71 protein-coding genes, 1 tRNA gene and 1 pseudogene (1 of these 73 cut by a window edge) are annotated in these 53245 nt (G+C 48.7%); 48 read left to right on the top strand and 25 right to left on the bottom strand.

All coding sequences use genetic code 11. From position 1 onward, the window contains the following. A protein-coding gene (locus ACI0FR_RS00365) for a YaiI/YqxD family protein (RefSeq protein ID WP_374828747.1) crosses the window boundary here: on the bottom strand, positions 1-27 show its start. The gene continues 456 nt to the left of window position 1, outside the view; the window shows 27 of its 483 coding nt (coding positions 1-27); the start codon lies at positions 25-27; the stop codon falls past the left edge of the window. Positions 28-169: 142 nt separating this feature from the next. On the opposite strand from ACI0FR_RS00365, the gene ACI0FR_RS00360 reads away from it, so the two are divergent. Further along, positions 170-1036: a DMT family transporter gene (locus ACI0FR_RS00360; RefSeq protein WP_404906841.1), complete on the top strand. Its 867-nt coding sequence runs from the start codon at positions 170-172 to the stop codon at positions 1034-1036. Between the two features lie 21 nt (positions 1037-1057). Here the strand turns inward: ACI0FR_RS00360 and ACI0FR_RS00355 are convergent, their stop codons facing one another. Then, the gene (locus tag ACI0FR_RS00355; protein WP_374828745.1) at positions 1058-1921 is read right to left on the bottom strand and encodes a YihY/virulence factor BrkB family protein; all 864 of its coding nucleotides are present in this window, start codon (positions 1919-1921) and stop codon (positions 1058-1060) included. A gap of 166 nt (positions 1922-2087) precedes the next feature. On the opposite strand from ACI0FR_RS00355, the gene ACI0FR_RS00350 reads away from it, so the two are divergent. From ACI0FR_RS00350 to ACI0FR_RS00320, 7 genes are all read left to right on the top strand, one after another. Beyond that, the gene (locus tag ACI0FR_RS00350) at positions 2088-2930 is read left to right on the top strand and encodes an SDR family oxidoreductase (protein WP_404906842.1); all 843 of its coding nucleotides are present in this window, start codon (positions 2088-2090) and stop codon (positions 2928-2930) included. Between the two features lie 33 nt (positions 2931-2963). Beyond that, the gene (locus tag ACI0FR_RS00345) at positions 2964-3161 is read left to right on the top strand and encodes a twin transmembrane helix small protein (RefSeq protein ID WP_374828743.1); all 198 of its coding nucleotides are present in this window, start codon (positions 2964-2966) and stop codon (positions 3159-3161) included. A 3-nt stretch (positions 3162-3164) separates the two neighbouring features. Next, positions 3165-3743, top strand: coding sequence for a cob(I)yrinic acid a,c-diamide adenosyltransferase (locus ACI0FR_RS00340; protein WP_374828742.1), 579 nt, complete (start codon positions 3165-3167; stop codon positions 3741-3743). Positions 3744-3991: 248 nt separating this feature from the next. Then, positions 3992-4741 carry an electron transfer flavoprotein subunit beta/FixA family protein gene (locus ACI0FR_RS00335; protein ID WP_404906843.1) on the top strand — a complete coding sequence of 250 codons (750 nt, stop codon included), beginning with the start codon at positions 3992-3994 and terminating at the stop codon, positions 4739-4741. A gap of 24 nt (positions 4742-4765) precedes the next feature. Beyond that, on the top strand, positions 4766-5695 hold the full coding sequence (locus ACI0FR_RS00330; RefSeq protein WP_404906844.1) for an electron transfer flavoprotein subunit alpha/FixB family protein: 930 nt from the start codon (positions 4766-4768) through the stop codon (positions 5693-5695). Positions 5696-5790: 95 nt separating this feature from the next. Further along, complete coding sequence (locus tag ACI0FR_RS00325; RefSeq protein ID WP_374828739.1) at positions 5791-6666, top strand: 3-hydroxybutyryl-CoA dehydrogenase; 876 nt, start codon at positions 5791-5793, stop codon at positions 6664-6666. A 333-nt stretch (positions 6667-6999) separates the two neighbouring features. Next, positions 7000-7128 carry a hypothetical protein gene (locus tag ACI0FR_RS00320; RefSeq protein WP_374828738.1) on the top strand — a complete coding sequence of 43 codons (129 nt, stop codon included), beginning with the start codon at positions 7000-7002 and terminating at the stop codon, positions 7126-7128. 81 nt (positions 7129-7209) lie between these two features. Here the strand turns inward: ACI0FR_RS00320 and cysK are convergent, their stop codons facing one another. The 5 genes from cysK to ACI0FR_RS00295 form a co-directional block, all read right to left on the bottom strand. After that, positions 7210-8196, bottom strand: a complete 987-nt coding sequence (gene cysK / locus ACI0FR_RS00315) for a cysteine synthase A (protein WP_404906845.1) — start codon at positions 8194-8196, stop codon at positions 7210-7212. 239 nt (positions 8197-8435) lie between these two features. Beyond that, positions 8436-8861 carry a DUF1178 family protein gene (locus ACI0FR_RS00310; RefSeq protein WP_404906846.1) on the bottom strand — a complete coding sequence of 142 codons (426 nt, stop codon included), beginning with the start codon at positions 8859-8861 and terminating at the stop codon, positions 8436-8438. A gap of 17 nt (positions 8862-8878) precedes the next feature. After that, a complete protein-coding gene (locus tag ACI0FR_RS00305) occupies positions 8879-9715 on the bottom strand; it encodes a carbon-nitrogen hydrolase family protein (protein WP_404906847.1) in 837 nt (278 codons plus the stop codon). An 11-nt stretch (positions 9716-9726) separates the two neighbouring features. Further along, entirely contained in the window at positions 9727-9990 is a 264-nt protein-coding gene (gene grxC / locus ACI0FR_RS00300; protein WP_404906848.1) for a glutaredoxin 3, read from the bottom strand. Between the two features lie 70 nt (positions 9991-10060). Further along, positions 10061-10870, bottom strand: a complete 810-nt coding sequence (locus ACI0FR_RS00295) for a ComF family protein (protein WP_404906849.1) — start codon at positions 10868-10870, stop codon at positions 10061-10063. Positions 10871-10950: 80 nt separating this feature from the next. On the opposite strand from ACI0FR_RS00295, the gene ACI0FR_RS00290 reads away from it, so the two are divergent. Further along, on the top strand, positions 10951-11856 hold the full coding sequence (locus ACI0FR_RS00290) for a methyltransferase domain-containing protein (RefSeq protein WP_404906850.1): 906 nt from the start codon (positions 10951-10953) through the stop codon (positions 11854-11856). 1 nt (position 11857) lies between these two features. Here ACI0FR_RS00290 and ACI0FR_RS00285 read toward each other — a convergent pair whose 3' ends face one another. The 5 genes from ACI0FR_RS00285 to ACI0FR_RS00265 all read right to left on the bottom strand — a co-directional run bounded on the left by ACI0FR_RS00285 (position 11858) and on the right by ACI0FR_RS00265 (position 15908). Further along, positions 11858-12088: a hypothetical protein gene (locus ACI0FR_RS00285; RefSeq protein WP_374828731.1), complete on the bottom strand. Its 231-nt coding sequence runs from the start codon at positions 12086-12088 to the stop codon at positions 11858-11860. Positions 12089-12196: 108 nt separating this feature from the next. Next, positions 12197-12625: an 8-oxo-dGTP diphosphatase MutT gene (mutT, locus tag ACI0FR_RS00280; protein WP_404906851.1), complete on the bottom strand. Its 429-nt coding sequence runs from the start codon at positions 12623-12625 to the stop codon at positions 12197-12199. 42 nt (positions 12626-12667) lie between these two features. Continuing rightward, complete coding sequence (locus tag ACI0FR_RS00275; protein ID WP_404906852.1) at positions 12668-13462, bottom strand: GNAT family N-acetyltransferase; 795 nt, start codon at positions 13460-13462, stop codon at positions 12668-12670. 65 nt (positions 13463-13527) lie between these two features. After that, a complete protein-coding gene (gene argJ, locus ACI0FR_RS00270) occupies positions 13528-14769 on the bottom strand; it encodes a bifunctional glutamate N-acetyltransferase/amino-acid acetyltransferase ArgJ (protein ID WP_404906853.1) in 1242 nt (413 codons plus the stop codon). 215 nt (positions 14770-14984) lie between these two features. Next, positions 14985-15908: a peptidylprolyl isomerase gene (locus ACI0FR_RS00265; protein WP_404906854.1), complete on the bottom strand. Its 924-nt coding sequence runs from the start codon at positions 15906-15908 to the stop codon at positions 14985-14987. A 300-nt stretch (positions 15909-16208) separates the two neighbouring features. On the opposite strand from ACI0FR_RS00265, the gene secA reads away from it, so the two are divergent. From secA to ACI0FR_RS00240, 5 genes are all read left to right on the top strand, one after another. Next, positions 16209-18935 carry a preprotein translocase subunit SecA gene (gene secA, locus ACI0FR_RS00260; protein ID WP_404906855.1) on the top strand — a complete coding sequence of 909 codons (2727 nt, stop codon included), beginning with the start codon at positions 16209-16211 and terminating at the stop codon, positions 18933-18935. Between the two features lie 207 nt (positions 18936-19142). Next, positions 19143-20408, top strand: coding sequence for a GNAT family N-acetyltransferase (locus ACI0FR_RS00255; protein ID WP_404906856.1), 1266 nt, complete (start codon positions 19143-19145; stop codon positions 20406-20408). 94 nt (positions 20409-20502) lie between these two features. After that, on the top strand, positions 20503-22128 hold the full coding sequence (locus tag ACI0FR_RS00250; protein WP_404906857.1) for a phosphoethanolamine transferase: 1626 nt from the start codon (positions 20503-20505) through the stop codon (positions 22126-22128). A gap of 233 nt (positions 22129-22361) precedes the next feature. Continuing rightward, a tRNA-Leu gene (locus ACI0FR_RS00245) sits at positions 22362-22446 on the top strand. 128 nt (positions 22447-22574) lie between these two features. Next, positions 22575-23933, top strand: a complete 1359-nt coding sequence (locus tag ACI0FR_RS00240; RefSeq protein WP_404906858.1) for a DUF6538 domain-containing protein — start codon at positions 22575-22577, stop codon at positions 23931-23933. On the opposite strand, the gene ACI0FR_RS00235 is transcribed toward ACI0FR_RS00240, so the two are convergent. The 6 genes from ACI0FR_RS00235 to ACI0FR_RS00210 form a co-directional block, all read right to left on the bottom strand. Beyond that, entirely contained in the window at positions 23896-24120 is a 225-nt protein-coding gene (locus ACI0FR_RS00235; RefSeq protein ID WP_404906859.1) for a hypothetical protein, read from the bottom strand. The genes ACI0FR_RS00240 and ACI0FR_RS00235 overlap by 38 nt on opposite strands. Continuing rightward, complete coding sequence (locus ACI0FR_RS00230) at positions 24117-24395, bottom strand: hypothetical protein (RefSeq protein ID WP_374828719.1); 279 nt, start codon at positions 24393-24395, stop codon at positions 24117-24119. The genes ACI0FR_RS00235 and ACI0FR_RS00230 overlap by 4 nt, the downstream gene beginning before the upstream one ends. Continuing rightward, positions 24392-24613: a hypothetical protein gene (locus tag ACI0FR_RS00225; protein WP_404906860.1), complete on the bottom strand. Its 222-nt coding sequence runs from the start codon at positions 24611-24613 to the stop codon at positions 24392-24394. The genes ACI0FR_RS00230 and ACI0FR_RS00225 overlap by 4 nt, the downstream gene beginning before the upstream one ends. Next, complete coding sequence (locus ACI0FR_RS00220; RefSeq protein ID WP_404906861.1) at positions 24610-25299, bottom strand: hypothetical protein; 690 nt, start codon at positions 25297-25299, stop codon at positions 24610-24612. Before ACI0FR_RS00220 ends, ACI0FR_RS00225 begins: the two co-directional genes overlap by 4 nt. After that, positions 25296-25532 carry a hypothetical protein gene (locus ACI0FR_RS00215; protein ID WP_404906862.1) on the bottom strand — a complete coding sequence of 79 codons (237 nt, stop codon included), beginning with the start codon at positions 25530-25532 and terminating at the stop codon, positions 25296-25298. The genes ACI0FR_RS00220 and ACI0FR_RS00215 overlap by 4 nt, the downstream gene beginning before the upstream one ends. Positions 25533-25709: 177 nt before the next feature. Then, complete coding sequence (locus ACI0FR_RS00210; protein ID WP_404906863.1) at positions 25710-26363, bottom strand: XRE family transcriptional regulator; 654 nt, start codon at positions 26361-26363, stop codon at positions 25710-25712. On the opposite strand from ACI0FR_RS00210, the gene ACI0FR_RS00205 reads away from it, so the two are divergent. From ACI0FR_RS00205 to ACI0FR_RS00195, 3 genes are all read left to right on the top strand, one after another. Next, positions 26364-26786, top strand: a complete 423-nt coding sequence (locus ACI0FR_RS00205; protein ID WP_404906864.1) for a helix-turn-helix transcriptional regulator — start codon at positions 26364-26366, stop codon at positions 26784-26786. 278 nt (positions 26787-27064) lie between these two features. Then, positions 27065-27550, top strand: a complete 486-nt coding sequence (locus tag ACI0FR_RS00200; RefSeq protein WP_374828712.1) for a phage regulatory CII family protein — start codon at positions 27065-27067, stop codon at positions 27548-27550. A gap of 178 nt (positions 27551-27728) precedes the next feature. Continuing rightward, positions 27729-27935: a hypothetical protein gene (locus ACI0FR_RS00195; RefSeq protein ID WP_404906865.1), complete on the top strand. Its 207-nt coding sequence runs from the start codon at positions 27729-27731 to the stop codon at positions 27933-27935. On the opposite strand, the gene ACI0FR_RS00190 is transcribed toward ACI0FR_RS00195, so the two are convergent. Continuing rightward, positions 27925-28203 (bottom strand): hypothetical protein, encoded by a 279-nt coding sequence (locus ACI0FR_RS00190; RefSeq protein ID WP_404906866.1) that lies wholly within the window; start codon positions 28201-28203, stop codon positions 27925-27927. The two genes, ACI0FR_RS00195 and ACI0FR_RS00190, sit on opposite strands and share 11 nt — an antisense overlap. A gap of 272 nt (positions 28204-28475) precedes the next feature. Here ACI0FR_RS00190 and ACI0FR_RS00185 point away from each other — a divergent pair, with 272 nt between their 5' ends. The 8 genes and pseudogenes from ACI0FR_RS00185 (at position 28476) to nusG (ending at position 33470) form a co-directional block, all read left to right on the top strand. Beyond that, positions 28476-28718, top strand: coding sequence for a DUF2312 domain-containing protein (locus ACI0FR_RS00185; protein WP_404906930.1), 243 nt, complete (start codon positions 28476-28478; stop codon positions 28716-28718). 10 nt (positions 28719-28728) lie between these two features. Next, entirely contained in the window at positions 28729-28995 is a 267-nt protein-coding gene (locus tag ACI0FR_RS00180; RefSeq protein WP_404906867.1) for a hypothetical protein, read from the top strand. A 105-nt stretch (positions 28996-29100) separates the two neighbouring features. Further along, positions 29101-29424: a hypothetical protein gene (locus ACI0FR_RS00175; protein ID WP_404906868.1), complete on the top strand. Its 324-nt coding sequence runs from the start codon at positions 29101-29103 to the stop codon at positions 29422-29424. Further along, a pseudogene (locus ACI0FR_RS00170) lies at positions 29421-30584 on the top strand (MT-A70 family methyltransferase); the annotation flags it as partial. The gene ACI0FR_RS00175 and the pseudogene ACI0FR_RS00170, both read left to right, overlap by 4 nt. Before the next feature lie 226 nt (positions 30585-30810). Continuing rightward, the gene (locus tag ACI0FR_RS00165) at positions 30811-31335 is read left to right on the top strand and encodes a hypothetical protein (RefSeq protein ID WP_404906869.1); all 525 of its coding nucleotides are present in this window, start codon (positions 30811-30813) and stop codon (positions 31333-31335) included. Beyond that, positions 31332-31583: a DUF3310 domain-containing protein gene (locus tag ACI0FR_RS00160; protein ID WP_404906870.1), complete on the top strand. Its 252-nt coding sequence runs from the start codon at positions 31332-31334 to the stop codon at positions 31581-31583. Before ACI0FR_RS00165 ends, ACI0FR_RS00160 begins: the two co-directional genes overlap by 4 nt. Continuing rightward, complete coding sequence (locus ACI0FR_RS00155) at positions 31580-32842, top strand: hypothetical protein (RefSeq protein WP_404906871.1); 1263 nt, start codon at positions 31580-31582, stop codon at positions 32840-32842. The genes ACI0FR_RS00160 and ACI0FR_RS00155 overlap by 4 nt, the downstream gene beginning before the upstream one ends. After that, positions 32829-33470 carry a transcription termination/antitermination protein NusG gene (nusG, locus tag ACI0FR_RS00150; RefSeq protein WP_404906872.1) on the top strand — a complete coding sequence of 214 codons (642 nt, stop codon included), beginning with the start codon at positions 32829-32831 and terminating at the stop codon, positions 33468-33470. Before ACI0FR_RS00155 ends, nusG begins: the two co-directional genes overlap by 14 nt. 172 nt (positions 33471-33642) lie before the next feature. On the opposite strand, the gene ACI0FR_RS00145 is transcribed toward nusG, so the two are convergent. From ACI0FR_RS00145 to ACI0FR_RS00135, 3 genes are all read right to left on the bottom strand, one after another. Then, complete coding sequence (locus ACI0FR_RS00145) at positions 33643-34002, bottom strand: VOC family protein (RefSeq protein WP_374828705.1); 360 nt, start codon at positions 34000-34002, stop codon at positions 33643-33645. 34 nt (positions 34003-34036) lie between these two features. Further along, the gene (locus ACI0FR_RS00140; protein ID WP_374828704.1) at positions 34037-34513 is read right to left on the bottom strand and encodes an MgtC/SapB family protein; all 477 of its coding nucleotides are present in this window, start codon (positions 34511-34513) and stop codon (positions 34037-34039) included. Positions 34514-34600: 87 nt separating this feature from the next. Further along, a complete protein-coding gene (locus ACI0FR_RS00135) occupies positions 34601-34843 on the bottom strand; it encodes a hypothetical protein (protein ID WP_374828703.1) in 243 nt (80 codons plus the stop codon). A gap of 110 nt (positions 34844-34953) precedes the next feature. Between ACI0FR_RS00135 and ACI0FR_RS00130 the strand changes: the two genes are divergently transcribed. From ACI0FR_RS00130 to ACI0FR_RS00040, 19 genes are all read left to right on the top strand, one after another. Beyond that, a complete protein-coding gene (locus ACI0FR_RS00130; protein WP_404906873.1) occupies positions 34954-35748 on the top strand; it encodes a hypothetical protein in 795 nt (264 codons plus the stop codon). Between the two features lie 260 nt (positions 35749-36008). Further along, positions 36009-36410, top strand: a complete 402-nt coding sequence (locus tag ACI0FR_RS00125; protein WP_404906874.1) for a DUF2513 domain-containing protein — start codon at positions 36009-36011, stop codon at positions 36408-36410. Positions 36411-36448: 38 nt separating this feature from the next. After that, the gene (locus ACI0FR_RS00120; protein WP_404906875.1) at positions 36449-37105 is read left to right on the top strand and encodes a hypothetical protein; all 657 of its coding nucleotides are present in this window, start codon (positions 36449-36451) and stop codon (positions 37103-37105) included. Beyond that, positions 37102-39129 (top strand): phage terminase large subunit family protein, encoded by a 2028-nt coding sequence (locus ACI0FR_RS00115; protein ID WP_404906876.1) that lies wholly within the window; start codon positions 37102-37104, stop codon positions 39127-39129. Before ACI0FR_RS00120 ends, ACI0FR_RS00115 begins: the two co-directional genes overlap by 4 nt. 104 nt (positions 39130-39233) lie before the next feature. Beyond that, a complete protein-coding gene (locus ACI0FR_RS00110; RefSeq protein ID WP_404906877.1) occupies positions 39234-39785 on the top strand; it encodes a hypothetical protein in 552 nt (183 codons plus the stop codon). A gap of 198 nt (positions 39786-39983) precedes the next feature. Next, on the top strand, positions 39984-40205 hold the full coding sequence (locus tag ACI0FR_RS00105; protein ID WP_404906878.1) for a phage head-tail joining protein: 222 nt from the start codon (positions 39984-39986) through the stop codon (positions 40203-40205). After that, positions 40202-41833, top strand: a complete 1632-nt coding sequence (locus ACI0FR_RS00100; protein WP_404906879.1) for a phage portal protein — start codon at positions 40202-40204, stop codon at positions 41831-41833. Before ACI0FR_RS00105 ends, ACI0FR_RS00100 begins: the two co-directional genes overlap by 4 nt. Next, the gene (locus ACI0FR_RS00095; protein WP_404906880.1) at positions 41830-42723 is read left to right on the top strand and encodes a S49 family peptidase; all 894 of its coding nucleotides are present in this window, start codon (positions 41830-41832) and stop codon (positions 42721-42723) included. The genes ACI0FR_RS00100 and ACI0FR_RS00095 overlap by 4 nt, the downstream gene beginning before the upstream one ends. Positions 42724-42772: 49 nt before the next feature. Next, the gene (locus ACI0FR_RS00090; protein ID WP_374828695.1) at positions 42773-43282 is read left to right on the top strand and encodes a hypothetical protein; all 510 of its coding nucleotides are present in this window, start codon (positions 42773-42775) and stop codon (positions 43280-43282) included. A gap of 30 nt (positions 43283-43312) precedes the next feature. Then, the gene (locus ACI0FR_RS00085; RefSeq protein ID WP_404906881.1) at positions 43313-43663 is read left to right on the top strand and encodes a head decoration protein; all 351 of its coding nucleotides are present in this window, start codon (positions 43313-43315) and stop codon (positions 43661-43663) included. Between the two features lie 57 nt (positions 43664-43720). Beyond that, entirely contained in the window at positions 43721-44755 is a 1035-nt protein-coding gene (locus tag ACI0FR_RS00080) for a major capsid protein (protein WP_374828693.1), read from the top strand. Between the two features lie 24 nt (positions 44756-44779). After that, the gene (locus ACI0FR_RS00075; protein ID WP_404906882.1) at positions 44780-45163 is read left to right on the top strand and encodes a hypothetical protein; all 384 of its coding nucleotides are present in this window, start codon (positions 44780-44782) and stop codon (positions 45161-45163) included. Continuing rightward, positions 45160-45513, top strand: a complete 354-nt coding sequence (locus ACI0FR_RS00070) for a hypothetical protein (RefSeq protein ID WP_404906883.1) — start codon at positions 45160-45162, stop codon at positions 45511-45513. Before ACI0FR_RS00075 ends, ACI0FR_RS00070 begins: the two co-directional genes overlap by 4 nt. A gap of 10 nt (positions 45514-45523) precedes the next feature. Further along, complete coding sequence (locus ACI0FR_RS00065) at positions 45524-45985, top strand: hypothetical protein (protein WP_404906884.1); 462 nt, start codon at positions 45524-45526, stop codon at positions 45983-45985. 30 nt (positions 45986-46015) lie between these two features. Next, a complete protein-coding gene (locus ACI0FR_RS00060; protein WP_374828689.1) occupies positions 46016-46435 on the top strand; it encodes a phage tail tube protein in 420 nt (139 codons plus the stop codon). Further along, positions 46436-46855, top strand: a complete 420-nt coding sequence (locus ACI0FR_RS00055; RefSeq protein WP_374828688.1) for a hypothetical protein — start codon at positions 46436-46438, stop codon at positions 46853-46855. Between the two features lie 17 nt (positions 46856-46872). Further along, positions 46873-47064 (top strand): phage tail assembly chaperone, encoded by a 192-nt coding sequence (locus ACI0FR_RS00050; RefSeq protein WP_404906885.1) that lies wholly within the window; start codon positions 46873-46875, stop codon positions 47062-47064. Continuing rightward, complete coding sequence (locus ACI0FR_RS00045; protein WP_404906886.1) at positions 47061-48923, top strand: hypothetical protein; 1863 nt, start codon at positions 47061-47063, stop codon at positions 48921-48923. Before ACI0FR_RS00050 ends, ACI0FR_RS00045 begins: the two co-directional genes overlap by 4 nt. A gap of 3 nt (positions 48924-48926) precedes the next feature. Continuing rightward, on the top strand, positions 48927-49535 hold the full coding sequence (locus tag ACI0FR_RS00040; protein ID WP_404906887.1) for a hypothetical protein: 609 nt from the start codon (positions 48927-48929) through the stop codon (positions 49533-49535). Between the two features lie 105 nt (positions 49536-49640). Here ACI0FR_RS00040 and ACI0FR_RS00035 read toward each other — a convergent pair whose 3' ends face one another. Further along, entirely contained in the window at positions 49641-50369 is a 729-nt protein-coding gene (locus ACI0FR_RS00035; protein ID WP_404906888.1) for a potassium channel family protein, read from the bottom strand. Positions 50370-50562: 193 nt separating this feature from the next. On the opposite strand from ACI0FR_RS00035, the gene ACI0FR_RS00030 reads away from it, so the two are divergent. The 4 genes from ACI0FR_RS00030 (at position 50563) to ACI0FR_RS00015 (ending at position 52415) form a co-directional block, all read left to right on the top strand. Beyond that, positions 50563-50718, top strand: coding sequence for a hypothetical protein (locus ACI0FR_RS00030; RefSeq protein ID WP_374828683.1), 156 nt, complete (start codon positions 50563-50565; stop codon positions 50716-50718). A 19-nt stretch (positions 50719-50737) separates the two neighbouring features. After that, complete coding sequence (locus ACI0FR_RS00025; protein WP_404906889.1) at positions 50738-51031, top strand: hypothetical protein; 294 nt, start codon at positions 50738-50740, stop codon at positions 51029-51031. Between the two features lie 287 nt (positions 51032-51318). Continuing rightward, positions 51319-51984, top strand: a complete 666-nt coding sequence (locus ACI0FR_RS00020) for a hypothetical protein (RefSeq protein WP_404906890.1) — start codon at positions 51319-51321, stop codon at positions 51982-51984. Continuing rightward, the gene (locus ACI0FR_RS00015; RefSeq protein WP_404906891.1) at positions 51984-52415 is read left to right on the top strand and encodes a GNAT family N-acetyltransferase; all 432 of its coding nucleotides are present in this window, start codon (positions 51984-51986) and stop codon (positions 52413-52415) included. The genes ACI0FR_RS00020 and ACI0FR_RS00015 overlap by 1 nt, the downstream gene beginning before the upstream one ends. Positions 52416-52418: 3 nt before the next feature. On the opposite strand, the gene ACI0FR_RS00010 is transcribed toward ACI0FR_RS00015, so the two are convergent. Together ACI0FR_RS00010 and ACI0FR_RS00005 are read right to left on the bottom strand one after the other, a co-directional pair. Then, positions 52419-52715 (bottom strand): addiction module antidote protein, encoded by a 297-nt coding sequence (locus ACI0FR_RS00010; RefSeq protein ID WP_374834808.1) that lies wholly within the window; start codon positions 52713-52715, stop codon positions 52419-52421. Beyond that, the gene (locus ACI0FR_RS00005) at positions 52715-52891 is read right to left on the bottom strand and encodes a type II toxin-antitoxin system RelE/ParE family toxin (protein ID WP_404906892.1); all 177 of its coding nucleotides are present in this window, start codon (positions 52889-52891) and stop codon (positions 52715-52717) included. Before ACI0FR_RS00005 ends, ACI0FR_RS00010 begins: the two co-directional genes overlap by 1 nt. Between the last annotated feature and the right edge of the window lie 354 nt (positions 52892-53245).

The raw sequence follows: 53245 nt of genomic DNA, 5'->3' as shown, positions 1-53245 counted from the left end.
GATGATTTGATTATTATCTTCACTCATGCAGCAGCAATGCCAGTTAATGACTATGGCTGCAAGGTCACACTGCTGTGCCGGATGCAATCAATGACCAGAAATAACTTGGATCAGTCTTTGACGCATGATTAATGACGAGGTTTGTTATTGTAGCGTGCAAGGTAAAATCATGTTGGTCCGCTTGTTTCCGGTTTTATTTGTTTTTCTGTGGGCGACTGGTTTTATCGGAGCAGGGCTTTCGATGCCTTATGCCGAGCCGTTCAGCTTCATGACCATGCGTTTTCTTTTTGCCGGATTGATTTTTACGGTCTGGGCTTTGGCCACTGGCGTTGTCTGGCCAAGGCGAAAAGCTTTTATGCAGGCGGGTGTGACAGGCTTGCTGATCCATGCCATTTATTTGTCGGCCATTTTTTGGGCGGTGCGTCATGGTCTGCCTGCCGGTATCGTAGGGCTGGTTTCTGGTTTGCAACCGATGGTGACGCTGTTGATTGCCGCAATGTTTTTGGGTGAGCGCATCAAACAGCAGCAAATTTTAGGGCTGCTGGCGGGCTTTATCGGTGTTGCCATGGTGATCTCGCCGAAGCTTGCAGCCGGTTCTGATGCGATTGACCCTGTGACATTGATTGCAGCTTTTATCGGGGTTGTATCGATCAGCTCTGGCACCGTCTGGCAAAAGCGCTATGGCAGCGCGATGGATTTGAAGGCGGGGACAGCCATTCAATATTTGGCGGCGGGATTGTTCACGTTGGTCTGTGCCATTCTATTTGAAACGGGAACGATTGTGTGGGCACGGGAACTGATTTTCGCCCTGATATGGCTGACAGTGGCAATTTCGGTGGGTGCCGTACTTGCTTTGATGGTGATGATCCGTGAGGGCGCTTTATCGAAAGTCTCGTCGCTATTTTATCTGGTACCGGCAGCGGCCGCTATTATGGCCTATATCCTGTTTGGCGAAACGCTTAACATGCTGCAAATTGCAGGCATGCTGGTCACCACCATTGGGGTGGCGCTGACCAGCATGAAGCGTAAAGCCTGACGGGGTTTGCGGATAGAGCGGTTAGTTGACTGATAGTTCCGGTTGCTGGTCGCGTTTGCGGTAATTCATGATTGCCGTGTTGATTTCCGCGCCCAAAATGAAGATCGCGGAAATCATATACAGAAACACAATTGCCACCATGATCGAAGCAAGACCGGCATAGGTGGTGACGTAATTGGCAAATGTTTCAAGATATTTTGCAAAGGCCATCGCACCGGCGAGCCAAGCAATCAGGGTCAGCACAATGCCGGGAAGAATGTCACCGAAAGTACGTTTGCCGGCCGGCAGCCAGATATGGACGATAAAGAGCGCCAAGATCAGTACGGTAACAGCAATGAAATAACGCCAGAAGCTGATGGTACCGGCAAAGAGTTCAATATCGGGAAACCATTGCACCGCAATGCGGAAGGCAAGAGGCGCCAAAATCAACAGGAAACTGATGACCAGTAATGCCATCGTGCCGATAATTACAAAGCCCAAGCTTTGCAGGCGGCAGAAGATGATGGAGCGGGTGTCGGTCACACGATAGGCGCGGTTAAGTGCAATGCGCAAAGCTTCAACACCATTGGATGCAAAGTAAGCGGCAGCAATAACACTCAATGTCAAAAGACCACTGCGTTGCACGGTTAGGACGTTTTGCACTTCGTTGGCAATCGGCCCCGCAATTGCGGACGGCCAGATATCAAAAACGATATGCACGGCCGTATCAGCAAAAGCTTTTGCACCTAAAAAGGAAGCAAGGCTTGTGGCAAAGATCAAAAACGGAAATAATGCCATCAGGCCGGAAAGCGTAATATGACTGGCAAAAGCCCAGCCGTCATCGGAGTTAAAATGACCAACGGCATCAAAAATAACTTTGGTCAGAAACGTTTTTACTCTTCGCATATCTCTGAGCTTACCCTTAATATCCGGCACTCGTATTGCTTAAATCTTCACTTCAGGTCTGGCATGACTGTTGTAAGAAAGAAAGTCTTAATCGAATCGTTTAATGGCTTTGCCGAAAGATTTGATAAGTTTTAGCCAAGTTTTGGCGCATGAAGGATCAGAAGTTTTGACGGCGACCGCGCGACAAAAGACCATTATCATCACTGGCTGCTCGTCAGGCATTGGCGCTTATGCAGCGCGCGAATTGAAAACCCGTGGGTGGCGGGTTTTTGCAACCGCCCGTAAGCCGAAAGATATTGAGGTGCTGGAGCGCGACGGGTTGGAGGCTTTTTATTTTGATTACAGAGATGAAGCCTCCATTGAAGCGCTGGTGAACACTGTACTGGAGAAAACCGGCGGCACTCTCGATGCGCTTTATAATAATGGTGCTTATGCTCTGCCTGCTGCGGTGGAAGATTTGCCGGTTGATGCGCTTCGTGAGTTGTTTGAAGCCAACTTCTTCGGTTGGCATAGCCTGACGCGTAAAATCGTGCCGGTGATGCGCCATCAAGGTTATGGTCGTATTGTGCATTGCTCTTCTATTTTGGGGCGTGTGCCGATGAAATGGCGCGGTGCTTATGTGGCATCCAAATATGCGCTGGAAGGTTTGATGCTGGTGCAAAGAATGGAATTGCAAGGCACCGGCATTGAGGTATCATTGATTGAGCCGGGGCCGATTGCCACGCAATTTACCTATAATGCGGCAAAACAGGCTGAAAAACATATTGATATGGCGGCATCGGTTCATCATGATCTGTATTTGCGCCAGATGCAGAAATTGAAATCGGGTGGCAAACAGTCAAAAGACAAGCTTGGTCCGGAAGCGGTTTTTGATGTATTGCTGCATGCATTGGATGCAGCTAAACCACGGCCACATTATTTGGTGACACGTCCGGCGAAGCTTGGCGTCATTGCGCAGCGTTTTATGCCGATGCGCTGGTTCTATAGAATGCTGTCAGGCCAGTCATAAACGTCTTACAGTGATAAACATAATGGGTGGATGATGGATTCTCTATTAAAATATGGCGCGATGCTTGCGATGGCCGCTGTTGCCTTCGTGCTGTTTTTAGGTTTGCGCAATATGATGCGTGGCGGCGACGGGCACTATTCCAACAAGATGATGCAATTGCGCATTTTTTTGCAGTTCATCGCATTGGTGCTGATCTTTGCAACCATTTATTTCAGTCGTCATGCAGGTTAATCCATGGTCAAGCTCAACAAGATTTATACCCGCACCGGCGATGATGGCACCACAGGGCTGACCATTGGCGCGCGCCGCAAGAAAAGTGATCTGCGCGTTGAAGCCTATGGCACGGTGGATGAAACCAATGCTTGTGTCGGCATGGCGCGCTTGCATCTGGAAGCCTATCCGGAAGTGGATGCAATGCTGTCGCGTATTCAAAATGATCTGTTTGATTTGGGCGCTGATCTTTCCGCACCTGATGATGGTACAGTGTTACCATATGAGCCTTTGCGCATTGTGGCCTCCCAAGTGGAACGCGTGGAAGCCGATATTGATGCGTTGAATGCTCATCTGGCACCACTGCGTTCTTTCATTTTGCCGGGTGGGTCAGCGGCTTCCGCGATGCTGCATTTAGCACGCACTGTTTCAAGACGTGCCGAACGTCTGATGGTGGCATTGAGCGATATTGAAGGCGAGGTCGTCTCCCGCGAGGCCTTGCAATATATCAATCGTCTGTCGGATTTTTTCTTTGTCGCATCGCGTGCGGTGAACGATAATGGCGCGCTTGATGTTTTGTGGGTGCCGGGCCAAAACCGTTAAGAGAAGCTAAAAATGCTGATAAAAATCAGCGTCAGCAAAGAACCGTTATCTTTAATGCGGCTTTCAGCGTTATCTGATTGACGGATAGATGAAGCGTCATTACGTTTCAGTAAAATTTATCGCCAAACTCATCAATTGTGTGAACAGGCTTCTGATGGTGGTGAAATCGGATGAAGATGCCAGCAGGATGTTTAAGCAAAGTGACAATTATCATTTTTGCTGCATGGATGAAATGAAAGGTTATGTGGATGAAAGTCCTCGTCGCAGTCAAGCGTGTCGTCGATTACAACGTCAATATCCGTGTCAAACCTGACGGAACCGGCGTTGAACTGAACAATGTAAAAATGTCGATGAATCCGTTTGATGAGATTGCGGTTGAAGAAGCAATCCGTTTGAAAGAAGCTGGTCACGTTTCTGAAATCGTCGTTGTTTCAATTGGTCCGGCTCAGGCACAGGAAACATTGCGCACCGCTCTGGCGATGGGCGCAGACCGTGCCATTCTGGTTAAAACCGATGATCAGGTTGAGCCTTTAGGCGTTGCCAAGGTGTTAAAGGGCGTTGTTGAAGCCGAACAGCCGAATATGGTGTTTTTGGGCAAGCAAGCCATTGATGACGACAGCAATCAGACTGGCCAGATGCTGGCAGCGCTTCTCAACTGGGCGCAGGCAACATTTGCTTCCAAGCTCGAGCTTGGCGATGGTAAAGCAACAGTAACGCGTGAAGTTGATGGCGGCTTGCAGACAATCAATGTCAATCTACCGGCAATTGTAACCGTTGATCTGCGCTTGAATGAACCGCGTTATGCGTCCTTGCCGAATATTATGAAGGCGAAGAAGAAGCCGCTGGATGAGAAATCACCGGCTGATTTTGGTGTCGATATTGCACCGCGCTTGAAGGTTTTGAAAACAGAAGAACCGGGCGGCCGCAAGGCTGGCGTCAAAGTGGCTTCCGTTGCCGAGCTGGTTGAAAAACTCAAAAACGAAGCTGGCGTTCTGTAAGTTAAGGATCAAGGATTTATACTGATGGCTATTCTTCTGTTTGCTGAACATGATAATGCGACCTTGTCCGACCAGACCGCAAAAGCACTGAGCGCTGCACAGGCGATTGGTGGGGATGTCGATATTCTGATTGCCGGTCAAAATGCGCAAAGCGTTGCCGATCAGGCAGTAAAACTTCAAGGTGTGCGTAAAGTTCTGCTGGCTCAATCCGATGCGTTGGAACATCGCCTGGCAGAGCCGGTGGCGGCGCTGATCGTAAAGCTTTCCGATGGTTATGACACGGTGATTGCTGCAGCTACCACAAGCGCTAAAAACATTTTGCCACGCGTGGCAGCTTTGCTTGATGTGGCGCAGATTTCCGAAATCATGGAAGTGGTTTCGGCGGATACTTTCAAGCGTCCGATCTATGCTGGCAATGCCATTCAAACCGTACAGTCGACTGACGCCAAAAAAGTTATCACTGTGCGTAGTGCTTCTTTCTCTGCCGCTGGAACTGGTGGTTCTGCGGCGATTGAAACTGTTGAAGCTGTGGCTGATCCGGCTCTGTCTTCTTTTGTTGGTGCAGATTTATCAGGCGGTGAACGTCCTGAGCTGACATCTGCGAAGATCATTGTTTCGGGCGGTCGTGCGCTTGGTTCTGAAGACAAGTTCAACGAAGTGATCCTGCCTTTGGCGGACAAGCTTGGTGCAGCTGTTGGTGCATCGCGCGCGGCAGTGGATGCAGGCTATGCGCCTAATGATTGGCAGGTGGGGCAGACCGGTAAAGTGGTTGCACCTGAACTTTATATCGCGGCTGGTATTTCCGGTGCCATTCAGCATCTGGCTGGTATGAAGGATGCAAAAGTTATTGTTGCGATCAACAAAGACGAAGAAGCACCGATTTTTCAGGTGGCTGATTATGGTTTGGTGGGCGATCTCTTTACGATCTTGCCGGAACTGGAAAAAGCGCTTTAATTTTTTGTCAGAACCAGCTTGGTTCTGACAAATTTTATCAACGGTTTTAGCCCTGACTGAATGACAGCGGGGCGTTTAAACGGAGGAGTGTTACGGTGGCGATTAAGTCAGTTGGAATTATCGGTGCCGGACAAATGGGCAGCGGAATTGCACATGTATGTGCGCTCGCCGGATATACAGTGCTGTTGCATGATGCAGATGCCGACCGTTTGGAAAAAGGTATTGCCACTATCAATGGCAATATGGCGCGTCAGGTTGCTTCCGGTAAGCTGGAAGATGCGCAGCGCAGTGAAGCGATGAAAAAAATCGTGCCCGCCAAATCCATGGAGGAACTGGCTGGCGTTGATCTGGCGATTGAAGCCGCAACCGAAGATGAAGATGTCAAACGAAAAATCTTTGCTTCCCTTTGTCCAATCCTTAATCCGGAAGCGATTCTAGCGACCAATACCTCATCCATCTCCATCACCCGACTGGCGGCAACCACTGACCGTCCGGAGCGTTTCATGGGCATTCATTTTATGAATCCTGTGCCAGTGATGAAACTGGTTGAGCTGGTGCGCGGCATTGCGACCGAAGAAGTCACCTTCAAGGAAGCACAAGCTTTCGTAAAGTCGCTGGATAAAACCATCACTGTAGCGGAAGATTTTCCGGCCTTTATCGTCAACCGAATTTTGCTGCCGATGATTAATGAGGCGATTTATACGCTTTATGAAGGTGTCGGTTCGGTGGATTCAATCGACACTGCGATGCGCCTTGGTGCCAATCATCCGATGGGGCCATTGCAGCTCGCTGATTTTATTGGTCTCGACACATGCTTGTCGATCATGCAGGTTCTTTATGACGGATTGTCGGATAGCAAATATCGCCCGTGCCCACTGTTGGTCAAATATGTAGAGGCTGGATGGCTGGGGCGTAAAGCAGGCCGTGGTTTCTATGATTACCGTGGTGATGAGCCAGTGCCGACACGTTAAGTTCGGATCGTATGTTACGAATTCTAATGGCGCTGGTGCTTATGCATTTAAAGCATGTCTCCCAAAAGTGGGCACCGGTTTTGGGATAAAGACATGCATAAAAACAAAACGCTAGAGCGAGCACAGTGGATACGATTAAGTGCGACACGCTTTAGCGCCATTTTTTATTTTCTGATTGTGGATAACAATCAATGAAACCTGATTTAAGATTTCATTAACCAGAGCTGTTCAGTGTGTATTCATCTTTAAATGTTAAATATTTGATTAATGAGAGCGTAAAAAAATTAACGCATCATTGGTTGTATATGGATGAAGATATCAAGGGTGAAAGTGATGGGCATTTTGGTTCAAATTTTTGCAAGCATGAACGTTATTCGTGAATTCGTGGTGCCAAGCTATCGTCCGGAACGTCATTATATGCGTGGTCCGGGACCTGCTTGTGCAGCGCGTGGTGCACGATGAGTAGCATGTCAGACTATCTTAAATAAAAGCCCGGTTCGTAATCGAAACCGGGCTTTTTCTTTATGCTAATGATTGAAAAGATTAGTCGTCGAGACCTTCAAACAAAGCGGTCGACAGATAACGTTCGGCAAATGAAGGAATGATGATAACGATATTCTTGCCCTTGTTTTCGGGACGTTTACCAACTTCGATAGCAGCGGTTAGTGCCGCGCCCGATGAAATACCAACCGGAATACCTTCAACGCGTGCCAGTTCACGTGATTTGGCAAATGAGTCTTCATTGGAAACCTGAATGATTTCGTCGTAAACTTCAGTGTCCAATGTCTTTGGTGCAAAGCCTGCACCAATGCCTTGAATTTTATGCGGGCCCGGAGCGCCGCCGGAAAGAACGGGCGAATCTTTTGGTTCAACCGCAACCACTTTAAATTCAGGCTTACGCGCTTTCAAAACCTGCCCCACGCCGGTGATGGTGCCGCCGGTACCAATACCGGAAATCAGGATGTCGGCTTCACCATTGGTGTCGTTCCAGATTTCTTCTGCTGTGGTTTTGCGGTGAATTTCAGGGTTGGCCTGATTTTCAAACTGCTGCGGAATAATGGCATGCGGTGTGCTTTCAGCCAGTTCTTCGGCTTTTGCAATCGCACCTTTCATGCCTTTCGCGCCTTCCGTCAGCACCAATTCCGCACCGAGGAATTTCAGCAATTTGCGTCGTTCAACCGACATGGTTTCCGGCATGGTCAAAATCAGGCGGTAGCCTTTGGCAGCAGCTGCAAAAGCCAAAGCAATGCCGGTATTGCCGGAAGTAGGCTCAATCAATGTTGTTTGGCCTGCCACGGCTTTGCCCTGCGCTTCCAGTGCTTCGATCAAAGCCAGACCGATACGGTCTTTGACGCTGGCTAATGGGTTGAAGAATTCAAGCTTGACGAGAAGGTTGGCGACAACACCATTTTCTTTGGCGAATTTGTCAATCCGCACCAAAGGTGTGTTGCCGATCGTATCAAGGATCGAGTCGTAAACATGACCGCGGCCGATTTGCTTGTCTGAAGTTTGGCTATCTGATTTCGACATGGTTAGATCCTTATACCTTAGAACCCTTGAGTAAAATCTCTTGTGACATTGGCAATGATCTTAGTCCTGCTTTGGATAAACTCAAGTTTTCACCTTGCGTAGAACTCTATATATTGGGTATAAAATTCCAATATTAAAGTTTATTAGAAAAATATTTCCCTGAATAGGGGTGCTGCTTCTATATCGCGAAAATATCTTGTTCATGAAGCGCGCTGCTTTTAAAAAGTGAAATAGAGTGATCAGTTCTTGTCTTCAGGCAAAGCCGGAAGTGGCATGATTTCAATGCCTTCATCAACGAGGGATGTCACGTCTTCGGTAGTTGCTTCGCCGTAAATGCCGCGTTTTTCTGTTTCGCCATAATGGATTTTACGTGCTTCTTCGGCAAATTTATCACCGACATAATCCGCATTTTCCCGCACCTTACGTGCCAGATCCTGAATGTCGTTCAGAATTTTTTTCTGTGCTTCATCCAGAGTGACTGCGATCTGGTCTTTTTTACGTCCGGTTGAAACAGATGGTGCCATCAGCGCTTTTTGCACGTTTTGTGAGCCGCATTGCGGGCAGCTGACAAAACCGCTTTTCAGCTGCTGGTCAAAATCATCATTGTTTCGAAACCATGCTTCGAAATGATGGTTGCTGGCACAATTAAGCGAAAAGCGGATCATTTTCTTTGTTTTAGTCCTTAAAATTTGACAATTTGCGTGCTGAATTTGCGCGCATTGGCAAGATTAGGAATTTTTTTGCGCGCAAAAGTGGATTCATTGACATCAATTTCTGCAACAATCACACATGGCTCATCATGGTTGGCTTCCGCCAGAATCGTGCCCCATGGCGAGATAATGATTGAGTGGCCATATGTGCCGCGTCCGTCTTCATGAAAGCCACCTTGGGCGGCGGAAATCAGAAAGGCACCATTTTCAATGGCGCGGGCGCGCTGCAAAATATGCCAATGCGCTTCACCGGTCTGGCGGGTGAAGGCTGCAGGTGCTGTCAGCAGATTGGCACCAAGCAAAGCCTGTGCCCGAAAAAGCTGCGGAAAGCGGATATCGTAGCAAATACCCATGCCGATATTGACAAGGGGCGTTTCAACGACAATCGCTTTGTCACCCGGTTCGTAAGTGGCAGATTCACGCCAGCTTTCGCCATTGTCCAAATCCACATCAAACATATGGATTTTGTCATAGGTGGTAATTTTTTCGCCCGTTGGCGCAAAAATCACACCACGATTGGCGGCTTTATTATCAGCTGAACGAATGGCGGTAGAACCAATATGCAGATAAATGCCGTGTGCTTTGGCAAGCTTTGCGGCAGCTAGAAATACCGGATCATCGGCCTCGTCGCGGATAGTGGCGAGCAGCACGTTTTTATCGCGTTGAAAGCCGCCGGTTGCTTCAGGGGTTTGAACATAGTGAGCACCTTGGCGCGCAGCCTCTGCAACAAGTTGTTCCAGAGATTCAACATTGGCATTGATATCACTGCCGACACGCATTTGGACGGCGGCTGCGCGAAAAGTGCTCATGGTTTTTTCCCTTATAGTGTTCCGGTCTCTAGAAGTGTGCCCAGCTTGCCAGTTGCGTCCAGAGCATGCAAATCATCACAGCCGCCGACATGATAATCACCGACAAAAATTTGCGGAAATGTGTTGCGGCCTGATTTTTGTTGCATTTCTGCACGAAGTTCGGGGGTGGCACCTGCATTAATTTCGTTAAATGCAACATTTTTCTGGGACAGCAAAGCTTTTGCTTTGGTGCAATAAGGGCAGCCCGGACGGGTATAAATTGTAACATCAACCATGATTAACTCCATTGTTGATGCTCATATATGCTTTTATTGCGTGTGCTGAAAGCCCCTGTTGTTTAAAGCTTCATTGTATATGTTCGGGCAAAACACGGCTGAAAGTTAAAACGTCTACGGATTGCGCGCCGTGACGCAATAATGTGCGGGTGGCAGAGCGCACGGTTGCACCTGTCGTATAAACATCATCAATCAGCAAAATCCGTCGCCCGCGAATATGGATATCGCCTTTATCGGGCACTTTGAAAGCACCATCGACATTGCGTTGGCGTTCTTTGCTGCCAAGGCCGGTTTGTTGTACCGTGTTGCGGGTGCGGATCAAAGCATCAACGCAAAAGGGTTTGTTGGCGGACTTAGCCAGGCTGCGTGCAAGCTCTGCCGATTGGTTATAACGGCGCTGCCAGAAGCGCCAGCGATAGAGAGGCACAGGGATGATCACATCGCAATCATCGAGCAATTCACGTCCTGCACGTGCCAGCCATTGTGCCATCCATGGTGCCAGGTCGGTACGGTCATAAAATTTCAATGATACCGCCATGCGTTGCGCCGCACCCTTGTGTAAGACGGCCGAGCGCAGGCGCTTGAAAGGCGGTGGATTGGCAATGGCCTCGGCACATAAAAAATGCGAGCCGAAATCATGGGCAAAGGGTGTGCCGAGCACAGGACAAAAGGGGTGTTCGATAAAGCGGATTTCACACCAGCAGGCCGGGCACAAGGAACCAGGATGCGAAACATGGCGTTTGCAGCCGATGCAGGTAGGTGGAAATAAAATATCGGCAGCGGTTTTGAACGCCTTTTTACTGAACGCAGAAAAGCTGAAATTGAGCCCTTTCGGCTCTTCATCATCGTCATTATTTTTCAAACTGACATGGTTTGTCATTGCATTCGCTCCCAATCGAACGCATGTAACACTGGTTCACCATGCCAGAAGAAATGCGGATTGTAAAAGGCGGATTATAAATGTCGGGTAGCGGAATTTTTGACCGCCAATTGATGTTGCAGTTTCAAAAGCGTGCTTTGGCAAAGCCCGTCGCAGACGCTGACTTTTTACTATCGCGCGCAGTTGAAGATGTGCTGGATCGCTTAAGTGCGGTCGAAAAGCATTTCGGCACCGGTGTGGCGCTGATGGGCTATACGGATGCCTTGGCGCAAGGTTTAGCGCATTCGGAAAAAGTCGATAAAGTCATCCGCATTGAGCAGGGCGATTTCTATTTTCAAGACAGCGGTGCTGCTTTTGAAAAAGGCGTGGTTGAGCCAAACGAAATCCTGCCGCTGGAGCCACAAAGCGCTGATCTGATTATATCCTTGATGTCTCTGCATCTGGTCAATGATTTGCCTGGTATGCTGATCCAGATTTCCCGTGCATTGCGCCCTGATGGTTTGTTTCTGGCAGCTTTTCCCGGCACCGGCACTTTGGGTGAATTGCGTGAAAGCCTGATGCAAGCCGAGATCGAATTGACCGGCGGTGCGGCTGCCCGTATTGCGCCTTTTGCAGATATTCGCGATGCGGGCGCTTTGTTGCAGCGAGCCGGATTTGCATTGCCTGTTACTGATGTTGATACAGTGACGGTTCGTTATAATTCTATGTTCGATTTGCTTAAAGATATTCGCGCCATGGGTATGCAGAATATTCTGCTTGATCGATCGAGAAAGCCACTGACGCGCAGTGTTTTCATGCGTGCGGCGCAGATTTATACTGATCGTTTTTCTGATCTGGACGGGCGCATCAGAGCAAGTTTTTCAACACTGTGGATGTCGGGCTGGAAGCCGCATGAATCACAGCAAAAGCCGTTAAAGCCCGGTTCTGCCAAAGCCTCGCTGGCAGATGCATTACAGCAATTTCAAACCAAACCGGATGAAGAATAGATTAGTTACGGATTGAGCCTGTCTTGGTCATGTCGACACTATACGGGAACAATGCTTGCATGTCTTGACGGTTGGCACGTTCATTCATCAATGGAATGATGATCATACCAAGGGCAAGAGCCGCCGAGCCGAATAATAGTGCAATACGCAATGCGCTGCTTTTGGCATTGGAAAGCGGACGATAGGATGGATCGCGGTCGATCTCTTTGATGTCTTTTTGTTGATTACCCATTACTCAAAACTCCGGGTGGTATGAGCCGCAGTGTGGCGTAATGAAGTGAAAGATAAATTAACAAAACTGCACAGATTGGTTATTGTCACAGTTAATCACAGATAGATATTACAATAAATCGCATAAAATAGGGATGAGTGGTTCGTCAGCCGGTGGCATCGGATAATCACGCATGTCACGCGGCCGTACCCATTTTATCGCTTGGCCTTCCATGCCGCGCGCAATGCCTTCATAACGGCGGCAAATATAAAGCGGCATAAGTAAATGAAAATCATCATAAGTGTGGCTGGCAAAGGTAAGCGGTGCCAGACAAGCTGTTTGGGTGATAATGCCAAGTTCTTCCTGCAATTCGCGGATGAGGGTTTCTTCCGGTGTTTCACCGGCCTCCACCTTGCCGCCCGGAAACTCCCATAAGCCTGCCAATTGTTTGCCTTCAGGGCGCTGCGCCAGCAAAACGCGGCCGTCATTATCCACCAAGGCGCAGGCGGCAACTAACAGAATACGGCGTTGTGGGGTGCCTGATGGAGTGCTGGTCATGATAATCCCGTTGATTGAATTGGCATTATAACTGAAGAAATATCAGCCTTGCGGCATTTCTCGGTAACAGTAGCGATAGCTCTCGCTAAAGCCCAGTTTACGGTAAAGCGCTAATCCCGCAAGATTGCCTTCTTCGATTTGCAGCCATGCGCGTTTGGCGCCCCGTTGCTGTGCCCATTGCAGGCTAGTGGCAATGAGTGCTGCCGCCAACCCTTGGCGTTGATGCGAGGGAGCAGTTGCCAGATCAAAAAGCCCTGCCCATGCATAATCTTTAACGCAAAGACCCGCTGCAACTGTCTGATCGCTTTCTTTGGCAATCATCATCGTTTTTGCGGGGCGGATCTGGCTTAAAATAGCGGTGAGGGCTGGTGAGAGTGCATTTTGTTCAGCAAGGCTTTTACCATGCGCCGCAAGTGATGCTTTGGCATAAGCCTCAATATCGTCGCTCAGCATAATATCAGTCGGTTTACTGGCAAAATCCGGTTCAATGGATCGCACCATAGTAATGGTGCGTCCTTTTTCCACCCAGCCAAGATCATCAAGATATTGGATAAGCTGCGGTGCAGCAAGCGGAGACAGGCGGAAAACAGGGCGTTTTCCGGCTTGCTCAAACATTGTTTTGATCGCTGTAACGCGTTCATCAAGATTATGAAAATCGCCCGGATCAAGCGGATTGACCGAATTCAAGCGCTTCGACTGATGATCCGGTGTCAGACGGATGGCCCAGCTCCCGCTATATTGCACCTGACTTGCAGGCCATGCGCGAAAGCCCAAAGCTTCGAGCTGGCGCACAATAGTGAGATCAGGTGTTGTGATGGACGGGGAGCTGGTCATCATCTGTGTCTTTTTTTGCGCGCACCTCATCCGAAAACCGCTTAACACTTTTCGGGATGCGCTGTTATTTAACTGCGGTAATCGCCGTTGATGGCGACATATTCTTTGGTCAGATCACATGTCCAAACCGTTGCTTTGCCGCGGCCAAGACCAATATCCACACGGATATAAATATCTTCGCCTTTCATATAGGCAGAAGCAGCATCCTCCGAATAATCCGGATCACGTTCGCCCTGATGCGCCACGCGGATGTCACCAAACCAGATGGCTAGCAGATCGCGCTCGGCTGGTTCACCGGCTTTACCAACGGCCATAACCACACGACCCCAATTGGCATCTTCACCGGCAGCTGCGGTTTTAACCAGTGGTGAGTTGGCAATGGAAAGTGCAATTTTCTTGGCAGAAACAGCAGATTTGGCACCGGTTACTTCAATTTCCAGCATTTTTCGGGCGCCTTCGCCGTCACGCGCAACCTGCATGGCGAGTGATTTTAATAAGCGGTTCAGCGCTTTTTTGAACTGGTTGAGACGGGTGTCTTTCACATCGGTGATTGCCGGTGCGCCGCGCTCAATAGCTGTGCCGGTCGAAAACAGCATTAAAGTGTCGGAGGTGGATGTGTCGCTATCAACTGTCATCGAGTTGAATGTCGGATCAACACCCTTCGACAACAGGCTCTGCAATACTGCGGAAGAGATCGGCGCATCGGTGACGATGAAAGACAACATAGTGGCCATGTCGGGCGCAATCATGCCTGCACCTTTGGCAATACCATTGATGGTAACAGGCACTTCACCGATCAGCACGGTTTCGGTTGCAACCTTCGGATAAGTATCCGTGGTCATGATCGCTTTGGCAGCTTCCGTCCAATAATTATCGACGGCATTTTGTGCCATATCACCCAGCAGATGCGAGAATTTGCTTGCATCCAATGGTTCACCGATTACGCCGGTGGAAGCGAGAAAAATTTCTGTAGTCGAGCAGCCGATAGCCTGAGCTGCGGCTTCTGCGGTGGCTTGCGTACTGGCGCGGCCTTTGGAGCCGGTGAAAGCATTTGCATTGCCGGAATTGACCACAACTGCGCGAGCCTTACCATGAACAAGGTTCTGCCGGCAGAAATCAACTGGAGCTGACGGGCATTTCGAGCGGGTGAAAACACCTGCTGCTTCTGCCGGCTGATCAAAGATCAGCATCATAACGTCTGTTCGGCCTTTATATTTGATACCCGCTTCTGCGGTGGCAATACGCGCTCCTTGGATCGCGGGCATTGCCGGATAATGTTTAGGAGCAAGCGGAGAAATAGGTGCCGACATGATAGCCTCAAATACTGGTCATGTAATGTAATTGTGAATTTTTCTGCTTTTAAAGCAATCAACTTCTGCATCTCTTATGCTGCTTTTCCAAGCCTTTGCATAGAGATACCTTATGCGGGGCGTAAAAAAACGGGCACTTTCAAAATTAATTAAAAGCACCCGTTGTATTTTTGCCTGATCAGGCGATGATTTTATGCCTGAAACCAAGGCCAGACTTACGGCTTGGCAGCTTCTTTTGCATCCTGTTCAGCTGCAGCTTCCTTCATGGCCTTTTCAACAGCCGGATCATTATAGGTGATTTTCATGCCATCGCGCAGATCTTTGATCATGGTGACATAGCGCTCACGCATAATCATTGAACGGATTTCATCTTTTACCTGATCAAATGCCGGTGGCTGTTTGGCGCGTTTGTCTTCCAGCTTGATAATGTGGAAGCCAAACTGTGATTCGACCGGCTCTTTGGTGTAGCTGCCCGGTTCCAGTGCGAAGGCGGCTTTTTCAAATTCCGGCACCATCATACCCTCGCCGAAATAACCCAGATCGCCACCCTGAGCGGCAGAGCCGTCAGTGGAGTTTTCTTTGGCCAGATCTTCAAATTTTGCGCCGCCATCCAGTTTTTTGATGATTTCTTCAGCGTCTTTTTTCTCTTTGACGAGAATGTGACGGGCGCGCACTTCGTTTTGAGCAGGCAAAGCTGCAATTTCTTTGTCATAACGAGCGCGTGCATCTTCATCGGAGATTTTGTCGACGATTTCAGCTTTGAAAACTTCGTTATGCAGCGCGCGGTCCTTCAAGAAGCCCATACGGTTTTTAAATTCTTCTGTCTGGTCGAGCTTGTTTTTCTCGCCTTCAGCGGCCAGTGCTTTAATGTCGATGAGTGCAGCCAATGCAGCCAAACGGCGCTGTTCAACCGGCAGGCGGCCAAATTGCGGATCCAGATCGGTTGCAGCCTGATCGACTTCGCCTTGCGTGATGGCAACACCATTAACAGTGGCCAGAACTTTGCCCGGTTCATCTTTTTCGGTTGTCGCTGCAGCAGGGGCCGGAGCGGCTGCTTCCTGTGCGATAGCTGTGCCCATTACGCCACCCAAAAATGCTGTTGCGGCGAGCATGGCAAGGCTTTTACGGTATAGTGTCATCAAAAATTCTCCATTGGAACCGTCTACCGACCTGATAAATACGGCATAATTTGGCCTTAAAAAGCATCTGTTATCATAGATGATAACGCGCTACTACGTTGACATCACGCAATCCCACTCTTATCTCTCCAACGGCTTTGCGTCCAGTAAGCTTGCGTTGTTTGCACGATGGTTCGAAAATTGCGCCTTCAAGGTTGCATGCGAATATTGTGCTTTTTATGCTAATGCTTAGATTGATGTAGATAAAAGCATTTTAATGCCGGTAGTTTAGCTGGCTGAACGGACAGGAAAGGACCAGGAATGGTCAGCTTTGGCGGTCTCGCCCGTAAGATTTTCGGCTCATCTAATGACCGCCGTGTCAAAAGCATGCGTCAGCGCGTTCAAGAAATTACAGCGCTTGAGAAAAATTACGAGGCACTTACAAACGAACAGTTGCAGGCAAAAACCGCGGAATTTCGTGCGGCGTTAGCCAATGGCAAAACTGTGGATGATTTGCTTCCCGATGCGTTTGCCACGGCCAGAGAAGCCGCAAAACGTGTGTTGGACATGCGTCCCTTCGATGTGCAGCTGATTGGCGGTATTGTGCTGCATGAGCGTGGTATTGCCGAAATGCGTACCGGTGAAGGTAAAACCTTGATGGCAACCTTGCCGGTTTACCTCAACGCCCTTGAAGGCAAAGGCGTGCATGTGGTGACGGTCAATGACTATCTCGCCGGTCGTGATGCCCAGACAATGGCGAAGCTTTACAACTTCCTTGGCCTCACGGTTGGTGTGATCGGTCATGGTATGGATGATGATCAGCGCCGCGCTTCATATAATTGCGACATTACGTACGCGACCAATAACGAACTTGGTTTCGATTATTTGCGCGACAATATGAAATATGAGCGCGCCCAGATGGTGCAGCGCCCGCATCATTACGCGATTGTCGATGAAGTTGATTCGATTCTCATCGATGAGGCTCGCACGCCACTGATTATTTCCGGTCCGCTGGAAGATCGTACCGAATCTTATAACCTCATCAATAATTTTATTCCGAAATTGACTGCGGAAGATTTTGAAGTTGATGAGAAAGCAAAAACGGCGATTTTCACAGAAGCCGGTACCGAACGCATGGAACAGCTTTTGGCAGAAGCCGGACACCTGAAAGGTGAAGGACTTTATGACATCGAGAATGTCGCCATTGTTCACCATCTCAATAATGCGCTACGTGCCCATACATTGTTCCAGCGTGATAAAGATTACATCGTCAATAATGACGAGATTGTTATCATCGACGAATTCACCGGCCGTATGATGCCGGGGCGCCGTTACTCCGAAGGTTTGCATCAGGCATTGGAAGCCAAAGAAGAGGTGACGATCCAGCCTGAAAACCAGACACTGGCTTCGATTACGTTCCAGAATTATTTCCGCATGTATACCAAGCTTTCCGGTATGACTGGCACAGCGGCAACGGAAGCTGAAGAATTCGGCAATATTTACGGTTTGGAAGTTGTAGAAATTCCAACCAATCTGCCGGTTGCCCGTATTGATGATCATGATGAAGTTTATCGTACGGTTGAAGAGAAATTCAAAGCGATTGTGCGTGATATTCGTGAAGCGCATGCCAAGTCGCAACCAGTGCTGGTCGGCACCACTTCGATTGAAAAATCTGAAATGCTGGCGGATCGTCTGCGTAAAGAAGGTATCAAAGGTTTTCAGGTTCTGAACGCCCGTTATCACGAACAGGAAGCGTTCATTATTGCACAGGCCGGTGTACCGGGGGCAGTGACTATTGCAACGAATATGGCTGGCCGTGGTACAGATATTCAGCTCGGCGGCAATTTGGAAATGCGGGTGCAGCAGGAACTGGCCGATGTGCCGGAAGGTGAAGAACGCGAACAGAAAATTGCGGCCATTAAAGCTGATATTGCCCGATTGAAAGAAAAAGCACTTGCTGCCGGTGGGCTTTATGTTCTGGCAACCGAGCGTCATGAAAGCCGCCGCATTGATAATCAGTTGCGTGGTCGTTCCGGTCGTCAGGGTGATCCGGGACGCTCGAAATTCTTCCTTTCCTTGCAGGATGACTTGATGCGCATTTTCGGCTCCGATCGTATGGATGGGATGCTCCAGAAACTGGGTCTGAAGGAAGACGAAGCCATCGTCCATCCATGGATTAACAAGGCTTTGGAAAAGGCGCAGAAGAAGGTGGAAGCGCGTAACTTTGAAATGCGCAAAAATCTGCTCAAATATGACGATGTGATGAATGATCAGCGTAAGGTGATCTTCGAGCAGCGCCTTGAAATGATGGACAGTGAAAACCTGACCGATGCCGTTACTGAAATGCGCCATGAAGTGATTGAAGACATGGTCGCAGCCCGTATCCCTGAAAATGCCTATGCGGAAAAATGGGATATTGCCGGCTTGAAGGAAGATGTGGCAAAGAGCTTGAACCTTGATCTGCCTGTTGAAGAATGGGCCAAGGAAGAAGGTATTGCTGAGGAAGAATTTCTCAATCGCATCATGGAAGCCGCAGATAAAGCAGCGGCTGATCGTGCCGAGCGCTTTGGCGAACAGATTATGACATATGTGGAAAAATCTGTGATCCTGCAATCGTTGGATAATCTGTGGCGCGAGCATTTGGTCAATCTCGATCATTTACGCTCAGTCGTTGGTTTCCGTGGTTATGCGCAGCGCGATCCACTGAGCGAATATAAGACCGAAGGTTTTGAACTGTTTCAGGCCATGCTCGGCAATTTGCGCGAAGTTGTGACATCGCAGTTGATGCGGGTGGAGCTGGTGCGTGAGGCAGCGAGTGAGCCTGCACCAGAATTGCCGGTCATGAGTGGCAGCCATATTGATAGCTCTACCGGGATGAATGATTTCGATCCGGATGCATGGGCAGAACATCAAGAAGATGACCGGATTATTGAGCCGTCTAGCCGTGATGCCAGTGATCCACGCACATGGGGGCGTGTCAGCCGTAATGAAAATTGCCCTTGTGGCTCCGGCAAGAAATACAAGCATTGCCACGGTGCGTTCGATTAAGAGTGCGTTCGATTAAGAGCGTCAATACTGCATAAACCAGTTAAGCCGTTGTTTTGTTTTCATTGACAAAACAACGGCTTTTTTATTTGTGTTTTATTAAGCTTCTGGTTTTCTTTATATTAAAGGATTTGCCCTATAGAAATTGCACAATATGCTATTCAGGCAGTAATGAATGATGCCTGAGGAAAATTGGTCGAGGGGATTTCGATGGTTGTGCATCCATTGCTTGAGGAGAAGGCGCAAGAAGCAGAAAGGGCAGCAAAATCTGTTTTTGCATGCGCGCTCATGCCGGAAAATGGCACGCCATACGCCTTGCAACCGGAAATTCCGCGTAAACTGGATATTTATGCCGCTTCCGCAGGTTATGAATTACGCGATGAACTGGATTTTTTAAGCAAGCGCACCATTGAACCCAATATTTTTTTCAATGCGCGGTTTTTAGCACCGGCTATGCCGCGGCTGGAAGATCGTATTGTCCGTTTTATGGTAATGCGTGACGAGAATGAAGAACGCAGCCGTTTGCGTTTTGTGATGCCCTATACGATGGAGCGTCTGGGCTGGAAAACAGGACAGGCGATGATGCGGGCATGGACAACCGGCTTTTCTCCGCAAGGCACGCCTTTGATTGATCAGGATGACCCTTCAGGTGTCGTGAATGATCTTTTTGATATTTTGAACCGCAAGCATTTGCAATTGCCACAGGTGCTGGTTTTTCCACATATGCGCTCGCATGGTGCAACAACGCAGGTGATCCGCGATGTTGCAGATAAGCGAAAACTGCCCATGCATGTGCTTGAGAATGAGCCACGCCCGTTTCTAATCAGTGATCTGGCGGGGGACGCGTATTGCCGAGAATACATAGATGCCGGTCACAATATGCAGTTGCAATATTTGTTTGAAAGTCTTTCAGAGCTTGGAGCCGTGCGATATGTGGTCAGCACTAGTATTGATGATATCCGGCTGAAGTTTGAGCGTTTCATTCTGTTGGAAAACCGTACGGAAAGAGCCCGGCATAAAACAAAGATCGTCGGGGATCGTTATCGTGAAGCGTTTGCACGTGAAGCCGTTAATAATCTGGCAGAACGTGGTGCCGTGCAGCTTCATTCATTGGAACTCAATGATAAGACAATTGCGGCAGTCATCATTTTTATTGAAAATAGCGATGCATGGATTTGGAAAAGTGCTTATGCGGAAGGGTTACATGCATTTTCACCCGATGTTTTATTGTTGCGCGATGTGATTAAAAATACGATCGACGATCCGAATATCAAACGCATGGATGCTTGTGTACTGGCTGAACATCCGTTGATTGAAAGTATGTTCAATACGTGCGAGCCGCAAGAGACACTGATTGTCGGCTTGAATAGAGATGCGCATCGTTTGGTTGAAAAGGCGGCGGTTAAAGTCAGGCTACGAAACCAAAGCAGTGCTTTGAAGCAAGCATACCGTAAATTAATCCGCCATTTTAAATAGGGATAAGCTTGTTATAATCGTCAATTTAACCGGACATAAAAAGCGCAAATTCAGAACATAAAGAGCTGGATTATAAATTCAGAAAGTATAATTTATGCATTTTACTCGTCCTTCAATTTCCAGTGGTCTGCTTTGTGTTTTGACCGCGATCTATTTTTTATTATTTACCAACAAGACATTTTGGCCCCTGATTTTTGACTATTTTAATGGCCAGCCGCTGAAAGTGGCTGTCATGGCAGTGGCTTTGTTGTTGCTGCATATTGCCATTTTGGTTTTGTTTTCAGCACATTATGTCATTAAACCCTTTTTGATCTTTATGATTATGGTGGCCGCGGCCGGCTCATATTTTGCCGAGACATTCGGCACGATCATCACCCGAAATGTGGTTGAGGCAACCTTGACGACAACCGCCGGGGAATCTCGCAATCTGCTGACAGCAGGTTTTATTACGCACATGTTGCTATATGGCCTGCTTCCATCGGCTTTGATCGCATGGGTAAGGGTCATTCACCGGCCTATTTTAAACAAGATCATGATCAATACCCCAATCATCTTGGGCAGTGTGGCTGGTTTTGTTATTTTGATCGGCGCTGATTTTGGCGCTTATTCTTCGATGTATCGTATGCACCGCCATGATATTATGGGCTATCTGGTGCCCTATAAGCCCGTCGCAAGCACGATCGATTACTTTATTCGTGATTTAACCGAGCGCCAGATTGTCATGCAACCGCTAGGTCAGGATGCCAAACAGGTACAAATGACATTACCGGCGGGTAAAAAAATGCTGACTGTTGTAGTGGTGGGCGAAACCGCAAGAGCACAAAATTTCAGTCTCAATGGTTATGAACGAGAAACTAATCCGGAATTGAAGAAACGTGATGTGCTCGCATTTACCAATACGACCAGCTGCGGTACGGAGACCTCTGTTTCGGTGCCTTGTATGTTCTCGCCATTTCCACGCACCGATTATTCCAGCGCTAAATTCAAGGCTTCAGAAAACCTGCTTGATGTGTTGCAGCATGCCGGTGTGAACGTTGAGTGGTGGGAAAACAATACCGGTGACAAAGGGGTTGCCGACCGGTCAAAGATGATTGATCTGCAAACTTCCAATGATCCGAAATATTGTGCAGGCGGTGAGTGTATTGATCAGATTCTATCGGATTATTTGCGTGACCATTTGGCAGAGTTCAAGGAAAATACGACGCTTGTTTTGCATATGACGGGTAGCCATGGCCCTGCCTATTATATGCGCTATCCGCCGGAAATCGCACAGTTCAAACCAGAGTGCCGCACGGCCGAGTTCTCGAAATGTGAGGATAGTCAGATCGTCAATTCTTATGACAATTCCATTCTTTATACGGATAAGGTTTTGTCGCAGATCATCGATATTCTTAAAGACAATGAAGACAAGTTTGTTTCGTCGATGATTTATATGTCCGATCACGGCGAATCACTGGGCGAGAATGGCCTTTATCTGCATGCAGCGCCTTATTTTATTGCACCCGATACGCAGACGCATATTCCGTTCATTGCATGGTTTTCACCAGATTATCAGGCCGTGACGGGTATGGATTTGTCGTGTTTGCGGGCAAGTTCCGGCGAGGAGGCATCACATGACAATCTTTTTCATACGGTTTTGGGCATGATGAATGTGAAAACATCGGTTTATGATCAGTCACTTGATCGATTTGCAGCCTGCCGGAAACAGGCTGAACCTTAAACTTATTCAAGCCGTTTGATGATCCACTTTGTCATCAAACGGCTGTTTTGCTCATAATGGCTGTGCGGTCTCTTGCTCCAGGGATAAATATTCTTAAAAAAGTCATTTTAGTGCATGAAGTTTTGTCAGTGGTGATTGACCTGAGAGAGGGAAGCCGTTATATCCCTGACCGCTACCGAATAATAGTTCCCCGTTCTGGTTTACAGGACGTACCCTCGGTAGTTTAGAAATGTGCGGGTGTGGTGGAACTGGTAGACGCGCTGGATTCAAAATCCAGTTCCGAAAGGAGTGTCGGTTCGATTCCGACCACCCGCACCACTTTTCCCACTTAAAAATCCCCGTAACCTATTGATTTAACTCGATAATTTAAATCAGTCAAAATACCCCTCTTGCAGGGCATATAATTTCTGTTACATTCTTTGTTACACAAAGGGCGGCAGAACATCATGGCAGCTAAAAAATCAAACTATAATGCTGATCGATATCTCCTCATAAGAGCAGGTAATTTTCATTACAAACGCCGCATACCAACAAGCGTCATCGCAATGGATGATCGAGGAGAGTTCGCTCAACAATCACTCAAAACAAGTGATCTGGCCGAAGCACGCGCAAAGCGCGATATTCTGGAACGGGCAGATGACGAATACTGGGCCGCCCTGATCCTTGGCGGCGATTGCGAAAGAGCGATAGATAAATATAATCAAGCCAGAAAAAGAGTGGAAGCTCTTGGCTTTACATATCGCCATCCAGCCGAAATCTCGACAGAGCAAGTCGATACTATCCTGCGGCGCATAGAAACAGTCCTTAATGACCAAATGCCAAAGCCCGTCGTGCAAGCCGTGCTCGGCGGCGTGAAAAAACCCGCAATGTCAGTTCAAAAAGCGTTCGAACTATATCGGGATGAAATTGCAGCCCATGAGATTGCCGGCAAAAGTCCCGCTCAGCGCAAAAAATGGGAAAAGGTCAAACAACTCGCCGTTGATTATTTCACACAAGTTGTTGGTCAAAGAGCTATCGATGAGATCTCACGCGAAGATGCTCAGAAATTTTATCGTTATTGGATCGATCGTGTCGCGCCGGCTAAAGGTGTGGCAACGCATTCAGCCTCTATGGGCAACCGTGTCATCGGCAATATGCGGGTGCTTTATGATGCTTATTTTAAATATCTGGGCGATGACGGACGCGTAAATCCGTTTGCCAATTTAAGCTTTAACGAGCGCCAGAAAAACACGCGGCCGCCATTTGAAACTGAATGGATCCGCGACGTAATCATGAAGCCCGGTGCGCTTGCGAATATGAATGATCAAGGGCGCGGCGTTATTCTGGCTATGATCGAGACAGGGGCGCGTCCCAGCGAGCTTTGCAACCTGACCGCTGCCGAGATCGTGCTTGATCATGAAGTGCCGCATCTCAAGATTGCGCCGCGTTTTGATCCGGATGACAAGCGCGAAATCAAAACACAATCTTCAATCCGCGATGTGCCTTTGGTTGGTGTGGCTCTGGAAGTTTTTAAAAAGCATCCGGACGGTTTTCCACGCTATAAAGACCGTGAGTCCAGCATGTCGGCAGCACTCAACAAATATCTGCGTGAGCATGGTCTTCTGCCGTCTGAAAAGCACAAGGTTTATTCATTCCGGCACTCGTTTGAGGATCGTATGAAAGAGGCGGGCATTGATTCAGAGCTTCGTCGTATTTTGATGGGGCATACAGTTGACCGGCCAACTTATGGATCGGGCGGGGCGCTCAAATGGCGCCAGCAGGAACTGCTTAAAATTCAGCTGCCATTCGAGCCTTCGATTGTTTGAGGCGCTCACGTAGCTTGTTGAGCTGCCCTTCTTGTTCAAGAACTATTTCCCGCTCCTGCTCCAGTCGCTCATAAATAACCAAATATTGTAAGCCTTCTTGCCCATGGTCCAATATGATCTGGGCAAGTCTGTCCATTGCACGATCTATGCGCTCAAGGGTGACAGGGCGTGGTTTGATTTTTCTCATTCTCCACTTCCCGGTGCCAAGGCCGCGCGGCCAAAACCATATTTATCGGCCATATCAAACACCCATTCCGGTAATTCTGGTTGCCTTTTGTATTTTGACCGACGTTCACCAAACCAAAGACCAATAGCTGATAGATACATTTGTGCAGCTTCTGCCTTCGTCGGATTTTGCATTAAGTTTAATCGTGCGCTATCCAGTTCGACATGATCGTGAAGCTCAATAACACTCTCAAGCTTTTCAAAGTCGGCTCTTACTTCTGCGTATGCTAACTTCATCGCTTGCCCCCTTGCGCCAAGGCGCCGCGGCCTGCGGTGTCTTCTAGGTGCATCAGGGCATCGCTCAACGCTGTCTCGTAATCGCATTTTCCAATAAGCAAGCCCTCTCCGGCAGTGCTAAATATGGTTACGTTGGTAGGTGGGAAAAGAACCCAGTCCCCGTCCTGATCCTGCTCAAGGGTAAATCCATCAGGCAATTTGTTTGCTGTCAGCTTCATCGTCCTGCCACCGTGGTCGGGGCGGCGGGTAAAGATGCAATCGCTTCTTTACGTTCTGTTGCCGCCGCAATTGCTTCCTCTTCGGTTTCGAAGTTCAATACCTCGTCGTCGTCATCGCTTGGATCAAGTGTAGGGGCGCGAAACACATATCTGCTATCGCCCCTGTAACTTGAGTGAACTAGGTGTATCGAATATTCAGGATGGTTTACGATTGCTTCGTAAGCTGTATCGCCATTATCATCCGGATCATTATCTCGGTAAAACCAGTCGGCGTTAGCGAAGCCTGCCTGTGCTGGGTCGGCAGATGGGGCGCGGATGGCATCACGGGCATATGATTTTACAAGCTTCTCGTGAGTTTGCGCACTCATAGCGGGGTAGTATTCATAAAGCTCGTCTGGCAGCTCAGGTAGCCGCCCTTTAGATCCACGCACCGCCGCCGCATCAGTTTTCGACAAGTTTGCAGGTGCTGATAGCTTTTCACTCGCAGAATCTCTGTTCACGTCAAGGTAGTGATGGAGTGTATGCAAAAGCCATTTCGCTTCTTTCTTCTGCATCTGTATTCGAAGAATTTCGCCGCCCTGTGCGTTGAAGGAGAGTGAGATTAATTCTCTTTCTTTTGGCCATGTGGAGCCGCGTCCTGTCACTGGCTGTCCAAAGCGTCTGATATTTTCTTCTTGGCTGATCATGCCCGCACCGCCTTAACTGCGTTTTTGCGGGCAAGGCTGGCGGCTTCGGCTGCGAAGCGCATAATTGCGCTGTCGCTAAAGCCGTGCAGCTTCAAGTTTTCAGGTGTCACTGCTTCTCCGGCTGCTGCCATGTCTTGCATGGTTGCGGCCATTTCTTTGACCGTTAGCGCTTCGCTAGCCTGTAGTGTGATGGCTGCTTGTTGGGCGGGTTTGATGCTTTGATAGATGATCATGATGCTCTCCATTGTGGGGAGCCGGTCACTTGGATTGCATAATCATGCCGCTGTGACTGGCGTTTGATAATGCAATATTTGCCATATAGGCAAATTTACGTCAAGCAATATTTGCCAAATAGGCAACAGTAGAGATGAGTAATAAAAAACCCACCGGATGGTGGGTTCAAAAACCGGTCATTTCATTTTGTAGAGCTGATGCTGCCGATAGCTTGCAGGAAGGCGCGTCCATTGCCCCATTCTTATCACGGACTGCACAGCCGCAGCCCATACAATACCGACATTTCTGATCGGGGGCGCATTATGGCTCTCAAGATCATAATGGTTGCTGGTGCCACCCTTTAGAATTCGTTTTAAGTATCGTTTTTCATCACTTGTTTTGACTGCGGCTTCCCATCCAATCACTTCAGCAGGGGAAACTCCTTGTTTATAGCAGATGATAATGTCGCCCGGATCATAGCGTGGCCACATAGAATCTCCGACAACTTCAAATGCTATTGCATCGTCAGGCAGGGGAAACGGGGTTTCGATCTCATATAAACCTTCAGGAGGAATTTGTTCTTCCTCAGGCGATATCTCGGCTCCAGCACCAATTTTACCCATTACGCGTACTACATTATTTCTATTTTCTGTTTCCAAGAGTAGATCTTGAGCGCTTACTCCAAGAGCATGAGCAATCACATTCATATTTTTCAGTGATAGATTGCGCTGCCCATTTTCAAGGCGTGACATATAAGAAACTGAAATATCGGCGCGCTCGGCTAACTCTTCGATCGTTAAGCCTTGCTGGTCGCGGATTTCGCGTATGCGGTTTGAAGGTGATTTGTCCATATGGCAAATTTCCAACAACATCATTTAATCCACCATAGCCAAATAGGCAAAAAGATAATTGACAATCATTTGCCTATTTGGCAAATATTGAGCATGTTGGCTTTACAAGACTATTTGGAACAGACGAACAGTTCGATTGCTGCCCTTGCGCGAAGCATTGGCTGTGCGCCCAGTACAATAACCCGCGCATTGAATGGCAAAAGAGCACCGAGTTTTGATCTGGCCTTATCAGTTGAGGTGGCCACATCTGGTTCATGTTCTGCAGAGGGTTTCATGTTGAGCTGCATGAAGGCTCGAAGAAATTTTCTTACGATGATCTCGCCTGACATGCTCACGTCAGGTGAAGCCGGAATGCAGGGGCGCTCCTCCCAACCTTGCATTCCGGCATTAAATAATGGGGAAGGTGTGAATGGCAGCATTTAAGCGATGTAAGCATTCGTCAGACCCTCCGTTGGTCGCTGATTAACTCTCAAATTTCATCAAACTAAGTGCCTCGGTTTTTGGGGCTTGCACTGGCTTGCCCCGGAACGGGAAAGCTGTGCCGTTTTTTTAGGTGCCTCCTATGATTCAAGTGAAAAACACCAGCCTGAATGACCACATTTTTCATAGCTCTCATTTGAGCAAGCAGGATTCTGCTTGTCACGGAAACGATGTGATCAATGTTTTCTGTGATGCCTTAAGCTCCAGTGCAGGTGCCCATTATGAGTAATCTGCGCCCGACAAATGAACAGCAGCGCCGCCAGTTAAAAGCTGTCGTTCGCCGTTTGCTTGAAATGGCTGGCGGTGTTTCCAGTTTTGAGCATGTGACACGTGTGCAAGCACCGGCGCTTTCAAAATATGGCTCGCTGGATGATGCGGCGGCGCATATGCCGATCGATATCGCAATGGATTTGATGTTGGACACACGTTCCAACGGCATTTTGTCTGCTATGGCCGCAATGCTTGGGTTTAAACTAGTGGCACTGGATGCTGACGGGCAGGGCGAAAACCTACCGGACATTACCGATGTTGCTTCGCTTTTGTGCGGAATTAGCCAGCTCGTTAAAGCTGTCTCAAACTCTGTTGCCGATGGTGTGATTACGCCTGAAGAAGAGCGGATTATCTCCGGTAAAATGGAAAAATCCATACAGGAAATCCGTGCTTTGCAGCGCCGGGTTAAGGCCGCTGTGAAGGGCGGTGCGGCATGAGTGAGCCACAGTTTTTGTCCGCACGACGTGATGAATGTCACGGAAAATCTCAAACTCAATATTTACTTATCATCTGGCGCATTCTCCCTCGGCAGATGATTGCCCGCCTTCGCGTTTTGGTTCTCGAACGCGAAGGCGGGTTTGCATTTGCTCAATTATCAAACGAAAGGAATGTGAAATGTCGCCAATCAATAAGCTTGAAAGCATTGAAGTTATCAATGGCAACGTGGATGCTGAAGTTGGCGTGCGGGTCAAAACGCTTGATTTCAGCCAGCTCATTGCTGGATGCGTCAAGCGAGCTATTGCGCGGCAGCAAGCAAGGCGAAAGCGCTGGGAAGCTATGGGATGGGATACTAATCGAGAGCGCCACGGCTCTAGCGATTGAAGGCTTTAAAAGATGCCGCCCAGTCTTCAATTCCTCTAAAGTTTTCAGCAACTTCACGGGCTATTTCGACGCTGCTTTGAAGGTCGACGTCATTTGTTTCTTTAGCGGCTTCGGCCAGTTTATCAGCATATTCGCCAATTGTCCGATGAATAAACTCCCTCTGCTCGTTCGTCATTGTGGCAATGGTGATGCACAGTGCCTGCTGCAAAACTGCAATTTGCTCATCCATACGATTAAGCTGTTCTTGGTGGGTGGCATCTTCTTTCATTACATCGAAATCCCTGTATTGCGATACTCGAAATTGTGCATGGAAGCAGAGCAAAGGCAAATATCTAGCACTACACTGGAGGTGCTGTCATGACTGACTTGCGCCCTAAGACTGAAGCTTATGATCCATATAGTGCGTACACCACGGTTAAACTCTCAGCTGGCGGCATTTCAACGCCTGAGGTCCCGATTGAGGATTTTATTGCCAGTTGTGAATCGGTATCCGGTCATTTACGCGGCACCAAGAAAACCAAGGTTGAAAAAGCCGAAGAGATAACGGCTCAGACGGTCGCGGTCGGTCAGTTGCGCAGTTTTATCGAGCGCATTGAGCGGCTGGAAGAAGAAAAAAAGACCGTCGCCGATGACATCAAAGAGGTTTACGCGGAACTAAAAGGTTCCGGCTTCGACAGCAAAGCTGTCCGCACAATCATCCGTTTACGCAAAAAAGAAGAACATGAGCGCCAAGAGGAGGCAGCAATGCTTCAACTCTATATGGACGCGCTCGGAATGGTTTGAGGTGACTGTTATGCAAGCTGAACAGGCATTGATTGCCAATTGGATGCGGCAAAACGGCGGTGCGAGACGTTTCGAAAAGGGCGTTTCATCCGGCTATTACTTTGCTTTCGATTATCTCAAAACGCGCGGCATTGATCTGCATATCAAGAGCGGTCGATTTTATGCCAAACGGGCTGGCGGCAAGTGGATGCGCCTGAAGCATGGTGAGCTGCAAAAACTGGTTGATAGCGAGCGAGTGGCGGAAGGTTTGCCACCTTTGCGGAGGGCTTACGTATGATGCAGTTCATTCGTGGAAACTCCGACATAGTGCTTGGCTGCTTGATTGCGCTCGTCTGTGCAGCACCGTTTTTCATCATCATCTGGCTGGCAGAAAGGCACTGATATGCATCAACCTTCCGTCATTCTGAATTTGAAACTGACAGATCGGGTTTCAAGGCGTTTGAACTTAAGTGCCAAACGGCTTGGCTACAGCCCGAGTGAATATGCACAGCTGTTGTTTGAGGCGGCCTTTGCAGCGCGTATTGGTCAAGAACGCGACATCCCGCCATCCGATGCTGAATTGGATGAACAGGTGAAGTGCGTTCTACTTTTGGCAGGCAAAACCGACACCGCCAGTATGGCAAAAGCGACGGGTATTCCTGAAGCCAGATGCGCGGCAATATTGGAAGCCGTGCGTCGGCATAAACGCGGGAGAGCAAACAAATGACGCTTTATCCCGCGCATCCGCTGGCCGATATTTTTCCGATGCTTGATGAAGTCAATTTACGCACATTGAGCCTCGACATTAAAGAAAACGGACAGTTTGAACCTATCCTTTTGCTGGATGGCAAAGTGCTGGACGGACGCAACCGGCAGGCGGCATGTGCGCTTGCAGGTGTCGAGCCGGTTTATGAGCAATTTTCCCTTGATGATCCGCTGTCTTTCGTTTTGTCAAAAAACCTGCACCGCAGGCATCTAACTGAATCTCAACGAGCGATGGCCGCTGCTTTAATCGTAGATTGGGAACGTGGAATTAATCAAAATACAGGTGGGTCAGCAAATTTGCCGACCCGCCGAGCGGCAGAAAAGCTAACAATTTCAGAGCGTGCGGTAACAGCCGCTCGACGTGTAAGAGATCATGGCTCATCAGAGTTAATTGAAGCTATCCGTCAAGGAAAAGTGTCTATTCATGCCGGTGAAGCACTTTCAGAGCTTGAACATGCAGAGCAAACAAAAGTTCTGCGGCAGGAAAAGAAGGCTATTTTATCCGCGGCCAAGCAGATCCGCGCCGAGCAAGCCAAAGTGCGTCATGCGGTGCGTTTGACCAAGATGGAAATCGTGGCAGAGCGCGGACGGCAGACGGCACCAACTTCTGAAGCGCTGATTTATCCGGTTTATTATGCTGATCCGCCTTGGCGCTTTGGTGTGCATTCGGAAATGACAGGGCGCGAAAAGTCGGCTGAAAACCATTATCCGACAATGCCGACGCCTGAGATCATTGAGCTTATGCAAAAGCTGATTGGCGGCAATCATCCGGCTGTTTTCTTTTGCTGGGCAACCAATCCGATGTTGCTTGATGCTTTGCAGGTGATGGAAGCATGTGGTTTCACTTATGTTCATCACTGGATTTGGGACAAGGTTGTCGCTGGCACGGGCTATTGGGGCAGGGATTGCCATGAGCTTTTGCTGATCGGACGGCGTGGCGATGTGGCCGCGCCTTTGGCCGGAAAACAACCAAATACGGTTTACAGCGAGCGCAAGACGGATCATTCGGTGAAGCCTGATTATTTCGCTGAGCAGATCGAGCGGCTTTTTCCGGACATTGCCAAGGTTGAATTGTTTTGTCGTCGTCCGCGCAAAGGTTGGGACGCATGGGGCTTTGAGGCCACGCAGCCGGTTGAGCCGGACGAAGAAGCGATTGACGAGCCAGATCCGCATTATGATGCGGTTTGCGCGGTTTTTGCTCATAACAAAATGGCCTCGCCCAACATCATCAGCAAGCTTTCCCAAGTGCCGTATACGGACGTGTGCCGCGTGTTGGAGCAATTGGAAGCTCAAGGTCTGGTCAGTGCGCCAACCAGCTCCGGCAGGCGCAAGTGGATCGGAGGGCGCAATGTCTGACGAGGCACAAGAGTTGCGCAGAATTCGTAATAAGCTTTCAGCCTTGAGCGGCGCGCAATGGTTTTTGGCGGCGGATGATATCGGCAATTTTGTCGAGGCCAAAACTGCTCAAGGTGACGTGGTGGAAGTGGCACGGTTTCACAAAGGTGCAACGCCTGAAGAAATCGAATTCTTCGCCAATGCGCCATATATCGCAATGTTTTTGCTTGGGCTTGTCGATCGGGCAATTGCGAGCGCTAAGTGCGGCCAGTCAGCGCGTGCAAATAAACCTGCACGGCATGATCCGCGCAATTATGCGGCGGAAGCGTCCATGAAGTGCGGTGAGCCTGCATTCAAGCTTTACATCCACGAAAAGCACGGGCTGGAAAAGCCGCTCACCGATGATCGGGTGGCGGTCAAACTGCGCTCGTTGCTCGGTGTTTCATCACGCAAAGCACTCAATAGTGATCCGCAAGCGGCAGAGCGCTGGCGCTCGCTTCGTGCCGGTTACACAGCATGGCGGAGGGCATCGCGATGAGCGATCCGGTCAATAATCCTAAGCATTATAACAGCCATCCGTCTGGCGTGGAATGCATCACTATCACTGAGCATATGGGCTTCAATCTTGGCAATGCCATGAAATATATCTGGCGGGCAGATCTTAAAAACGATGCCATGGAAGATCTGAAAAAAGCACATTGGTATATCGAGCGCGAATTGGCTTTGCGGGCACGAAAGGGCGACCAGCCCAACCCCGTATATGAGGGAAAGGAGGTGGCGGAATGAAAGAGGAAGCCACCATCAGAAGAGGTGTACGCAATGCACGCTACGCGGCCATACCAAACCATGTCTTTGAGGATGTGCGGTTGAGTATGGAAGCAAGGTGGTTGCTTGGTTACCTTTTGTCAAAGCCGGATAATTGGACAGTCGTCTTGCGTGACATCATGAATAAAGGCTCATGCGGGCGCGATAAGGCGCGCCGGATTGTTGCCGAGCTGGTCGAGACTGGTTATGCGGAAAAAGAGCAGGCGCGGGAAGGTGGACGTTTCAGCGCATTATCTTTGGTTATCTATGATGAGCCGATTAGGTCGGCTGTAGTTGAGCCGCAAACCGACTGCGCTGTGATGGATGAAAGTGTTGCATTTCTACCGCAGACTGAAAAACCGTCGACGGTGAATCCGTCAACGGAAAAACCGGCGCCGGTAAATCCCCCCCTAGTAATAACTGATAATCTAGAAAATACTGATCATAAGAAAGAAAAAAAAGCGCGCGAAAGCGAAAGTTCGAAAAAGAGTTTAGAGCAGGATAGCGTCTCCGCCGAGGATGATCCAAAAACCGCGGCGTTTGAGAAGAGGGTTATCAGGTTCTTGAACGGGGTTGGCTATGATGCTGGGATCTGGCCGAAATGGGATCACCAAACTACTTTGGCTTGGATCAAGGGGCATTTTGCTGGGCTTATTCCGGCTGAGCGCAAAGAGGCTGAGCGTTGGCGTGATGCTTATTTGCTGAATGCTGCCGAGCGCAAAGTAAAACCCCAAGGAGCAGGGATATTCTTCCGAGATCGGCTTTGGAATGCGCTTGATCCGGCAATTCTGGATCGTTTGGAGGATGCCAAGGCGGCAGACGCTTCGAAAACAAACAAGCCGGATGGTTGGGCTGCTTGTTTCGGGCCGGTTGGTATGGCGCGTTTGTTCGCTCATTTCTACGAAGGCGCGGCTGATGAGGCGCTGGCGAGCAAGACTTTCCTGCCAAACGCTCTGTTTGCCAAAGCTTGGCCAAAGGTGATGCAGTTCCGCATGGTGCAGCAGCAAAAGGGCGGGGCGGTGTTTGGTCAACTTTGGCAAGAGCTTGCTCATTTATTCGAACCTGTGCCGCAAGGCACTGAAGGCTTGGATGCATGGAAGCGTGAGTTTAAACGGCGTAATTGGCCTTGGTTGTCCGAGTTTGACCGTTTGCCGGTGGTTTATTGCCCAAAGGGCGGCGTGGCTGGATTGGCTGCATTTGAAGCAAAGCTTGCAGAGGTGAAACAAGATGCTGCTCAATGATATCGAACGCTCTGCACTTGAAACCAAGATCAATCAGCATCCAAAGGTGATGATGTTGGCGGCTGAGAAAGAAAGACGGCGCCGTGAAATTGCAGCAGCAGCTGTGCGGCTTGATTCGGACGCACCGTGGATTGCAGCCCGTGTGATGTCCGGAAAAGAGCTGATTCTTGAAAAGCAGCTCATTGAATGCGGAATTGAGTGCTTTGTGCCTGTGCGTAAAGGGGCAGAAAAAAGAAAAAGGCATCGTGTAATTCCTGCTGAAATGATCCCGATGATGACAGGTTATGTGCTTATCCGCTGTCCAATATTCGGCGAAGCACTACACGGAATTCTTGGTTTTGAGCACGTGATCAATTTGGTCGGTGGAAATGAAAAACCGTACTTAGTCCAAACTGCAATGGTGAAGCTTATCAAAGGCAAGGCACAATCTGGTGTCTATGATTGGGATAAGGAAAGCACAATTCAACTCAATCGCGGCATGCGTGTCCGCATCATTGAAGGGCTGTTTGCCGGTGCTGTTGGGGTGGTTGTTCAAGCGGGTAAAAAAGGTGATGCAGTGCTTGAGATTGAGTTTCTGGGTGGTTGTGTTCCTGCACTCATCCCTCTTGCAATGCTCGAAAACTTGTGACAGCTATTATGGCGGACAATCTGATGATCCTGTAGTGAGCCTCTGAAAACGCCTAAACAGCGGGGATGAAAATCCCGAGGTCGGTACGCCGGTCAGACCCCGCCCTGACACTCTCAACTTAGAGAGATCGATTCAGGGCCAGTGCGTAAGCTATGTCTAGACAACTCTAGCATTAATCAACTGAACTTCTGCCAATTCGCACGAGGTTCTCATCTGGGTCTGATGCAGCGAATTCATATGTTCCCCATGGTGTTTGTCGGGGTGGGTGTAATGCATGTTTTCCAACTTGAGCCGCCAGTTCGTCAATGTTATCTGCGTAAAAATATACGCCGCATGGACTTTTACCTGGTATCAACCAACCATCAGGTGCTTTGGTTAAATGCAACTCAGCACCTTTACCGTCGATAAGCATCTGGTAGTCATCGTACACGACATCATCTTTTGGTTTGAAACCTAGCAATTTATAGAACTGAATGGATGCTTTGAGATCATTAGAAGGCAATACGGCTATCATACGTGTGGGGGTAATCATGAAGGCTCCGGTAAAAAAGGAAGTCTCGCGTGGTTTATTCTTCGTCTTCTACTGTGTTTTTTTCAGCCTTACCATTTGAAAAAAGTAACAGCGTTATAAAGGCAAAAACCATTACCATAATGGCAACGTCAAATGCACCTAATGCACAAGCAATACCAATAGCCCCGGTTGCCCAAAGACTAGCCGCTGTAGCAGTTCCTTTAACGGATGAGCTTAATCTAAGAATAGCACCGCCACCGATAAAGCCCATGCCGGTAATTACGCCTTCAATGATACGTGCAAGTGCTTCAGGATTGTCAGTCGTAATTCCTTCAGCAGCTTGTACAAATCCGCAACTTGCTACCGCTACTAATGGAAAGGTACGAAGCCCCGCGCTTCTTTCTTCTCGTTCACGATGCCAGCCGATTGGTAGAGCCAGTATGTAAGCCGCAACCAGTGTGAAAATATGAGGCCAGACATTAAAGTTGTCAGTAAAAAAGGTTTCAATTAAAGCGCTGTTAAAATCATTCATTTGGGTGCTCTCGTTTTTTATGAATGAGAAAGCAACGAAATATCAGCGTAAAAGTTCCGCTTTAGAACTTCTATAATTAATTGGACGCTATGCGGCCAGCATTAATGAATTGTAGGTTGTTTCAAGGGCTACAGTTTGGAGCGCGATTGCGTGAGGATTGTTCTCGCCTTTGCGAAACACTCTCATTACTAAACGAGCAATGCGATTTTTCTCCTCATAAGTCTTTGGGCATATATTCAGTTTGTTGCAGGTTATCTCGTATGCTTTTTGCATTACGACTAGATCCTCTGGAACAAAAACGCCATTAGCAGGGCCATTAGTAAAAGGCATGGTCAGTACTCCTTAAATCGTTTTATCGAATAGGGGCAACTAAACTTTGACTGATACAAATTGTTTGTAAACACACAACAAGTTACAGTTTATTACAAAGACCACAGGAAATGAAGCTTAACACTTCGACTGGTTTAAACGCTAGTTACAACCTTGGCGCAAACAAAGCTGCCTATCTAAACTTTGATATACGTGGCTTTGAAGCGATGCTGACAAGGGCAGAGCAACAGGTTTTGCCAACTGCAATCAGTAATGGCTTAAACCGAGTGGCGGCTATCAGTCGGCAGGAAGTGCAAAAGGCAATGGACTTGCAGCTTGATCGGGTCACACCTTACGCCAAGCGCGGTGTGGTTTATGAGAAAGCCAATAAGGATCGTCAGTCTGCTCTGGTCATGATTGCCGGACGCTCATGGGGGCTGAAGAACTCAACGCCACCGGCCAATTTTCTGACGCCGCAATTCTTTGGCGGTGAGCGTAATCTGAAGTCTTTCGAAGTGCAGCTGCAAAAATATGGCTTCTTGCTGAAGGGTGAGTATGCCGTACCAGCTCGGGACACACCACTTGATAATTACGGAAACATGCGGGTAGCCCTGATAGTCCGTATCCTTGTTGACCTGAGAATGGCACCAAGAACCGAGGGGTATAACCGTAGACGTACCGATGCCTCTTTGAAAAGGAATAAGAATTACCGCTTCGCTCGTTTCTTTGTGCCGGAACGAAACTCACACCTCTACCCTGGTGTTTGGCAGCGGGATCCGCGTGATAACAGTATTAAACCTGTCATGCTCTTTGTGAAGGTCAGGCCGTATTCCAAACGCATAGACTTTGTTCGCATCGTCCAAGATACATCAGAGCGTTTATTGGGCAGGTTTATTGCTGAGGAAATCGGCAAGCGGATGAAGTAGCTTTGCGCTATTAAACGCAATCCAATCTCAAATCTTTTCGGGTCCTTCCTGACCAGTCTCAGCTGCGGGTATTTCGCACCGCGGCTCATGCCCAGTCTGAGGCTAAAATCAAAGCCTAAAGTCGGGACTAAAGAACTAAAGTCAGACTAAATATAGGCTGCTAACAATCGGGGAATGTTGTGAGAAGCAGTTTCAGTTACAAACCGTGGGACTTCGACGGCTTGCGTGTTATCACTTTGAATCAAAGTGAGGAAAAAGACATGAAGCTGGAAGTTGATTTATTACGTGATCTTTTAATGTATGTGGAGGAAAAAGCTGATCGGCCAATTTCTCATTTAACAGAAATAATCCTGAAGGATTGGGAAGAGCAAACTGTTGCTTATCATGTAATGCTAGCAGCTGAAGCTGGGTTGATTATTGCTCATATTTCAGAAATTCCGGATGAGTACGAACCTATTTTTTTGAATATTCGGTACTCTGTCGCTCGTTTAACTTTCAATGGGCATCAGTTTTTGGAATCTATTCGCGATCCAAAGTATTGGAGCTTTATTAAAACGACATCAAAAAACGTAGGGAATATTACGATTGGCATGATCGGGAGTATTGCACAGTCATATGCGAAAGCTGAGTTAGCTAAACAATTCGGCTTTAATATTCCCTGAATTATGTAATTGAGAAGATAGGCGTTTAGGTCCTGTACATGAGTTCAGTTCAATCTTTAACGCTGACTAAAGGTGAGTTTGCGAAGCTGATCAACGTCTCGCCTGGGCGTATCTCGCAATATATTGCATCTGGCCAGATCGGCGGTGATGCACTGGAAGGTTCGGGGCGCGGCGCCCGCATTATCGTTGAGAAAGCCAAGCGCCACTTAAACAATCGTCTGGATGTCTCGCAGCGCGTTGGCCTTAATGGCTTGGCCACTAAGGTTGGTAGCACCGCTGAAGAGCCGGATTTATTAAAGTCTGTGCCGCCAGCGCCTTCATTCCAAAGCCATGCTGATTTGGTTTCAGACCAGATTGCACTCGAAAAGCTTGAACAGGCGCGCATGCAAACTGCGCGGGCAAGGCGTGAAGAGGCATTAGCTGAAGGTCGTTATATAGAGACCAATGAGGCGAAAGCTGAAATCACCCGCGCAGTGGCAATGGCCTATCGTGTGATGGAGGGTGGCTTGGCAGACATGGCCACAATGCTGGCAGGCGAATTTGAAATCCCGCAGCGCGATATTCTGCATCACCTGAAACGTGGTTTTCGCGATGTGCGTGAACGCGCAGCACAAGGATTTAAACAGGATATGGAAACTGTGCCGACACTGGCTCCTGACGGTCAGGAGGATGACGAAGAGGCAAGCTTGTCATGACACGATTGAGCAATGCTCAAAGGCTTGGCCTTGAGGTCTTGTTTGAACAAACGCAGCCGCCACCGCCGGTTGATTATCTGCAATGGGCAAAAGCCAATATCGTCTTTTCTGATCGTATTACGCAGTTTCCCGGTCCTTATAACGAGGCTCTCTTTCCGTTTTTCTCCGAGATATTAAAATCACTCACACCGGATGATCCGTGCCGGATGGTGACGATCTCGAAATCGGCGCAGGTTGGCGGGACAGTGCTGGCAAATATCTTTACGCTTGGCACCATGGATATGGATCCGTGCGATTTTCTTTATGTGCATCCGACAGAAGAAAACGCGTCTCGTTGGTCTAAGCAAAAGCTGATGCCCTTGTTGCGGGAAACGACATCTCTGGCGGCGCTCTTTCCTGAGAAAAGCCGTGATGGTGGCAATTCGATCCATTATAAGGAACGTGCGGACGGGCGCGGTGCCATTCAGGCAGCCGGTGCCAATTCCCCTTCAGGCTTGTCGATGATCTCACCGCGCAAACAAGTGCAGGATGATTTGTCGAAGTGGCAGAATAACGAGGCCGGTGATCCGGAAAGTCAGGCAGAAAGTCGGTCAAAAGCGTTTATTGCAGCCAAGATTTTAAAAATCTCAACACCGCTGATTGCGCCGGGCTGCCGGATCAGCAGCAACTTTGAACGTGGAAGCCAAGAATATTACCATGTGCCTTGTCCGCATTGTCGGCATTTGCATCCGCTTGAGTGGGAGCATATGCGCGATCACATTGATGCCGATCATCCGGAACGTGCTTGTTTCTATTGTCCAAAATGCGGCTCCGAAATCCGCGAGCATCATCGGGCATGGATGGTTGATCCGGCCAATGGTGCGAAATGGGTGGCAAAATATCCGGAGCGGGCGCGCTATCATCGTTCGTTCCATATCTGGGTTGCCTATTCGCCGCTGGAAAGTTGGGAGGCGCTTGCACGAGCCTATCTGAATGTTCAATCCGGCGGCCCAGATGATAAGACAAAAAAATCCGGTGCTGAGCAGGTTTTTTATAATGACTGGCTTGGAGCTCCATTTGAAACGGATGGAGAGGCGGTTGATTGGGAAGTCTTGCGTGATCGTGCAGAGCTTGGCGATATCAAGCGGGGTGTTATTCCGCCGCGCGCATTGATTTTGACTATCGGCATTGACGTGCAGGGTGACCGTGTTGAATGGCAGTTGGTGGGTAATGGCAAAAACCGTTATCGGGTTGTGATCGATCGCGGCATTATTGATGAAAGTGCTGGCCGCCATTTACCGGGCTTCGTCGCTCACTCAGGTCATATCTCCGAGCCACAAGTGCAAGCGGCACTTTCCAATCTTATCAGGCGGGAATGGCCGGACTGCTGGGGCAATAAACGCCGTGCAGATCTAACTGCTATTGATGGTAATGCTTATACAGAAGATGTGTGGGAATGGGCGCGCAAGCATCCGATCACCGATGTGATTATGGTGCGCGGTGACAATCGTGAAGCCGCACCCATGCTGGCACAGGTTAAAAAGGAAAAAGACAAGCGCGGTCGATCGCTTAAATATCAGCGCCGCTTTTTCAACTTTAATGCGTCTGTGATGAAGGCGGCACTTTATCGCTCGTTTAAAAAGGAAGATCAGCAACAGACCGGCTATGTCGATTTTGCGTCTGGTCTGGGGGATGATTTTTTCCAGCAAGTAACGTCCGAGCGTCGTGTGCAAAAAAAGAATCGTGCCGGTCATTCCTTCTATGAGTGGGAATTGCCTTCAGGTGTACGCAATGAAGCACTGGATATGATGAACCAAGCACAAGCGGCAGCGCTGCGTATCGGTATCAATTATTGGACTGAAGATGAATGGGACGCTTTGAGCGAACGCCTTTCACAAGAACCAAAGCCTGCACAGATGGATCTCGAAGACCTGATGCATCAGCCGCAGGTGAATGAAGCATCAGTGCCGATTGCCGCAAATCAATCCATGATTGATGCCGCTATTGCGCGGGCAAAACAACGAGCGTCACGGCGCGGCATTTGACTTGATAGTTCAAACTATTCAAATATATTAAGTTGCTACAATAAATTGATTTAAATTGGTTGCCGATTTAAAATTTAATAATCCTGTGAAGGTCAGACCATTTTATGGAAACAGAACAGTTTATTGAGATATTTACTCATGTCCGCATCTTGATTGCGATGATAATAAGTATCTCGGTAGCTCGCATTTTGTCTGGCGTGGCTAAATTTCTTCAGCATCCAAAACGAAATAAACTATCAGCACTACACTTGCTGTGGGCCTTTTCAATTTTGCTTGAGCTCATTCTATTTTGGTGGTGGGGTGTTCGTCTTGGCGTAGATATCGACTGGACTTTTTCTACTTATATGCTTCACATCACTTACGGTGTTACGCTGTATTTGATGTCGGCATTGTTATTTCCTGACGATATTTTGGAATACCAAGGCTATCAGGATTTTTTCATTCAGCGTCGATATTGGTTTTTTACACTACTTGCCTCAACCTGGGTGATAGATATAGCCAAAACTATCGCTGTGGGTGGCAATGTAAGTTCAGCTTTTGTCGTACATGCATTCACTACAATTAGTGTGTGTATCCTTGCGGTAATCTTTAAGAACCCCAAGATTCAAATCGCTCTGGTTTTAATTTACATAGCTCGACAATTATTTTCTATCTGATTGAAAAATAAGGCGATCCAATCACGCGATATGTTGCTGCGCTGTTTAGGATCGTCATTATCACATGCTGATTGGCTAAACGGATAGCGGTTTTTTTCAGATATTTTCAAAACGAAATAAAACTGCTGACGCCTGACCAAGACTTGGCTGCTCGGCACCCAAAGGCACGCTCTAAATTTCTTTACAAGGTTAAAACTCATGACAAATCGCGCATTGCTAGAGCAGCGGTTGGCGCAGGCGCGTGAAGCTTTGCACAAATTACTGACTGGAGCTTCAACCGTGCAGCTTAGCTATCAGGGTGAGAGCATCACCTATAGCAGTTCGGATGAAGGCCGTTTGCGCAACTATATACGCGAGCTGGAAAGCCAGCTCGGTGTGAGTAGTGGTCGCACACGCTCAAGGCGGGTGATGTTCGGATGAGCACAGTAATCCTTGATCAAAACGGCACGCCATTGCCTGAGCGTGTGCGGGTTGCAGCCCGCAGACGTGCCGCAATGAATGCGGCAGCTTATACGGCGGCAGGCTTTGACCATTCTTCGATGGCCTCATGGCGACCCGGTACTTATTCCGGCCAGTCTGCTCTGGGTTTGTCGCGTGATACGGCGATTGATCGTATCAATGATGCTGTGCGCAATTCCGGTTGGGCTTCAGCCGGTGTCAGCCGTCTGGTTGATAATGTTGTTGGTACCGGTTGGCGGTTGTCTTCAAAGCCAAATGCCGGAACGCTGAATTTGAGCGAAGATGAAGCGGATGAGATCGGTGATCAGATCGAAGCGCTGTGGTCTGATGTGGCAACGGATCCGGGCAACTGGTTTGATGCGGAACGTACCAAGTCGATCTCTGGATTGCTTGGCCTTGCTGCAAGACATCGCTTTACTGATGGTGAAGCTTTGGCCGTATTACCATATCGGATGGGAGCCACCGGATATGGCACTTGCGTCCATATTATTGATCCGGCGCGGCTTTCCAATCCGTTGGGGCAAGTCGACACTGACACATTGCGTGATGGTGTCGAGCTTGATGAATATGGTGCACCTATTGCTTACAATATCCGCAAGGCGCATCCGGGTGATGTGTTTATGCGTCAAAGAGAAATGTTCATCTGGGAGCGTGTTGAGCGCGAAGATGACTATGGCCGTCCGCATGTGGTGCATTCATTTGATGCTGTTCGCGCCGGTATGACACGCGGTGTATCGCGCTGGGCAAGTGTGCTTCAGCAGCTCAAGCAAGTCTCCGACTATAATGATTATGAATTGCAGGCAGCTTCACTTAATGCGGTGATGGCGGCATTTATCAAGACGCCGCTCGACATGGACGAGCTGGCGGATTCCCTTGGCGGCAGTGGTGCCGGTAAGTCACTGAGTGCACTGTCGATGGCACAGGATGCTGCTTATAAAACAGACCCGATCCGATTGCGCGGTGCGCAGGTTAATTTCCTCAATCCGGGTGAGGATGTGGTTTTTACGAAATCGGAACATCCTAATGCGGCCTTTGAAGTGTTTGTGAATGCGGGCTTGCGCAATGTCGCAGCCGCCATTGGCCTGACCTATGAGCAGCTCACTATGGATTGGTCCAAGGTCAATTACTCCTCGGCACGTGCGGCATTGTTAGAAATCTGGCGCAGTCTTTCTTCAGAGAAACATTCATTTGCACATTCCTTCATGCAGCCGATTTATCGGGCATGGCTGGAAGAGGTCTTTGATCGCAGGCTTATTAAACTGCCGTCTCGTGCCACCTCCTTTGAGGCTAATCCGGCCGGATGGGTGAGGGCTGCGTGGATTGGCAGCGGTCGCGGTTGGGTGGATCCGGAAAAAGAAGCCAAGGCAACGGCTATCCGTTTGGCCACTGGTATCACTACGCAGGAATCCGAGTCCGCGGAACAGGGGCGCGACTGGAAGGAAGATATGATGCAGCGGGCGCGTGAGCAGAAATATGCAGAAAAACTCGGTATCAAATCAGGCGAAAATGCCAGTGCCGGCGTGGTGTCACGTTTTGTCAGCTCGCCTGAAACACAAGATCAGGATGATGAGGAAGAAAACGCACAATGATTTCCTATGCTATGCCTGAGATTGCCGCCCGTTTGTTCAATACACCTTTGATGCTGAATGAAGGCAAAGCCAATATTATTGCGCGCGCATTCGGACCACGGGTGCTTGGGCGTGAAGTGGATGTGCAAAGCGGCACACAGATGGGCATTCTTACAGAAGATATGCGAGCATTACGTGATGGTTGGACGGGTGAGAAAATCTATAATGGCCCGAAGATGGTTGGTAATGTTGCTGTCATCGAAGTGGAAGGTTCACTCGTCCATAAAGGTGCATGGGTCGGCAAATCTTCCGGTGTGACATCCTATGAAGGTTTGAACATCCAGATTGCTGATTGCATAAGACGTGATGATATCAAGGCTGTTGTATTTGAAATCGACAGCTTTGGCGGTGAAGTGGATGGGTGTTTTGACTGTGCGGATGGTTTGTTTGCACTTTCTGCCCAAAAACCAACCATTGCCATTTTGACCGATCACGCTTGTTCGGCGGCTTATTTGATTGCATCAGCCTGCCGCCAGATTGTTATTCCTTCCACCGGATATGCCGGATCGATTGGTGTGATTTCGATGCATATTGATGCGTCTGAATGGGCAAAAAAACAGGGCATTGATGTTACCATTTTAAGAGCGGGTGAAAAGAAAGCCCGCCCTGGTACATTTGAGGCGATGTCTGATCAGGAATATGAAGAGGCTATTTCTGATCTGGAAGAAATGCGCATGGAATTTGCGCAAAAGGTTGCCCGTTACCGTGAGGGCAGACTGAGCTTAGAACAGATCATGGCGACCGAAGCCGATACATATCGCGGTGAAAAAGCGCGTTCCCTTGGACTTGTCGATGCTGTGGCTTCGCCAAGGGATGCTTTTGAGAGTTTCATTGCTGCAACGGGCGCGTAACGCTCTCAAGTTTTATACAACTCCACAATAATCAAACAGGAAAAATCAGATGTCTTTAGCACGCGCTATTCAGGCTGCCGTGGGCGGCCGGTCTATGAAATCACGTCTTGAGGAAGAAAAGCCAGAAGACTTGGAAGAAGAGCATCGTGAAGATGATGCCACGGAAGAAGAACACGACAATGATGCTGAAGGCGATGACGACGAAAAGCCTGAAGCAGACGAGGATGATGTCGTCACGGAAGATGAAGACAAGCCGAATGCTTTTGCCCGCGGTCGCCGTGCGGAAAAGACCCGTATGTCGGCAATTCTTGGATCAACTTATGCTGACCGCGATCCTTCATTGGCCGCACATCTGGCGTTTAAAACGTCGATGAGCGCGAAAGATGCGATTGCGACATTGAAGGCAAGCGGCGGCAGTCAACCGCAAGGCGGTAACTTGGCCTCACGCATGCAGGGGCGGGTGCCTGCCTTGGGAAATGGTGGTGGGGCATCTAAGCCCCGATCAGCAGACGACGCGCTTGTAAGTTTTGCCAAGAACCGTAACGCCTCGCGCAAATAATGCGGGCAAAGTTCACGAAGGGATCGAATAATGAATACCCAAGATTATAATCCGGGTGATCTGCTGGTTGGCGATTATCCTGTCGCGGTGCGAACCGTAAAGATTGCGCAAGGTCAGGTGTTAAAGCGCGGCGCTGTTGTCGGTGATACCGGTACTGCTTTTGTCTTGTCTGAAGCGGCAAGCGCAGATGGTTCTGAAACGCCGGCCGGTGTGTTGGCAATTGATGTGGATGCCACCGCGGGTGCAATCGCAACGCGCATTTACGCCTCGGGCGGCTTTGATGCATCGAAGCTCATTTTGGGTGATGGTCACACCATTGATACGGTGGAAACAGCTTGGCGCAAATCACAAGCACCGCTTTTCATTCACCGTTTGGCCTGATCAGACACTGATCTTAGGCCGAAGCTTTAACAGCTCTTTTTCCCATAGGTAACAACAATGGAAAATCTTTTTAGCACAGTCGCGCTTGTGACTGTTATCGAAGCACGCGACCGCCCGACTGCGTGGATCCGCGATACTTTCTTTGCCAACGGCTTTCAATCGGATACGGAAGAAATCGCTTTTGACAAACTGAAGCGCCGCCGCAATGTCGCACCGTTCGTTTCGCCACTGGTGCCGGGGCGTGAACGTGCCATTCGTGGCCGTCAAACCACGATGTTTACACCCGCCTATGTAAAGCCGAAAAACACCATTCGTGCCGGTGAAGGCATGCGCCGTCGCCCGGGCGAACGCATTGGCGGCGAAATGACAGCAGAAGAGCGCTATCTGCAAACCGTCACCGACACATTGTATGATCAGGATGATGAAATCACCCGCCGTGAAGAAATCATGGCCAGTGAGGCGCTGCGCTCCGGCAAGATCATTGTGAAGGGTGAGGATTATCAAACCCAGATCATTGATTATGGCCGTGCAGCTGATCTGACCGTGGCTCTGACCGGTGCTGACCGCTGGGGTGAAGGCGGCATTAATGTGCGCAAGTCCATTCGTGATTGGGCAACGCGTGTTGCACTTCGTTCCGGTGGAACGGCCACGGAAGTGATCTTGGGTGCAGAAGCGGCAGAGCTTTTGCAGACTGATGAAGAAATTCGTCAGCTGCTTGATAATCGCCGTCAGGCGGGTGGCGAAATGCAACTCGGTCCGATTGCGGCAGGCGCTGAAGATATGGTCGCGGTTTATCTGGGCTCGATAGGCCAGTTCAACTTCTGGCAATATACGCAGCTCTTCCAAGATGATGAAGGCAACGACATTGAAGTCTGGCCAAGCTTTGGTGTGGGCGTGGTTTCCAAAACACAATTGCAGGGCTTTACCGCACATGGTGCCATTCAGGATGTGCAGGCACAGCTCAAGCCGCTGTCCCGTTTCCCGAAAATGTGGGTGCAGGAAGATCCGTCCGCCACACTGATGATGACGCAGAGTGCGCCATTGTTGGTGCCTGGTGATCCGAACGCCTCACTCTTTGCGCTTGTTCGCTAATCATCAGCTTGAAAGGTTTAAATCATGGCAGCGAAAATGATCAAACAAGCCTATGGAGCAACATTGGTGGTTGGCGGCAAAGATGTGCCGCCCGGCACTCCCGTCACATTGCCGGAAGATGAGGCCAAACGCTTGGCCGCAATCTTTGGCGTTGTTGGCGCCAAGGTGTCAACGGATCCGGCAGCGGATAAGACTGATCGCAAGACGGAAGCGCAAAAAGCAAAGCTTGATGCCAAGTTGAAGGCTTTGCAAAAGGCCGTTGATGATGCGCGTGAAGCCTATGACGAAGCGGAAGCCGCACTCAGTGACGCCAAGCCGGAAGACAGCGATGCAGCTTTGAAGGCGTTCGAGGCGGCTGAAACGGCGCTTGATGAAGCTGAAAAGGCTTTATCCGAGGCCACAGTTTGACACGGCCCGCGGTTTTTGCCGGAATGGGGGAGGCGTTTGTCTCTTCCCTTGGCAATGTCGATGTGAGCTTGAGCCGTAAAGGCGAGCCACTTGAATCCGTATCAAAAAGTCTTCGTGGAATTTTACGTGCTGTGCGTGAAGCTGACCTGCTGGAGTTAGAAGGTGTATCGGCTGAAGGTGTGCGTTTTACGCTGAGCCTGCACGCCGTAACTTGCGAGCCTGTACGCAATGGCGATCAGGTTGAAATTCTGACCTCTGATGATGGGCGCAATATTGGTGACCGGTTTATCATCCTCTCGCATGTGGATGATGGCCGCTCCATGAAGCGTTTTTATCTGGGCAGTGAATAAGGTGAAACACATGCATGTGCGTTATCAAATTTTGGAAGCCATTCAAAAACGTTTGGAAAATGTAGTTGTTGCTGTTGATGGCACTGTCAGCCTGATGCGGGCAGGTGCCATTGATGAAGAAAGCCAGCCGCATTTTACCGTTCTTCATACTGGTGAAACCGCGACACCGGATGGTCTCGTTTATGATGACGAAAGTGGTCAGGAACGGGTGCGTTATAATCGCCGTTTGAACGTTAATGTTATCGTGCATTTTAAAGGCCGCAGTGATCCGCAAAAAGAGTTTGATCAATTGGCGGTGCTGATTGAAGAGGCTTTGCCGCCTTCGCATCTTGATGATCTGGCAATCGACATTCTGCTTAGCTCGACTGAAATGTTCATTGATCCGCAGACCGCGCAAAGTCTTGGTTCAGGCCGCCTGATCTTTGAAGTGACTTATCGCACCTATGCAGGTGACGCTGCGCGCGCTGCATAAATTTATCCGACAATTTAGGAGTTTAAAGCGATGGCTCAACATATGGGGCGTGAGCTGGTGATCAAACGCAAGATGGAAACAGAGGATGATTTTGTTTCTGTTTGCGTGACGGAAAACCGCTCGATTGAAATCAATAACGAAGAAATCGACATCACCAAGCCGGATTGCGCCAATCCGGGCAGCAAGCTGGTGCGCTCATTAATGTATGGCATGCAGAGCATTTCCATCCAGCTTGATGGTGCCTTTGTCGGCAATGGCGCACAAAAAGCCATGACGGCCGATGCGGTCAATCAGGTTGTGACACCATATCAGATTGTTGTGCCGGGCGTCGGCACATTCGAAGCTGATTTTTTGGTCTCTATGACATTTTCAGGCGATAAAACCGGTGAGCTGCAAGCCCAAGGACGTATGGCGGCATCCGGTACTATCGGCTTTACCGCGGCGGCGTAAATGATGGATCCATTCGTTAATCCTGTGCGCGGTGAAGCGCCTTGTCAGATCGGTAATGTTAAGCTGGTTCTGGTGGTTGAGTTTGGTCGTCTGGCACAATTATGCCAGCTGGCTGACTGCGATGATATGCAAACGCTTTATCGCCGTCTCATTGGCTTCCATCCAAAAACTGTAATGGCTGCCATTCGTACACTCACCACGCATCCTGATGGTGATGATGCAGCGCGTGAACTGGCGCATAATGCTTTGCAGCAATTAAGTGCGGCCGATGAGCCAGCCTTTCGTGAAGCCATTACATCGGCTTTGTCTGGTCACATTGCCAAGGGGCGTGAAACGCGTGGTGATGCTGATCCGATCTCTGATTTGGAAAAAGCCTTTGAAAGAACCAGTCAGGGAAACGCCGAAAGCCCTTCAGTGTAAAAACACGCATTATCCATATGCAGCGTGTGGCAACCGGTCAACTTGGCTGGTCGCCACAGCAGTTCTGGCGCTCGACATGGTTGGAAGTGCAGGCTGCCATTGAAGGGCGATCAGGGCGCAATTTTGACGATGTGATCACACCGGAACGTGCGCGCGAAGTGGCACGTCATTATCCGCCAACCAAATCAATCAGGGAGAAAGCCGCATGAGCGCTCGTGCCGATATTATGGCTTTTATTGATGCCAATAGCCGTGGCTTCCACGATGCGATGAAGCGTGTGCGAAGTGACGCGAAAAACACTGCACAATCGGCACAGCGCGATTTTTCAAAGCTTTCGGATGGCATGGTTCGCTCCATGAACTTCCTCAAAGCTTCGCTCGCCGGGTTGGGGGTTGGCTTAAGCTTACAAGGTGCCAAAGAAATCATTAGTGATGTGGCATCAATTGAGCGGGAGGCCAAACGTGCCGGTGTTTCGATCAAAGAGTTTCAGCAGCTGAAATATGTTGCAGAAAGCAATCATGTGGATGTCAATTCCATGATTGATGCCATGAAGAAGTTGAAGATGCATGCTGATGAGTTTGCCTCCGGTGGCAAAGGCACCAATGCAGATATTTTTACGCAATTGGGCATTAGTGCAAGCCAGATGCAGGAAAAGCTCAAAAAGCCTGCTGATCTGTTCGCCGAGATTTTGGACAAGGTTGGCCAGCTCACCAAGGCATCACAAGTCAAAGTGATGGATAATCTTTTTGGCGGTGGCGCCGGTGAGCGCTTTGTCGATCTGATCGCCATGGGTGAAGACGGCATTCGAAAAGCCAAAGAGGAAGCAACAAGGCTTGGCTATGTCATCGAGGACGATCTGGTCAAACGTGCAGCTGAATTGGATGAAGCGTTTAATTCTGTTGTCTCGACAGTCAGCCAAAGCTTGAAAGTGGCGATTGTCAGTGCCGCAACCGAATTAAAATTCTTCTTAGACCTTTTTAACAAGACCGAAGATCGTAGTCTTTCGACACTTGAGCGTCAGCTGGAGGAGAAAAAACGCTCTCGCGCGATTATGAGTGAGGACTCTTATCGTGGTTTCATTCTACGTGGCCGTGATAATGGCCGTATTACTGTGATTGATGAGGAAATAGCAGGGCTCGAAAAACAGATTGGTCTGATTAAAGAACGGAATAATCTTAATAAGCCCAACGATGGGATTAAGCTCAAAGAAATCATCATTGATGACAAACCGAAAGGACGTTCCGGCTCATCGCGCAAAGAAGCGATCTCAGAAGCGGAAAAGCAGAAAAAAGCTGCCGATGAGCTTATTCAATCGCTTGAGCATGAATATCAGATGCTTGGTAAAACAGCCTCTGAGCAGCGTATTGCTAATGAACTGCGCAAATTATCCATTGGAGCAACTGATGAGCAGAAAACGCGCATTGAGCATTTAATCACTGCCATTGATGCGCAAAGCAAAGCGCAGGAACTCGCCAATAAACGGCAGCAACAGTTCATTGATGGTGTCAATCAGCTGGAAAGCGATACGGTTGATGCTTTGGGGCAGGTGATTGCCGGCACCGAGAATGCGGCAGATGCCTTTAAAAAGCTGGCCATTGAGATTGTGAAATCTGCAATCACAGGCAAAGGCGCTTATGCTGATTTTTTCCAAAGCATGTTTGGTGGTTCTGGTGGCGGTCTTGGCAATGTTTTAGGCGGCCTATTGGGCTTTGGTGGTCAAAAATCCATCGCTATGGCTGGCGGCATTGGCCTTTATGCCAAAGGCGGTATTAGTGACCGACCGGCAATCTTTGGCGAGGCGGGGCCTGAAGCAGCAGTACCATTGCCTGATGGTCGCAGTATTCCGGTTGATCTTCGTATGTCGGCACTGCCGTCTCTTCAGCCGGCGCATCATGAGAACAATCAATCTGCGACGGTTTTTAACTTCGCGCCTGTCATTAATGCACCGAATGCCGATGCTAAAGGGCTGGAACAGGTCGAAAAGCGGCTGGATAAAATGCAGCGCGAAATGCCTGCCACTGTCATTGAGACAATGCGTAAGGCACAAAGCTCCAATGTAAAGTTTTGACGTATGGCGATTTCATATCCTTACGATCTCCTGAAAAACATGCCTGGTTGGTCAACCGAATTTGAGCTGTTCTACCGACAGGAGATGAGCCGCACAGCAGGTGGCGTTATGATCGTCAAAAACCTCGGCTCTCCATTGTGGAAAGCAACGTTCCAGATCAGAATATTGAGCATCAATGCACTGGATCAATGGCGCGCCAGATTAAACACACTGGATGGTGGCCTGAATGAGTTCTGGGGTTATGCATCCAGTCGGTGCTATCCGATAGCTTATCCAAATGGTGTGGGAATGGGCAGTTATGCCGGCGCAAAACTGGCCGAGATTGATGCGAACCGAAAGATTATCCGCATAGGCTCATTGCCCTCTGGTTTTAAAATCAGCATTGGCGATCATATCCAGATCGGAACGCGTAACCTGCATCAGGTCATCGATGTGGCCGGTAGCCAGTTGGAAATCAGGCCGCATTTATGGCCGGAATCGAAGGTGAATGATCCGGTCACTTTGGTGCGGCCGTCATGCAAGATGGTGATGGTGCCGGGTTCATTAACAAGCACTGCCGATCCGGCTACAGGGCGCGGATCTATAACATTTCAGGCGATTGAGAGCCGGTGAGCAATAATGACGACGGTTAGATGGTGTACTGTCACCATCCTAAGGTGCCAGACTTGGGTTGCAGCTGCTATCGTCTGGCTTGATACATCAATCACGGCGCTTATTTTAGTCTTTCTTAGCAGTTTCCGATTGTTTCAGTGCCTGATTTTCTGCAAATTCACGCTGCGCAATCCCATTGATCATAGTGGTGATATACGCAGTAAAGATCGGTAAAATAGTCAATCCAACCATCGCCATAGCGGTGGTAATAAATTTGCCGGCAACAGTTACCGGTAGGATGCTTGAGCCTAATGTCGTGACTGTCATGGCGGCCCACCACAGTGCGTCAGGAAAGGTTTGAACGCTGTGATTGACATTGTTTTCAACGACAAAAAATATAAGAGTAAGAAAATAAATAATTGATGCCAGAAATATTAAATAAGAAATAAGTATGGCAGTGGTGTTGTGCCGTACAAGAATTAAAACAATAAAAACAAGCGCCGCCGCTCCTCTTATGAGCGGTATAAGACGTATGAAATAGATTTGTTCTTGGCTCAGATAAAGATTAACATCCGAAATTAAAGATAAATATGGAATAGCAATCAGCAGAATGAAGAAATAGCGTCTGAAGAATTGCCGTTTTTTATCTGCTAATAATAATAGTATGAAAAAATCAAAGATGTAATAAAGGCAAACAAAAAGTTGTATTTCTGAATAAATCGTTTTTCCCATGAATGGATTATCGCCAAATGCCTCCAGCGATAGACTTACGATTAAAATCGTAGAAGCAATAACAGCGAATACATTTAGAATGCCTTTAATCTTTAAAGCATGTTCTGGCTTGAGATGTTTCATACTTCACCTAAATGGCAGCTGTTATGCGGATCGATTCTTTAATTGATATAACGCCATATCTGATTGATTACAAAGTTGCGGCGTTCATGCCGCATAATAATCGACATATTAAGTCGTGACATCAATGTCGACCTGATCATGGGATGCAGGTCTGTTTTATTTCCGATGATTGAGAGTAGGTAGGATTTATACGATGATTAAAACAAGACGAAACGGTGCCACCCTTTTTATTGAGGAAGGCACCAATGCACAAATATTATTTTTTATTTCCGATGCTGCTGCGGCAAGTGTCCAACGACACCTGAAGAACATTAACACCAATTCCGATCATCGTGATTCAGGGAATTGAGAGTAGGTAGAAGTTCGCTATGAAAAATCAAAAGCCATGGAATCTTAAGTCAATTACGAGAAAAGACGAAGGCCTGCACGAAATTGTATTCAATGTTGACGGCAAGCCTTCGGTCGTAATGACCATTAAGGGCTCATTCTCACTTGATGGTAGAGATGGTGAGTGCGGTACGCTCTCAACTCCTAATAGTGAGCTAGAAAATTACCCTGATCCTGTTCAATTTATTGCTGAAAAGAATGGGGGTAAAGGTGAGCTTATTTTGACTGTTGCGACAAGCGATCTTTCGCCATGTCCGCTGTCGCCTCTACAATAGATATAGCCATTTTCGTCACTTCTCGCGGTCTCTGATCGCCACTTCCTGCAAGGGTTTTTGTGCCGTTAACTTCCGTTATCACTGCATTCCGAAATTCTTCAATCCAGTGGTCGCCATTCTCACCTTTTGTTGCTGCGAGCTCTAAAAGTAGTCTCTGGATCATCATTAATTTGGCTTGTTCCATCGCATTATAGCGAATTTCAAATTCTGTCGTGTTTACCACTCCCAATTATTGAGCAGCCAGCAAACACGATTCCCCATTCATCACCTAATTCGTAGGTTCTAATATGCGCCATATTTCAACCGCCAATCAGGCGGCGCTTGAAGCGCGTGCCTTGGAGGCGCGTGACTTCTTATGGATCGTTGCCCGTAATCGCTTGACCGGCATCCAGCAGACAGAAGGTTTGTGGTCCGATGTCGGTAATGTCTCTGCCGCCGTCATCAATCCCGATAATGGCTTGCCTGTCACGCGTGATTGGTATGGAACTGGCAGTCTCGTTGTGATTGACGATATCCCGCTGGTTGCCAATCTTTCCGTGCAAGAGATCAGGATCCGGCTGTCACAGGTGCATGAGCGTGTTGAGCGCATTGTGCGTGACTACGATTGTCAGCAAGCGCGCGTTGAAGTCTATCGCGGTTTGTTTGATCCGAGCACCAAACAAATGGTGGCTCCGGCAGAATGCCGATTTGTCGGCTTCGTTGATAAGATAGACATCAAAACACCGGCTGAGGGTGAAGAAGGTGGTGTGACGCTGAGCTGTGTCAGCCATACGCAGGAATTTACCCGTTCCAACCCTGATACCAGATCAGATGCCACACAGCGCCTGCGAGATCCGCATGATGATTTCTTTGCCGATGCTGATACGGCCACCGAATGGGAAATCTGGTGGGGTTCGGAAAAGGGCAAAGTGCCAACACAGAAGAAGCGCAAGAAGTTTTTAGGGCTATTTTGATGATCCGGCACGCAACAACCTCTGACAAGATGGCCTGCATTCACCTGTTGCGTGAAAGTCATCGGGCAGCTGGTTTTGATTATCCTTTTCAGGCGGCCTATGCGGCGCAGCTCTTTGACCAGCATATAGCAAGCCGTCAAGCGTGCGTGCTTGTCTTTGAGCATAACAGCCAAGTAAGCGGCCTCTTGATGGCGGTCTGGTTTGAACATCCATTTGGTGCCGGACGTTATGCCAAGGAAACAGTCTGGTTTATTGCCCCGCAATCGCGTGGCCGCTCAGCAATCAAAATGCTCACAGCCTATGAGACATGGGCAAAAGAGCAGGGCTGCACCGCTATTGGTATGGCCTCGTTAGAGATCAATGATGTCTCGAAGCTTTATTTGCGCCGCGGCTACAGATCGGTTGAGACGCATTTTCTTAAAATTCTTTGACAATCAGGCGGCGTGCTTATCTGATCGAATTGTTAAATGCAAACCGAGGGCTTTCATCACTCCGAGCAAAGTTGAGAGCTTCGGGTCACCTTTTTCGCTTAGAGATGTGTAGAGTGCTTCGCGGGTGATACCAGCTTCTTTGGCAACCTTTGTCATGCCTTTAGCCTTGGCTATGTTGCCCAAAGCGATAGCAATGTCTTTTGTGTCGCCGTCTTCAAACGCTATTTCAAGATATTCTTGAATAGCCTCGTCACTGGTGAGTAGGGCAGTTGGATCCCATGGGGTGGTTTTAATAGACATTAAACCTCCTTTGCCATGTTGATGGCAGCTTTAATATCACGATCCTGCGAGCGTTTGTCGCCACCGGAAAGCAGAATGAAAATAGTGTTGCCGCGCTTGACAAAATAAACCCGATAACCGGGGCCATAGTCGATGCGAAGCTCACCTATACCGTCGAAAAATTTAGCATCTCCCAAAAGACCGAAAGACAGTCAGTCAATGCGCTTCTGAACGCGTAACTGAGCAGTTCGATCTTTAAGTGATGAAAACCATTTGGCAAATATCTCTGTTTGGCGAACTTCAATTATCTGTAATATTTATATTACAAAGACGTTCACGTCAATGAATATGTAAGATTTAAATTACATTCTTATCCCTAAGGTTCATTCATGGCTATTTTTACAGGCCTCGCAACCATTGGCACGGCGATTGGCTCATTCATTGGTGGTTTGGGTGTCGTTGGCTCATTCCTGCTTCGCACCGCCGTTGGTGTGGGCTTAAATCTTCTGGCGCAGGCGATTGCCGGCAAACCACAAAAGCCTACCTTTTCA

It is taken from the genome of Paenochrobactrum sp. BZR 201-1 (genome assembly GCF_044987585.2).
GTDB classification, from domain to species: domain Bacteria; phylum Pseudomonadota; class Alphaproteobacteria; order Rhizobiales; family Rhizobiaceae; genus Paenochrobactrum; species Paenochrobactrum pullorum.
The sequence above is the reverse complement of the archived record's forward strand: the minus strand, read 5'-3'. Positions and strand labels throughout refer to the sequence as shown.

Coding starts and splice junctions, on each gene's coding strand:
- ACI0FR_RS00075 (WP_404906882.1), top strand. CDS start 44,780: ATGGCAGCGAAAATGATCAAACAAGCCTATGGAGCAACATTGGTGGTT.
- ACI0FR_RS00345 (WP_374828743.1), top strand. CDS start 2,964: ATGGATTCTCTATTAAAATATGGCGCGATGCTTGCGATGGCCGCTGTT.
- grxC (WP_404906848.1), bottom strand. CDS start 9,990: ATGGTTGATGTTACAATTTATACCCGTCCGGGCTGCCCTTATTGCACC.
- ACI0FR_RS00195 (WP_404906865.1), top strand. CDS start 27,729: ATGTCGCCAATCAATAAGCTTGAAAGCATTGAAGTTATCAATGGCAAC.
- ACI0FR_RS00235 (WP_404906859.1), bottom strand. CDS start 24,120: ATGAGAAAAATCAAACCACGCCCTGTCACCCTTGAGCGCATAGATCGT.
- ACI0FR_RS00135 (WP_374828703.1), bottom strand. CDS start 34,843: ATGCCTTTTACTAATGGCCCTGCTAATGGCGTTTTTGTTCCAGAGGAT.
- ACI0FR_RS00080 (WP_374828693.1), top strand. CDS start 43,721: ATGGAAAATCTTTTTAGCACAGTCGCGCTTGTGACTGTTATCGAAGCA.
- ACI0FR_RS00030 (WP_374828683.1), top strand. CDS start 50,563: ATGATTAAAACAAGACGAAACGGTGCCACCCTTTTTATTGAGGAAGGC.
- ACI0FR_RS00220 (WP_404906861.1), bottom strand. CDS start 25,299: ATGATCAGCCAAGAAGAAAATATCAGACGCTTTGGACAGCCAGTGACA.
- ACI0FR_RS00360 (WP_404906841.1), top strand. CDS start 170: ATGTTGGTCCGCTTGTTTCCGGTTTTATTTGTTTTTCTGTGGGCGACT.
- ACI0FR_RS00200 (WP_374828712.1), top strand. CDS start 27,065: ATGAGTAATCTGCGCCCGACAAATGAACAGCAGCGCCGCCAGTTAAAA.
- ACI0FR_RS00125 (WP_404906874.1), top strand. CDS start 36,009: ATGAAGCTGGAAGTTGATTTATTACGTGATCTTTTAATGTATGTGGAG.
- argJ (WP_404906853.1), bottom strand. CDS start 14,769: ATGTCGGCACCTATTTCTCCGCTTGCTCCTAAACATTATCCGGCAATG.
- ACI0FR_RS00020 (WP_404906890.1), top strand. CDS start 51,319: ATGCGCCATATTTCAACCGCCAATCAGGCGGCGCTTGAAGCGCGTGCC.
- secA (WP_404906855.1), top strand. CDS start 16,209: ATGGTCAGCTTTGGCGGTCTCGCCCGTAAGATTTTCGGCTCATCTAAT.
- ACI0FR_RS00115 (WP_404906876.1), top strand. CDS start 37,102: ATGACACGATTGAGCAATGCTCAAAGGCTTGGCCTTGAGGTCTTGTTT.
- ACI0FR_RS00275 (WP_404906852.1), bottom strand. CDS start 13,462: ATGATGACCAGCTCCCCGTCCATCACAACACCTGATCTCACTATTGTG.
- ACI0FR_RS00130 (WP_404906873.1), top strand. CDS start 34,954: ATGAAGCTTAACACTTCGACTGGTTTAAACGCTAGTTACAACCTTGGC.
- ACI0FR_RS00210 (WP_404906863.1), bottom strand. CDS start 26,363: ATGGACAAATCACCTTCAAACCGCATACGCGAAATCCGCGACCAGCAA.
- ACI0FR_RS00095 (WP_404906880.1), top strand. CDS start 41,830: ATGATTTCCTATGCTATGCCTGAGATTGCCGCCCGTTTGTTCAATACA.
- ACI0FR_RS00010 (WP_374834808.1), bottom strand. CDS start 52,715: ATGTCTATTAAAACCACCCCATGGGATCCAACTGCCCTACTCACCAGT.
- ACI0FR_RS00160 (WP_404906870.1), top strand. CDS start 31,332: ATGAGCGATCCGGTCAATAATCCTAAGCATTATAACAGCCATCCGTCT.
- ACI0FR_RS00255 (WP_404906856.1), top strand. CDS start 19,143: ATGGTTGTGCATCCATTGCTTGAGGAGAAGGCGCAAGAAGCAGAAAGG.
- ACI0FR_RS00015 (WP_404906891.1), top strand. CDS start 51,984: ATGATCCGGCACGCAACAACCTCTGACAAGATGGCCTGCATTCACCTG.
- ACI0FR_RS00090 (WP_374828695.1), top strand. CDS start 42,773: ATGTCTTTAGCACGCGCTATTCAGGCTGCCGTGGGCGGCCGGTCTATG.
- ACI0FR_RS00225 (WP_404906860.1), bottom strand. CDS start 24,613: ATGAAGCTGACAGCAAACAAATTGCCTGATGGATTTACCCTTGAGCAG.
- ACI0FR_RS00145 (WP_374828705.1), bottom strand. CDS start 34,002: ATGATTACCCCCACACGTATGATAGCCGTATTGCCTTCTAATGATCTC.
- ACI0FR_RS00180 (WP_404906867.1), top strand. CDS start 28,729: ATGCAAGCTGAACAGGCATTGATTGCCAATTGGATGCGGCAAAACGGC.
- ACI0FR_RS00230 (WP_374828719.1), bottom strand. CDS start 24,395: ATGAAGTTAGCATACGCAGAAGTAAGAGCCGACTTTGAAAAGCTTGAG.
- ACI0FR_RS00035 (WP_404906888.1), bottom strand. CDS start 50,369: ATGAAACATCTCAAGCCAGAACATGCTTTAAAGATTAAAGGCATTCTA.
- ACI0FR_RS00335 (WP_404906843.1), top strand. CDS start 3,992: ATGAAAGTCCTCGTCGCAGTCAAGCGTGTCGTCGATTACAACGTCAAT.
- ACI0FR_RS00025 (WP_404906889.1), top strand. CDS start 50,738: ATGAAAAATCAAAAGCCATGGAATCTTAAGTCAATTACGAGAAAAGAC.
- nusG (WP_404906872.1), top strand. CDS start 32,829: ATGCTGCTCAATGATATCGAACGCTCTGCACTTGAAACCAAGATCAAT.
- ACI0FR_RS00355 (WP_374828745.1), bottom strand. CDS start 1,921: ATGCGAAGAGTAAAAACGTTTCTGACCAAAGTTATTTTTGATGCCGTT.
- ACI0FR_RS00340 (WP_374828742.1), top strand. CDS start 3,165: ATGGTCAAGCTCAACAAGATTTATACCCGCACCGGCGATGATGGCACC.
- ACI0FR_RS00050 (WP_404906885.1), top strand. CDS start 46,873: ATGCAGCGTGTGGCAACCGGTCAACTTGGCTGGTCGCCACAGCAGTTC.
- ACI0FR_RS00285 (WP_374828731.1), bottom strand. CDS start 12,088: ATGGGTAATCAACAAAAAGACATCAAAGAGATCGACCGCGATCCATCC.
- ACI0FR_RS00120 (WP_404906875.1), top strand. CDS start 36,449: ATGAGTTCAGTTCAATCTTTAACGCTGACTAAAGGTGAGTTTGCGAAG.
- ACI0FR_RS00100 (WP_404906879.1), top strand. CDS start 40,202: ATGAGCACAGTAATCCTTGATCAAAACGGCACGCCATTGCCTGAGCGT.
- ACI0FR_RS00205 (WP_404906864.1), top strand. CDS start 26,364: ATGGCAAATTTCCAACAACATCATTTAATCCACCATAGCCAAATAGGC.
- ACI0FR_RS00190 (WP_404906866.1), bottom strand. CDS start 28,203: ATGAAAGAAGATGCCACCCACCAAGAACAGCTTAATCGTATGGATGAG.
- ACI0FR_RS00215 (WP_404906862.1), bottom strand. CDS start 25,532: ATGATCATCTATCAAAGCATCAAACCCGCCCAACAAGCAGCCATCACA.
- ACI0FR_RS00320 (WP_374828738.1), top strand. CDS start 7,000: ATGGGCATTTTGGTTCAAATTTTTGCAAGCATGAACGTTATTCGTGAA.
- ACI0FR_RS00305 (WP_404906847.1), bottom strand. CDS start 9,715: ATGAGCACTTTTCGCGCAGCCGCCGTCCAAATGCGTGTCGGCAGTGAT.
- ACI0FR_RS00105 (WP_404906878.1), top strand. CDS start 39,984: ATGACAAATCGCGCATTGCTAGAGCAGCGGTTGGCGCAGGCGCGTGAA.
- ACI0FR_RS00295 (WP_404906849.1), bottom strand. CDS start 10,870: ATGACAAACCATGTCAGTTTGAAAAATAATGACGATGATGAAGAGCCG.
- ACI0FR_RS00330 (WP_404906844.1), top strand. CDS start 4,766: ATGGCTATTCTTCTGTTTGCTGAACATGATAATGCGACCTTGTCCGAC.
- ACI0FR_RS00060 (WP_374828689.1), top strand. CDS start 46,016: ATGGCTCAACATATGGGGCGTGAGCTGGTGATCAAACGCAAGATGGAA.
- ACI0FR_RS00065 (WP_404906884.1), top strand. CDS start 45,524: ATGCATGTGCGTTATCAAATTTTGGAAGCCATTCAAAAACGTTTGGAA.
- ACI0FR_RS00265 (WP_404906854.1), bottom strand. CDS start 15,908: ATGACACTATACCGTAAAAGCCTTGCCATGCTCGCCGCAACAGCATTT.
- ACI0FR_RS00175 (WP_404906868.1), top strand. CDS start 29,101: ATGCATCAACCTTCCGTCATTCTGAATTTGAAACTGACAGATCGGGTT.
- ACI0FR_RS00250 (WP_404906857.1), top strand. CDS start 20,503: ATGCATTTTACTCGTCCTTCAATTTCCAGTGGTCTGCTTTGTGTTTTG.
- ACI0FR_RS00045 (WP_404906886.1), top strand. CDS start 47,061: ATGAGCGCTCGTGCCGATATTATGGCTTTTATTGATGCCAATAGCCGT.
- ACI0FR_RS00155 (WP_404906871.1), top strand. CDS start 31,580: ATGAAAGAGGAAGCCACCATCAGAAGAGGTGTACGCAATGCACGCTAC.
- ACI0FR_RS00240 (WP_404906858.1), top strand. CDS start 22,575: ATGGCAGCTAAAAAATCAAACTATAATGCTGATCGATATCTCCTCATA.
- ACI0FR_RS00165 (WP_404906869.1), top strand. CDS start 30,811: ATGTCTGACGAGGCACAAGAGTTGCGCAGAATTCGTAATAAGCTTTCA.
- ACI0FR_RS00055 (WP_374828688.1), top strand. CDS start 46,436: ATGATGGATCCATTCGTTAATCCTGTGCGCGGTGAAGCGCCTTGTCAG.
- ACI0FR_RS00310 (WP_404906846.1), bottom strand. CDS start 8,861: ATGATCCGCTTTTCGCTTAATTGTGCCAGCAACCATCATTTCGAAGCA.
- ACI0FR_RS00040 (WP_404906887.1), top strand. CDS start 48,927: ATGGCGATTTCATATCCTTACGATCTCCTGAAAAACATGCCTGGTTGG.
- ACI0FR_RS00140 (WP_374828704.1), bottom strand. CDS start 34,513: ATGAATGATTTTAACAGCGCTTTAATTGAAACCTTTTTTACTGACAAC.
- ACI0FR_RS00085 (WP_404906881.1), top strand. CDS start 43,313: ATGAATACCCAAGATTATAATCCGGGTGATCTGCTGGTTGGCGATTAT.
- mutT (WP_404906851.1), bottom strand. CDS start 12,625: ATGACCAGCACTCCATCAGGCACCCCACAACGCCGTATTCTGTTAGTT.
- ACI0FR_RS00110 (WP_404906877.1), top strand. CDS start 39,234: ATGGAAACAGAACAGTTTATTGAGATATTTACTCATGTCCGCATCTTG.
- ACI0FR_RS00290 (WP_404906850.1), top strand. CDS start 10,951: ATGTCGGGTAGCGGAATTTTTGACCGCCAATTGATGTTGCAGTTTCAA.
- cysK (WP_404906845.1), bottom strand. CDS start 8,196: ATGTCGAAATCAGATAGCCAAACTTCAGACAAGCAAATCGGCCGCGGT.